At 48.8% G+C, this 45710-nt stretch carries 49 protein-coding genes, 1 tRNA gene and 1 pseudogene (1 of these 51 running past the window's edge); 22 read left to right on the top strand and 29 right to left on the bottom strand.

All coding sequences use genetic code 11. The features are described 5' to 3' along the window. Positions 1 to 62: 62 nt before the first annotated feature. The 12 genes from NFS22_RS10485 to NFS22_RS10430 all read right to left on the bottom strand — a co-directional run bounded on the left by NFS22_RS10485 (position 63) and on the right by NFS22_RS10430 (position 12920). On the bottom strand, positions 63 to 1250 hold the full coding sequence (locus NFS22_RS10485; RefSeq protein ID WP_251317717.1) for a recombinase family protein: 1188 nt from the start codon (positions 1248 to 1250) through the stop codon (positions 63 to 65). A gap of 70 nt (positions 1251 to 1320) precedes the next feature. Then, entirely contained in the window at positions 1321 to 2937 is a 1617-nt protein-coding gene (locus NFS22_RS10480; RefSeq protein ID WP_251317716.1) for a recombinase family protein, read from the bottom strand. Positions 2938 to 3036: 99 nt separating this feature from the next. Next, positions 3037 to 3246, bottom strand: coding sequence for a hypothetical protein (locus tag NFS22_RS10475; RefSeq protein WP_251317715.1), 210 nt, complete (start codon positions 3244 to 3246; stop codon positions 3037 to 3039). 171 nt (positions 3247 to 3417) lie between these two features. Further along, a complete protein-coding gene (gene mobQ, locus NFS22_RS10470; protein ID WP_251317714.1) occupies positions 3418 to 4884 on the bottom strand; it encodes a MobQ family relaxase in 1467 nt (488 codons plus the stop codon). Further along, positions 4885 to 5178 carry a DUF3847 domain-containing protein gene (locus tag NFS22_RS10465; RefSeq protein ID WP_251317713.1) on the bottom strand — a complete coding sequence of 98 codons (294 nt, stop codon included), beginning with the start codon at positions 5176 to 5178 and terminating at the stop codon, positions 4885 to 4887. A gap of 349 nt (positions 5179 to 5527) precedes the next feature. Further along, positions 5528 to 6478, bottom strand: a complete 951-nt coding sequence (locus tag NFS22_RS10460) for a lysophospholipid acyltransferase family protein (RefSeq protein WP_251317712.1) — start codon at positions 6476 to 6478, stop codon at positions 5528 to 5530. A gap of 31 nt (positions 6479 to 6509) precedes the next feature. Then, positions 6510 to 7301, bottom strand: coding sequence for an SEL1-like repeat protein (locus tag NFS22_RS10455; protein WP_251317711.1), 792 nt, complete (start codon positions 7299 to 7301; stop codon positions 6510 to 6512). A gap of 33 nt (positions 7302 to 7334) precedes the next feature. Beyond that, positions 7335 to 9071: a class I adenylate-forming enzyme family protein gene (locus NFS22_RS10450; protein ID WP_251317710.1), complete on the bottom strand. Its 1737-nt coding sequence runs from the start codon at positions 9069 to 9071 to the stop codon at positions 7335 to 7337. A 20-nt stretch (positions 9072 to 9091) separates the two neighbouring features. After that, a complete protein-coding gene (locus NFS22_RS10445) occupies positions 9092 to 10846 on the bottom strand; it encodes a class I adenylate-forming enzyme family protein (protein ID WP_251317709.1) in 1755 nt (584 codons plus the stop codon). 174 nt (positions 10847 to 11020) lie between these two features. After that, the gene (locus tag NFS22_RS10440) at positions 11021 to 11629 is read right to left on the bottom strand and encodes a recombinase family protein (protein WP_251317721.1); all 609 of its coding nucleotides are present in this window, start codon (positions 11627 to 11629) and stop codon (positions 11021 to 11023) included. A gap of 164 nt (positions 11630 to 11793) precedes the next feature. Further along, positions 11794 to 12699, bottom strand: a complete 906-nt coding sequence (locus tag NFS22_RS10435; protein ID WP_251317708.1) for a ParB/RepB/Spo0J family partition protein — start codon at positions 12697 to 12699, stop codon at positions 11794 to 11796. Further along, positions 12696 to 12920, bottom strand: a complete 225-nt coding sequence (locus tag NFS22_RS10430; RefSeq protein ID WP_251317707.1) for an LLM class flavin-dependent oxidoreductase — start codon at positions 12918 to 12920, stop codon at positions 12696 to 12698. The genes NFS22_RS10435 and NFS22_RS10430 overlap by 4 nt, the downstream gene beginning before the upstream one ends. Before the next feature lie 352 nt (positions 12921 to 13272). On the opposite strand from NFS22_RS10430, the gene NFS22_RS10425 reads away from it, so the two are divergent. Then, a complete protein-coding gene (locus tag NFS22_RS10425) occupies positions 13273 to 14124 on the top strand; it encodes a helix-turn-helix domain-containing protein (RefSeq protein WP_251317706.1) in 852 nt (283 codons plus the stop codon). Positions 14125 to 14176: 52 nt separating this feature from the next. Here the strand turns inward: NFS22_RS10425 and NFS22_RS10420 are convergent, their stop codons facing one another. The 11 genes from NFS22_RS10420 to NFS22_RS10370 form a co-directional block, all read right to left on the bottom strand. Continuing rightward, on the bottom strand, positions 14177 to 14545 hold the full coding sequence (locus NFS22_RS10420) for a TnpV protein (protein WP_251317705.1): 369 nt from the start codon (positions 14543 to 14545) through the stop codon (positions 14177 to 14179). Positions 14546 to 14619: 74 nt separating this feature from the next. Further along, entirely contained in the window at positions 14620 to 15048 is a 429-nt protein-coding gene (locus NFS22_RS10415; protein WP_251317704.1) for a recombinase family protein, read from the bottom strand. 34 nt (positions 15049 to 15082) lie between these two features. Next, a complete protein-coding gene (locus tag NFS22_RS10410; RefSeq protein ID WP_251317703.1) occupies positions 15083 to 15256 on the bottom strand; it encodes a hypothetical protein in 174 nt (57 codons plus the stop codon). Between the two features lie 113 nt (positions 15257 to 15369). Then, positions 15370 to 15603, bottom strand: coding sequence for a helix-turn-helix domain-containing protein (locus tag NFS22_RS10405; RefSeq protein WP_251317702.1), 234 nt, complete (start codon positions 15601 to 15603; stop codon positions 15370 to 15372). Positions 15604 to 15608: 5 nt separating this feature from the next. Continuing rightward, entirely contained in the window at positions 15609 to 16040 is a 432-nt protein-coding gene (locus tag NFS22_RS10400; RefSeq protein ID WP_251317701.1) for an RNA polymerase sigma factor, read from the bottom strand. A gap of 426 nt (positions 16041 to 16466) precedes the next feature. Next, positions 16467 to 16730, bottom strand: coding sequence for a hypothetical protein (locus tag NFS22_RS10395; protein ID WP_251317700.1), 264 nt, complete (start codon positions 16728 to 16730; stop codon positions 16467 to 16469). Continuing rightward, positions 16730 to 17365: an ABC transporter ATP-binding protein gene (locus NFS22_RS10390; RefSeq protein ID WP_251317699.1), complete on the bottom strand. Its 636-nt coding sequence runs from the start codon at positions 17363 to 17365 to the stop codon at positions 16730 to 16732. Before NFS22_RS10390 ends, NFS22_RS10395 begins: the two co-directional genes overlap by 1 nt. A gap of 13 nt (positions 17366 to 17378) precedes the next feature. Beyond that, on the bottom strand, positions 17379 to 18815 hold the full coding sequence (locus tag NFS22_RS10385) for an ABC transporter permease (RefSeq protein ID WP_251317698.1): 1437 nt from the start codon (positions 18813 to 18815) through the stop codon (positions 17379 to 17381). A 135-nt stretch (positions 18816 to 18950) separates the two neighbouring features. Continuing rightward, positions 18951 to 20048, bottom strand: coding sequence for a sensor histidine kinase (locus tag NFS22_RS10380; protein ID WP_251317697.1), 1098 nt, complete (start codon positions 20046 to 20048; stop codon positions 18951 to 18953). Continuing rightward, positions 20045 to 20710 carry a response regulator transcription factor gene (locus tag NFS22_RS10375; protein ID WP_251317696.1) on the bottom strand — a complete coding sequence of 222 codons (666 nt, stop codon included), beginning with the start codon at positions 20708 to 20710 and terminating at the stop codon, positions 20045 to 20047. The genes NFS22_RS10380 and NFS22_RS10375 overlap by 4 nt, the downstream gene beginning before the upstream one ends. A 424-nt stretch (positions 20711 to 21134) precedes the next feature. Further along, positions 21135 to 21479, bottom strand: coding sequence for a MobC family plasmid mobilization relaxosome protein (locus NFS22_RS10370; RefSeq protein WP_420908860.1), 345 nt, complete (start codon positions 21477 to 21479; stop codon positions 21135 to 21137). 207 nt (positions 21480 to 21686) lie between these two features. Between NFS22_RS10370 and NFS22_RS10365 the strand changes: the two genes are divergently transcribed. The 11 genes from NFS22_RS10365 (at position 21687) to NFS22_RS10315 (ending at position 31910) form a co-directional block, all read left to right on the top strand. Then, the gene (locus NFS22_RS10365; RefSeq protein WP_251317694.1) at positions 21687 to 22805 is read left to right on the top strand and encodes a DUF4062 domain-containing protein; all 1119 of its coding nucleotides are present in this window, start codon (positions 21687 to 21689) and stop codon (positions 22803 to 22805) included. 1578 nt (positions 22806 to 24383) lie between these two features. After that, a complete protein-coding gene (locus NFS22_RS10360; RefSeq protein WP_120412430.1) occupies positions 24384 to 24575 on the top strand; it encodes a helix-turn-helix domain-containing protein in 192 nt (63 codons plus the stop codon). Then, the gene (locus tag NFS22_RS10355; protein ID WP_251317693.1) at positions 24568 to 25269 is read left to right on the top strand and encodes a response regulator transcription factor; all 702 of its coding nucleotides are present in this window, start codon (positions 24568 to 24570) and stop codon (positions 25267 to 25269) included. Before NFS22_RS10360 ends, NFS22_RS10355 begins: the two co-directional genes overlap by 8 nt. Position 25270: 1 nt before the next feature. Next, a complete protein-coding gene (locus NFS22_RS10350; protein WP_251317692.1) occupies positions 25271 to 26194 on the top strand; it encodes a sensor histidine kinase in 924 nt (307 codons plus the stop codon). Positions 26195 to 26320: 126 nt separating this feature from the next. Continuing rightward, a complete protein-coding gene (locus tag NFS22_RS10345) occupies positions 26321 to 27244 on the top strand; it encodes an ABC transporter ATP-binding protein (RefSeq protein ID WP_251317691.1) in 924 nt (307 codons plus the stop codon). Continuing rightward, positions 27237 to 28028 carry an ABC transporter permease gene (locus tag NFS22_RS10340; RefSeq protein ID WP_251317690.1) on the top strand — a complete coding sequence of 264 codons (792 nt, stop codon included), beginning with the start codon at positions 27237 to 27239 and terminating at the stop codon, positions 28026 to 28028. The genes NFS22_RS10345 and NFS22_RS10340 overlap by 8 nt, the downstream gene beginning before the upstream one ends. A 3-nt stretch (positions 28029 to 28031) precedes the next feature. Beyond that, on the top strand, positions 28032 to 28790 hold the full coding sequence (locus NFS22_RS10335; protein WP_160254692.1) for an ABC transporter permease: 759 nt from the start codon (positions 28032 to 28034) through the stop codon (positions 28788 to 28790). After that, a complete protein-coding gene (locus NFS22_RS10330; protein ID WP_338147963.1) occupies positions 28787 to 29326 on the top strand; it encodes a hypothetical protein in 540 nt (179 codons plus the stop codon). The genes NFS22_RS10335 and NFS22_RS10330 overlap by 4 nt, the downstream gene beginning before the upstream one ends. Before the next feature lie 377 nt (positions 29327 to 29703). Beyond that, complete coding sequence (locus tag NFS22_RS10325; RefSeq protein ID WP_251317689.1) at positions 29704 to 30162, top strand: RNA polymerase sigma factor; 459 nt, start codon at positions 29704 to 29706, stop codon at positions 30160 to 30162. Beyond that, positions 30134 to 30337: a helix-turn-helix domain-containing protein gene (locus NFS22_RS10320; RefSeq protein WP_251317688.1), complete on the top strand. Its 204-nt coding sequence runs from the start codon at positions 30134 to 30136 to the stop codon at positions 30335 to 30337. The genes NFS22_RS10325 and NFS22_RS10320 overlap by 29 nt, the downstream gene beginning before the upstream one ends. A 376-nt stretch (positions 30338 to 30713) precedes the next feature. Then, a complete protein-coding gene (locus NFS22_RS10315; RefSeq protein ID WP_251317687.1) occupies positions 30714 to 31910 on the top strand; it encodes a site-specific integrase in 1197 nt (398 codons plus the stop codon). Positions 31911 to 32094: 184 nt separating this feature from the next. Here the strand turns inward: NFS22_RS10315 and NFS22_RS10310 are convergent, their stop codons facing one another. Next, entirely contained in the window at positions 32095 to 32613 is a 519-nt protein-coding gene (locus NFS22_RS10310) for a DUF4368 domain-containing protein (protein ID WP_338147962.1), read from the bottom strand. A 17-nt stretch (positions 32614 to 32630) separates the two neighbouring features. On the opposite strand from NFS22_RS10310, the gene NFS22_RS10305 reads away from it, so the two are divergent. From NFS22_RS10305 to smc, 6 genes and pseudogenes are all read left to right on the top strand, one after another. Beyond that, complete coding sequence (locus tag NFS22_RS10305; RefSeq protein WP_338147961.1) at positions 32631 to 33209, top strand: LysR family transcriptional regulator substrate-binding protein; 579 nt, start codon at positions 32631 to 32633, stop codon at positions 33207 to 33209. 94 nt (positions 33210 to 33303) lie between these two features. Continuing rightward, positions 33304 to 33888, top strand: a complete 585-nt coding sequence (locus NFS22_RS10300; protein ID WP_251317686.1) for a LysE family transporter — start codon at positions 33304 to 33306, stop codon at positions 33886 to 33888. A gap of 118 nt (positions 33889 to 34006) precedes the next feature. After that, positions 34007 to 35189, top strand: a pseudogene (locus NFS22_RS10295) (acetylornithine/succinylornithine family transaminase). Positions 35190 to 35579: 390 nt separating this feature from the next. After that, positions 35580 to 35687, top strand: a complete 108-nt coding sequence (locus NFS22_RS24075; RefSeq protein WP_420908862.1) for an excisionase — start codon at positions 35580 to 35582, stop codon at positions 35685 to 35687. 104 nt (positions 35688 to 35791) lie between these two features. Continuing rightward, a complete protein-coding gene (locus NFS22_RS10290) occupies positions 35792 to 35995 on the top strand; it encodes an integrase DNA-binding domain-containing protein (RefSeq protein WP_251317685.1) in 204 nt (67 codons plus the stop codon). Between the two features lie 308 nt (positions 35996 to 36303). Beyond that, on the top strand, positions 36304 to 39876 hold the full coding sequence (smc, locus tag NFS22_RS10285) for a chromosome segregation protein SMC (protein WP_251317684.1): 3573 nt from the start codon (positions 36304 to 36306) through the stop codon (positions 39874 to 39876). Here the strand turns inward: smc and NFS22_RS10280 are convergent. Further along, a complete protein-coding gene (locus NFS22_RS10280) occupies positions 39873 to 40148 on the bottom strand; it encodes a hypothetical protein (RefSeq protein WP_251317683.1) in 276 nt (91 codons plus the stop codon). The genes smc and NFS22_RS10280 overlap by 4 nt on opposite strands. A 77-nt stretch (positions 40149 to 40225) precedes the next feature. On the opposite strand from NFS22_RS10280, the gene NFS22_RS10275 reads away from it, so the two are divergent. Together NFS22_RS10275 and NFS22_RS10270 are read left to right on the top strand one after the other, a co-directional pair. Further along, positions 40226 to 40438, top strand: coding sequence for a helix-turn-helix domain-containing protein (locus tag NFS22_RS10275; RefSeq protein WP_251317682.1), 213 nt, complete (start codon positions 40226 to 40228; stop codon positions 40436 to 40438). A 378-nt stretch (positions 40439 to 40816) separates the two neighbouring features. Next, positions 40817 to 40905, top strand: a tRNA-Ser gene (locus tag NFS22_RS10270). A 77-nt stretch (positions 40906 to 40982) separates the two neighbouring features. On the opposite strand, the gene NFS22_RS10265 is transcribed toward NFS22_RS10270, so the two are convergent. After that, positions 40983 to 41318 carry a transposase gene (locus NFS22_RS10265; protein ID WP_251317681.1) on the bottom strand — a complete coding sequence of 112 codons (336 nt, stop codon included), beginning with the start codon at positions 41316 to 41318 and terminating at the stop codon, positions 40983 to 40985. A 171-nt stretch (positions 41319 to 41489) separates the two neighbouring features. On the opposite strand from NFS22_RS10265, the gene NFS22_RS10260 reads away from it, so the two are divergent. Further along, positions 41490 to 42041: a recombinase family protein gene (locus tag NFS22_RS10260; protein ID WP_251317680.1), complete on the top strand. Its 552-nt coding sequence runs from the start codon at positions 41490 to 41492 to the stop codon at positions 42039 to 42041. Then, the gene (locus NFS22_RS10255; RefSeq protein WP_251317679.1) at positions 42008 to 42154 is read left to right on the top strand and encodes a hypothetical protein; all 147 of its coding nucleotides are present in this window, start codon (positions 42008 to 42010) and stop codon (positions 42152 to 42154) included. The genes NFS22_RS10260 and NFS22_RS10255 overlap by 34 nt, the downstream gene beginning before the upstream one ends. Positions 42155 to 42340: 186 nt before the next feature. Here the strand turns inward: NFS22_RS10255 and NFS22_RS10250 are convergent, their stop codons facing one another. The 3 genes from NFS22_RS10250 to NFS22_RS10240 all read right to left on the bottom strand — a co-directional run. Further along, entirely contained in the window at positions 42341 to 43264 is a 924-nt protein-coding gene (locus NFS22_RS10250; RefSeq protein ID WP_251317678.1) for a rhomboid family protein, read from the bottom strand. A 317-nt stretch (positions 43265 to 43581) separates the two neighbouring features. Beyond that, positions 43582 to 45585: an extracellular solute-binding protein gene (locus NFS22_RS10245; protein ID WP_251317677.1), complete on the bottom strand. Its 2004-nt coding sequence runs from the start codon at positions 45583 to 45585 to the stop codon at positions 43582 to 43584. After that, positions 45582 to 45710 carry the 3' portion of an ABC transporter permease gene (locus NFS22_RS10240; protein ID WP_251317676.1) on the bottom strand. The gene runs 708 nt beyond the window's last position, so the window shows 129 of its 837 coding nt (coding positions 709-837); its start codon lies off the right edge, out of view — the gene reads right to left on this strand; its stop codon occupies positions 45582 to 45584. The genes NFS22_RS10245 and NFS22_RS10240 overlap by 4 nt, the downstream gene beginning before the upstream one ends.

The raw sequence follows: 45710 nt of genomic DNA, 5'->3' as shown, positions 1-45710 counted from the left end.
TCTTTCAACAATTCCTGCGGTGCTGTAGTCATGCTTCTTCGACTCCTATCTTGAATTGGTTCTTATTTCCATTCTTGACTGAGTCGTTGCTTTTCATACTTGCAGTTTTTGTCGTTTACACAGATTTTTCGGCGGTCTCCGCCGTCCTGCTTCTCCGCGTGGTACACGTCAATATGGTCGATCAGCTCCGCCACCATGCGCCGGGTAATCTCGGTGGCGTTGGTGTACCGCCGGACAGTTGCAAGGAACGTGTCAATGTCCATCCGCTGGCCCTCGCTCTTTTTCAGCTCCAGCCGCAACGCCTTGATCCGCTTGGCGTTCTCCCCCTGCTCCTGCTCGTACCGCTGGGACATCTTCGCAAATCGGGCGTCGCTGATCTTCTGGTTCACGTTGTCCTCGTAAAGCCTTTCAAATAGCCCGTCCAGCTCTTTGTCCCTCGCCAGAAGCCCGTCCAACTCCCGCTGCTTCCTGGCCCGCTCGTTCTCCGTCACTTTCGCGGAACAGCCCATCATGGCCTTGATGAAATCGTCCTCGTACTCGTTGGCGAAACAGGCCAGCCGGTTCACCTCGTACAACACCACCCGCTCCAGAAATTCCAGCCGGATATAGTGGGTCTTGGAGCACTTGCGGAGGCCGGAATTGTGGTTCTGGCAGCTAAAGAATTTGATGTCGTGGTTGCCCTGGTTGAAGTGGAAATTGAGGTTGCCGCCGCACTCCGGGCATTTCAGATAGCCGGAAAACACGCTGGGCTCCTGGGTGACAGTGGGCCGCCTCCGGCGGGTCCCCTTTTTCATGCTCTGCACCTTTTCCCAGGTGGCCCGGTCTATAATGGCTTCATGGACGTTGAGGAAAATCGCCCGGTTCTCCTCCGGGTTCTCGATCCGTTTCTTCATCTTGTAGGACTTGGAGTAGGATTTGAAGTTGATCACGTCGCCGCAATACTCCTGCAAGGTGAGGATTTTCTTGATGGTGGTATGTCCCCACTTGGTAGGCTCCACGGTGCTCTTGGAACCGCCCCGGCTGGTTCCCTTGCTCCGCCAGTAATAGGTGGGATTGAACACCCCATCCCGTTCCAGCGCGGCGGCGGTTTCCGCCAGCCCGTAGCCGTCCAGGGCCATTTGATAAATGCGGCGCACCACGGCGGCGGCCTCCGGGTCGATCACCCAAAAACGGGAGTCCTCCGGGTTTTTGATGTAGCCGTAGGGCGGCGGTGATAAAGGGATACCAGAGTTGCCCTTGAGCTTATTCACAATTTTACGCTTTTTGGAAATATCCCGGGCGTAGTATTCATTAGAATATTTTCCATAAAGAATGATGAAATTACAGTTCCACAAATCCGACAAAATTGTAGTAGATTTTGATGTCACGCTCATCGTGTCCGTTGACTGTCCTACGCTCCCCGACCTCGATGCGCTTCACCAGCCGCAGGAGCGTCGGACGGTCCAGTTCTTCCAGCTTGGAGTAGTCCCGGATGAGAGTCAGCCAATCGTCAGTGGCCTTCTCGTCCTCCTGGCAGCTTTCCAACTGGGCGGACAATTTTGTCCGCTGTTCCAGCTTCGACCTGCGCTCATCTTCATACCGCTTCAGCAGCTGGACACACACTGTCTCCGGGATCCTGCCCTTCACCTTGTCCTCATAAGCGGCAACCACCAGCTTCTCCAACTCCGCAAGCCGTTTATCTAACGTATCCAGGGTTGCCTGGAGCGTTTTCCGCTGCTCCAGCCCGGCGGCGTTCTTCTGAGCCATGATCTTCTCTTTGAGGGCGTCAGGCTGATTCTGCGCCAGCGCCGCCTTGAAACGGATGTCGATCAGCAGCAGGTCGATCAGCACCCTCTGATTGATGATGTGGCCCGAACAGACAGTCTTTCCACCAGCGACATAGCGATTACAGGCGTAACTCTGATAGGCTGAGGGACTTCCGTCCTTGCGCTTCCGGCCATCTTTATAGTGCCGCATGGGGGATTTACAGTCCATGCAGAAAAGGACGCCTGTGAACAACGCTGTCTCTCCGGTCTTACTGCTCCGGAATTTTGCTTTTCGGGCATCCAACTCCCGCACCATATCCCACGTCTCCCGTGAAATCAGCGGCTCATGAGTGTTCTCCACCCTGATCCACTCGCTCTCCGGTTTGGCAATCTGCTTGTGAACTTTATAGGACAGATTACCCGTTTTATTCTGCACCATGTGTCCAAGATAAACCTCATTGCGGAGAATGGACTTCACCGTAGGCGGCGCCCAAAAATCACCGTCTTTGCGAATATTGAGCTTACCCTGCCTCATGTAGTAGAAGGTCGTAGGCGTAGGTACATGTTCGGCGTTTAGTGTGGTGGCGATCTTGCGGTAGCTGTACCCCTGGCAACGCAAATCAAATATGCGCGTCACCACGGGAGCGGTCACAGGGTCGATAACAAGGACGTGCTTATCCTCCGGGCTTTTCAGATAGCCGATGGGAGCGTAGCAGCCGACGTATTTCCCGGCCTTGAAGGTGGACTGCTTGACGGCCCTGATCTTGTTGCTGGTGTCCCGAGCATAGAGATCGTTCATGACATTTTTCAGAATAACCAGCATCTCATTATTTTTGTGAATCGTATCCACGCCGTCGTTGAGTGCAATAAAGCGGCAGCCCAGCGATGGGAACACAACGTCCGTATATTTGCCGCTCTCAATGTAGTCCCGTCCCAACCTGGAAAGGTCTTTACACAGCACCAGATTGATTTTTCCTGCGGTAGCGTCCGCAATCAGGCGGTTAAAATTCGGCCTGTCGAATGTCGTGCCTGAAACGCCGTCATCACAGTAGGTATCATACAAATTCCAGCCTTGCTCCCGCACATATCGGCTGAGCATTTCGCGCTGATTCTCAATGGATACGGACTCGCCTGTCCTCTCATCATCACGGCTGAGTCTGCAATAGATTCCGACATTGTAAGTTTCCTGCATCTTAATTTTTATAACCTCCTTGGACGCAGGCACATAGCATCTGTTACCTGCTGTTATTATACTCGCTTTCGCACGTTAAAGCAATAGATTTTCAGGAAATCATGCTGAATTTCTTCTGTTCCTCTCCAACTCGATCAGATCAAGTACCGTGCCCATTTCATCTTTGCCAGCAAACTCGCTGGCCAGGTGATAAGTCACACCATCTGCCTCAATGTCAAGGCCATGATTCAAAAGCTGATAGGCATGATTTCTGTATCGAAAACCAGGGATGCCGCCCGTTTTGGCGGTAGGTTCAAATTGTCTTTTCACTTTTTCTATGGTTGCTCCTCCTTTGAGTTTTCAAAATAATGATAAGACCGTTAAAATGTCGTTCTGGTCGGACCACACTCAAATGGACAAAATGTCCGTTTGGAATCAACCGTGCATTTTGCACATTTGATTTTCTAGGGAGATGGCGGCAATTTTGTCCGCTACCAGAAATCAGCGTTCTGTCTCCCGGCGCTTCTGCTGGGTCTGCTCCTGCTGGCGCATGGCGGTATCGACGTTCCGCTGCACCTGTTGGAGCCTCCACAAATCGTCCTGGATGGGCTTATACTGCTCATACTCGGCCTTGTACTCCTGTTGAAGTCTCGCCTGTTCCTGTTCCCACGCATGGACGGGGATTTTACCCACAGGGGAACGGCACTTATCCAGCTTGCGGCGGGCCATGTGGAATGTCTGCAACTCGCCCTCATGCTCCCTCGCAAATTTCTCCCGCTTGCCCTTCCACTTGATACCCTGCAACTCGTCATAGACGGGTTTGGTGTCCCGGTAGAGGTCAACGAGACGAAGCAGTTCCTTCAATTCGTTCAGACGGTCACGCTTCGCTTTCATGGATGCGTTGATGGCCTCCGTCCGTTCGCTCTGGGCGGCGATATGGGCCTCCAAATCATCCAGCGTGGCGATGCCCTTCTCGGTCAGAAAATTGACGGCCTTGGCAAAGTTTTTGAGGTTCCCAATTTTGGCATTGCGGCTCCATGCTCCAGCGTTCCGGCCCTCATAGTAGCCAGTTAGCAGGGCGGCAAGGTCGGGTGCCTGGGGCTTGCTCAATTCTTCCTTTACTGCCTTTATCCAATCCGTCAGGCCGGCGATTTTCTTCCGAATATCCCGCAGGATGTTGTTGGCCTTTTTTATCCAGCGGTTGAAATCGCCCTTGTCAGTAGTGATGCCTTTGGCCTCCATCTGGCGGACGGCCACGCCCTCATGGATGGTAGGAAGCAGGTCAAGCCCCTGCCGTTCATAGGAGCGGTGGTCGATGCGGCACGTCAGCCCCTTTTCCTCAAACTTGGCATTGACCATAGCGGCCCATGCCTCCCGCCAATGTTCCAGCGTTTCCGGGCTTCCCCAGTCGGTAGTGGGAACAGCGTCAAAGAGGGGCTTGCCGTCCTCGCCCATGATGCGGTTCCCGTCCTCATCCAGGCGGTAACGGCGGCGCTGCTTACACCCCCATTTACCGTCTGGCTTAATGGGCCGGATTGGACAAAGAACGTGGAAATGGGGATTCGGGATGCCACCATCTTTCTTGTCCGGCTGATGGATAGCGAAGTCGGCAATCATGCCCCGTCCCATAAGCTGTTCGGATACAAATTGCCTTGCAAGAGCGATGTTTTCTTCCAGCGAAAATTCGTTCTGCAAGGCAATGTCAAAGCTATATGCAAGCTGGGCTTTCTTGCCGCACTCAGCCTTCTCCACGGCGTTCCAAAGGGTGGCGCGATCTTGGTACTCGGCGGGGGCCTGGGGCGGCAGGAGAATGTCTGTGCAGACCACGCCGCCCTTGTGGGTGTAGTCGCTGACCTCGCCGTAATACTCGCTATATAATTTCTCCCCAGCGCGGTAGGCGGCAGACGTGACAATGGACTGTCCCGCGCTCCGTTTGACCCGGGTGACGTGGAGATGGAACAGGGCCAATTATCTGCCCTCCTGCTGGTCGGTGACTTGTCTCACCAGGTCGGAAACTTCCGGCAGGGAAAAGATTTGCTCTACCAGAATTCGGAAGGCCGCTTGGCTCATGCCGTGCACCTCCGGGGCTACGCTTTCCACATCTGCGCCACGGGTGATAAGGCGGTGGTTCCGCTTCTTCCTCTCGCCCTCGGTGTAGTAGCGGATACGGTTTTCCAACCGCTGGCATTGATGCTGGTACTGCTCCCGTTTGACAACGGCCTCATCGTGTTCTTTTTGCAGTTCTTTTTGTGATTTTTTCATCGTGTGGACCTCCTTCAATTTTGAATTTTGTAAATAAAAAGACCGCCTTACCCACAGAGGTAAAACGGTCAAAGGGGACAATGTTCAATTCCCCACAGGGGCAGGGATAGCCGCGAAGCGGCGCAAGGGGTGCAGCCCCTTGTACGGAGCGCAGCGACGCAAGCGGCCCGGACTTTCGGAAGTCCGGGCCGCAACCTCGCAGAGCGCACGATACATGGTCGCAGACCATGTATAGAAGTGCGCCATTCCTTCGTCATGGACTTTTTAGCTTCTCAGCATCGTTGTTTTCCAGTGTTCTAAGGGCTCAGGGAATATATGCGGCGTTTACACAGATGTTTAGATTGTTTCGCTATTTTCTGTCCCAATTATGATGCATATACTCTTTGAAATCATATTGTTTGTCCACTTCCCGGCGGAGCAAAATTGGTGCCAGTATAATTGCATTTTGACGATGAACAACTACCCTATCAATAAACGCCCAAACCATCTCAGGCGTTGGGTGCTCTTTATCCTGATAGAAAGTTAATTCCTCATCCCAAACGTCTCTCGACCATCGAACACGTAGATATTCCAGACGGCGCTCTTCCATAAAAGCCATATGAAAATCAGTGCCCCGCAAATCATCCCTCTTTAAAGGCGTACAATGCGCCTCTACCATTTCATAGACCATGCTGGCCATAGCATCTCTGAGGGCATCCAAAGATTCGTGCTTATCCATGTTCTCAAAGGACATCGGCTGCCCAGCTCGAATATAAATTTTATCGCTGTTGTGCTCATGAAAGGCTGCGATAGGTACAACTGGACAGCCGGTTTCTTGATGTACCAGGTATGGTCCGGAAAAAAGAGGCTGAACCAGCAGATTCTCCGTATTGTTCCAGCCTCCCTCCGGAAAAATAAGCACACTAGTGCCATGTTTCAAGACCTTGACCATCTTAGACACAGAATCCTTTCGGCTTTGAGGATCAAGCCGGTCTACATAGATCATACCATTCAGCCAACCGGCATACATTTGAGGATTGTGTTCAATCTGGTCTGTGGTTCCTATGAGAACATAAGCGTTTCTATCAATCGCGCTCAATGTTGAGATAATGTCATCATCAAAAGAGTGTGTAGCTGAAAAGATGTATGGCTGGCCTCTCTCCAGTTTAGGATACTGTTCAATCATGATCTTTCGTCTGGTCCCAAACCTTAACAACCGGCGAAAAACAGGATTTATCATGCGTCGAATCATCAATCCAGCTGGAGAGGTAAAATCATCTACACCCCATTTCATGACTTTTGTAATCCCGATGTTTTTCATCCTATTCCTTTCGTGCTGAAGAGAATTCCCGCTAGAGATAATTAAAAACTTGTTGTGCATCGAGAAAATCAGCATATTGCAAACGATAAGTTTTATAGCTAAGTTGTGTAATCAATCCGTAAACCTCTTCCAATACGGTAAGGCCATCGGATGTTGTTATAGGCTTATAGCTGATTCTTTCTTTTACCTTGCGGGAACATCGCTCACCAATAAAGTCTGCATGTCCAGCATCCAATATATCGGGATCAATAACATCATCTGATTCAACAGTAATTAACTTAAGCCATGTGAGCTGGCTAATATCGTAATTTTCCCAAAATTCGGATGGATCCATATTGCCATATTGGTTCACAATTTGTGGAGACAATGACGTTATTTCTACGAAGGTTTCAACAATAGGGCGGTCTTCATTATGCCCCCAACTCAAAGCTTCCAAAACTTCATCATAGGTTGTCGGATATAGGAGTATCGAAAGAATGTAATTGTCCAGCGCTGTTGTATTTCCTAATTTAGCAGATTGCCTATAATACTCACATCCACTCTTTATGTCTTTGGCAGCGCCAGTACCTGTGACGAGCATATATCCAAGATTGTTGAGTGCAATCGGATTTCGTTTCAGACTGTCATCTAAATAGATTTTAAGCGCAGATAGGTAGTCCTCGCTTATAAAGGCTTGCTCCGCCTCTTGAAGTAGGTCATCAACCGATTGTTCGTGCTCATGAATCTGCTTCCAAATGTTTTCGCCAAACAATAATGTAAGCAAGAGTACGATAACATTAAACACTGCACATATCAGCATAACTTTTGAGTTTTTTGTTTTCATGGCAACATTCCAACTTTCCCCAGCATGTCAGCTTTATTCTATATTTTTAGAACCTTTTTCCTCTAGCGCCCTGTAATCGACTTTTCCAATTGAGGTTAGCGGCAAACTGTCCCGGAACACATAATCCACCGGCTGGGCATACTCCGGCAGTTCCTTTTGACAGAGCGCGGTGAGCTGCCGCCGAATGAGTTCCTCACGCCCGGAAAATCCTGGGTCCAGCACGATATGCGCAGCAGGCAGCTTCCCCTGGCTATGCTCCTTATCCGGGATACCCACGACACAGCAGGACTGCACAGCCTCGTGGCTGGCAATAGTCTTTTCGATCATAGACGGAAAAACCTTGAACCCGTCATGCCGCACGATCATCCGCTTGATGCGGTCCACGATAAACAGCATCCCGTCTTCGGTCATGTAGCCGATATCGCCGGAATGTACCCAGTCCAATCCGTCTTTGTGCCGGACGATGATCTCAGCGGTAGCCTCAGGATTCTTATAATAACCCAGCATAGTGTTTGGGCTGGTTATGCAGATTTCTCCTTGCTGATTATACGTCAACTCCTTGCCTGTGTCTAGGTCAAAAATCGAAACTGTAGTATGGGTAAGCGGGATACCTACGCTGCCGATCTGATTGCAGTCATTTGAGATGCAGACAGTGACGCATGCTGCAACTTCCGTCATTCCATACCCCTTAGTCACAAAGTATTGACAGTGGTGTTCTGCAAGAAATTGATTTGTTTTTCGTTCAAGAACGGTATCCATTGCATCACCGCCGACAGTTGGTGCAATTATGTAAGAAAGGTCTTGGCCTTTCATTTTTTTGCTGTTAATGATTGTGCCATAGTGGGAGGGAACGCCAGTCATGTGGTTCGGCTTATATTTCAACAGCAGGTCATCAAATTTGTGTGGGTCAAACTGTGGTATTAAAATCGTCTCCATGCCAATGGACAATGGCAGATGAAGGCCATTGCCCACGCCATAGGCAATAAATGGCGGCATGATGTTTAGCCATGTATGCTCTCGCTGCATATCGATACCGGAAATTTGACATTGAAAAGCTGAAATGTTCAGATTATCATTTGTGAGCATGACCCCTTTAGGCCGGCCAGTCGTCCCACCTGTATGAACAATGACGACCGGACGATTTTTTTCATATCCCGCGCTGGTTGTCCCAGTATAAGCAGCCCCTTCTGCAATAAAGGATTTCCAACTGATGCAGGCACCATTAAGCTTCGGCCTCTTTCCCTGCTTCATCTTATAAAGAGTCCGCAGGACAGGCGGCAGGGAATCCGCTGGAGATATTGCCAGCACCTTTTTGATCGTGGTTTTGCTCAAAATATCCGCTGCCTTGGGCAGGACAACATCGACTGCGATCAAAAGCTCAGACCCAACCTCTTGAATATAGTCGCGAATGCCCTCAGCGCTGGTTCGCGGGTCGACCATATTCCCAATCGCGCCGATTTTTCCAAGCGCGTAAAACAAATATACGGTTTCCGGCAAGGTTGGCATCAGCACTGTGACGATACTTCCTTTGCCAACACCATTTTGCTTCAGCGCCCGAGCCGCTTTTTCGATGTTCTCAAACAACTCCCCATAACTGATTTTGCAGCCGAAATAGTTCAGCGCCGTTCTGCCGCGATAGTCTTTATTGCTTTTATAGAGGTAATCGTATATCGTACATGCCGGCAGCTGGGCGTTGATCGCCTCTTCGCTGTAGTATTTCAGCCAGGGCTTGTCAATCGATGGATAACCGGTTAATTTCTTTGTCAACATAGTTAATCGCTCTCCCAATTTTATGCATCAAGCTCATGCGCAAAGATCAATCCTTCGAAGTCGGTCTTCAATTTGTGCATGTCCTTTTTATTGCTATTTTCCGAAACTGGAAAATCTTCTCGTAGTTTGTAGGCATACGGAATTGCATGTACTGGCAATTTAGCTTTGCATAGCGCATGAATTCTGGTAATAATTCGTTGGATATCATCACCAAACACATCCTTATCTAAAATGATATGCGCTATAAGTCTTTGCGCACTATCTACTGTCACATTCACAACTTCACACTGAAAAACTGCATCATCCTGTAAAATCACAGCTTTTGTATCAAACAAATAGTATTTTTTGCCATCACATGCAATGTAACAGTCTGATGCCCGACCGAGAATGTGCACATATCCATTTGCATCTACATAGCCGATATCTCCGGTACAGCCCCATATCTGACCAGCACCGTCCCGCTTAAAAAATGCTGCTGTAGCGTCCGGATTGCGAAAATATTCTTTCATCCGGCAAGGTGTATCTACACGCAGTTCACCCCGCTGGCCATATTGCAATTCTTCATCTGTATCAGGGTCAAATGCGCTGACAATCACTTTGGGCAAAGGTGCGCCAACAGCTTCTGCACAATCCATACCGTCAAAACTGGTCGTAGCAGTAGCCCCTAATTCGCACATACCGTAACCTTTCACCAGCGGATTTTTGCATCCGTGTGCGGCAAGGAAATTGGCAAGAGCTTTTTCAGACTTTGGCAAGATATACTCGCCGCCAGTAATTGGATAGATCATATTGGATAAATCCAATTCCTCCATCGCTGAATCATTAATGACAGACAGCCAAAGTCCCGCAACGGCAAGTGCGTAATTCGGCTTGTATTTCAAGAGAGCATTCTTGAAAGAATCTGCATTACAGGATGGAATCAAAATACTTGAAATTCCGAGACACATTGGCATAAAAAGGGATATAACCATACCTGTAGAAAACCAGATTGGAATGAGATGTAAAAATGTATTTCCTGTCTGGTATTGAAACGGCGAGGTTTCATATTGGACAATACTAGCGTTCATGCCATCATTTGTCAGAAGGATTCCTTTTGAAGCACCGGTTGTGCCAGAGGAATAGACCATTGCAACCGGTCGGTCTTTTGCATAGCTGACCTCTGTTCCACCGGTGAAATTATTTCGGTTTTTTAGGAATTTTGACCACAATATGATATTTTCTTTGTTTCGTACAGCGGCCTTCAACATTTTATCTGTTTTCATCATAGATAGAACTCGTATTGGAAAACTCAATGATTCCGCTACAGGAATGACAATAACCGTTTCAATACATGTTTTGTCAATAGCGTCCTTAACAAATGAGTACATCTTATCCATGACAAATAGTATTTTTGCGCCGGTTTCATTGATACGGTCAATCATCTGTGCCGTTTGGAAAGTTGGATTCAGCATGTTTGCCACCGCACCGATTTTGCTTGCAGCCAGAATAAGAGTTACCGTTTCCGGAATGCCAGAGGAGCAAACAGTAAAACAATCGCCGCAGGTAATACCTACTGCCAACAATGCTCTTGCGCATACTTCTACACGATCAAATAATGACTGATAGGTTATTTTTGTATCAAAGTATTGCAGCGCCACATTACTCATACTGTTACGGTTATGATCCAGAATGTTTTGATACAATGTTTTTTGGGGTATGGCAACTCGAATTGCTTCATTGTTGTAATATTTCAACCATGGTTTATCTATTGACGGATAACCGGTTAAATTACCCATGTTATCTGACCTCCGTCCTTAATTTTGGAAAAGTGTACTTTCCTGTAAAGTCATTTCAACGGGGAGAAATTGCCTATGAGGTATTGAAATTGCGCACTTTTTCTGGTAAACTATGGTCAATGTCAAACGGAGGTGTATTTACAGGAAAGTACACATTCCTGTAAAATCATCCCCTCACAACAATTTGGCCTTTTCGTAGATTTCCGCCCGGTAGCGGAAGGTGGACAGCGGCATCCCGCACTCCTTCGCCGCCGCTGTGCCAGTGATCGCTCCGGCTTTCCACCGCTGATAGGCACTGTGATAGTTCTCTGGGAGCGGTCTGGGCGGTCTGCCGAATCTTACGCCCCTGGCCTTTGCCGCCACGATGCCCTCCGCCTGACGCTGGCGGATGTTGGTGCGCTCGTTCTCTGCCACGAAAGACAGCACTTGCAGGACAATATCGCTGAGGAAGGTGCCCATCAGGTCCTTGCCCCGGCGGGTGTCCAGCAAAGGCATATCCAGCACCACAATGTCGATCTTTTTTTCCTTCGTGAGAATCCGCCACTGGTTTTGGATTTCTTCATAGTTGCGCCCCAGCCGGTCGATACTCTTGATGTAGAGCAAATCGTCCGGTTTCAATTTTTTTACCAGTTTCTTGTACTGAGGCCGATTGAAATCCTTACCGGACTGCTTGTCCATGAAAATGTTTTGTTCCGGGATAGACATTTCCCTCAGGGCGATAAGCTGCCGATCCTCGTTCTGCTCTCGGGTGCTGACCCGGATGTAGCCGTATGTATTTGAAATGGCTATCAAACCTCCTTTTGTGTAGTGACGCTTAAAATGGTGTTTCGCTTTCCGCACAGTACCCGCGCGGGTGGCCTCAGCAGACCGGATGAATGGCCACGGGTACGGGTATACCTCCTGCCATCTGAGGGTCACGAAAGCGCCCGCGCGGGCAAGGTGAGAAGTCAACTGGTAGAGTAGCAATCTGCTACCACATCACCCAATGTCTGGATGGAACTGTTGATTGCGTCCAGCATTTTCAGAACATCCATCAGATTCTCTCTCGACATTTGAGCAAAGGTGTCCGCCTGCTTCAGAAAATCGTTGGTGTGTGCTATAACGCCATCCGCAAAGTAGGCCATACCCATCATGGCGGCAATTTGTTCCCTCTGAAATCCTTCTGCTGTCAAGGATTCTGATTCCTGCGGCTGCCCCTTTGTCAGATATTCGTCTACCGTTTGGATTTCTCCCGATACCAGCAGAGTAGATACCTCCTTCTGCTGGTCCGGGGTCAGTTTGGATATTTTCTTTAAGGTTGTGCTGGACACAGGCTTTTTCGCATCTCGCAGCGTTTCCTTCGCGTCTGGTGTCAGATCAGTTGCGATTTTAATGTGTCGCGCGATGGTGCTGGGGTGGGAGCCGGTCACGCTGGCGGTATCCTCAATGAAGGACTTCCTCCTGGATTGCAAATTGCAATCCACTTTGTTCCCCTTCGCCTTGTTCATCCCAATCGCCTGGGCGGTCCCGGCTCTGGTTTCGGGATAGAGCATTTCATAAATGTCCTTGCGCCGCCTGTATAAATCGCCAATTTCCAGCGGGGAGAGGTTTGCCCTTGCAAAATTCTCGTCAAGCTCGGCCAGCTCCGCCGTCAGCCCGTTCAAATCGGTGATCGTACACTCTACCTCCGTCCAGCTCAGCAGCTTCACGGCCTCCAGCCGGTGCAGTCCCGCCACCAGGGTATAGTCCCCGGTCAGCGTGATCGGATTCAACAGACCGATCTCTGAAATGCTGAACGCAAGCTCTTCAATATCGTTTTCCAGAGCGGTGCGCCGCCCGGGGTTGACCTTGATTTCATCAATTTTGACCTTCATGTTCCATGCCTCCTTCCTCGTTTCTGCCAGATAATGTCGTAGCCAAGTACATCGGCCAGTTCAATCGCCTCGTTGTAGCGCAGAGTGCCGCGCTTGAGCTTGTCCGAAAGATTGGGGACGCTGGCGCTCCATCCATGGACTACCGCCAGCGTCCGTACTACCTCGCTCATGGTCGTGCCTTCCTGCACGATATGAGCCTTTATTTCGTTGCGTATGTTCATGCTGTGTGTTCTCCTAACTTTTAGTGTGATCGCCGTTCTTCTCTGAAACCCGTTCCTGCCCCTGTTTTTCAGCAGCGTTTTGTTCCCTTTGGTACGCTCATATCATCGCATACTTCACCGGGGAACATATCCATTTCAGACGGTCATGCAGTTGTCAAGGTGTGCGAGTATCGCTGCATGACCTATCATACTAAAATTTTTCGCCCTTTCCCGTATATCCAAGAGGTCGGAAATCCGGCCTGAAATGAGCAAATTTCCACGCTTATGGAAATCCGTCCGCAGGCGTCATAATTCGATGGAATATCGCTCTTTTCTGTGCTATAATTTGTCTGCAAAAGGCGAAGGAGGCATTATGGTGGATGATATAATTCTTACAATCACGGAGCGTCTAAAGGATCTGCGGAAGAAGCGCGGCCTTACCCTGGAGGCATTGTCGGAGGCCACCAAAATTTCAAGGTCCGCCCTTGGTACATATGAGACTGGCGAATTTAAGGACATCAGTCCGTTCAGCATTGTAAAACTGGCGAAGTTTTACGGCGTGACCACGGATTACCTCATGGGTGTGAGTAATCTTGAAAAAGAGGCTGATGCAGAGATACAGGAGCTACGCCTGACCAATGAGGCTTTGAACGTGCTAAAAGGCGGGCATTTCAGCAGGAAATTATTGTCTGAGGTCATTTGTCACAACGATTTTCCCCGATTGATGACGGATATGGAGATTTTTGTTGACCACATCGCCAGTATGCAGGTCGGCAATCTGAACGATGTTATGGGCACAATGCGGGGCATTGTCCAAAAGCAGTACCATCCAGAAGAAAACGAATTGTTTTACCGAACTGCTGAATTAGGGAAGATTTCTGCGGATGAGTACGTCAGCTCTGTTCTCAGGGATGATTTGACCGGCATCCTGCGTGACATACGCAATGCCCGCCCAAAAAGAACCAAGGATGAAACAGCCTTGTCCCCACTCGCTGTCATAGAGGAATTTGAAGAGAAGGTTCAGTCCGTCATTGAAGGAAAGGGAAGTCCAGAGGAACAGGCCGCGAAAGTATATCTGGCCGCATGGGGTATTGATTACGATGATCTGACCCCTGAGGAATTTGTGGTACTGATTGGGATATTGGAAAAGTCAAAGTTTAAGGAGAACAGCATTAGCCGGAGAGGTAAGAAACGGCCCTTGCCGCGGAAAAAGCGCAAAAAATGAAAGGGGGTGCATGGCTCAGCCTATAAACTGAACCATGCGCCCCTTTGTGATATTAGCAGTAAATCAAGTCTTTCCTTATTATTTCTTCCACTTGTGCATGGATTGCGTTCATCCGGCCCACCCATACCATCTGATCGCTGGCTTTCAATTCTTCGGTCACACCAGCGGTAGCGGCCATGCGAGGGATCATGGTGTCAAGATACCTCTGCGCCGCCTCGTCAATTTCCAGCAGATGGGGATACAGTGTCCCGTACAGGAGCATATAACTGTACCTGCCGGGGTGATGCTCTTTCAAGTACCGCTCTCTCATACGGCCATAGATGCCGATCTCCTTGTCAGGCTGGACATCCATGGCAAGGTCCGGGATATAGTAATCGCCAACTTCTGTGTAGGTTAAAGTGTCATTACTCTGATTATTCATAATCAATACCTCCGTTTTTCACCAATTTTGTCGGAGGTAACAGGGATGCTATGTCCTGCGTGTACTATCATTCTTTATGGATAAGTCTCATTCATGATATTTTTGAACGGTGCAAACTCATTTTCTCCTTCATCGCTGTCTATTCCGTCGGAGACGGCCACCAGCCGGACATCGTGGGCCGGGAAAAATTCTTCCGTCAGGCGGCCTACCTCGATGTAGTTACGACCCAGCCGAGACAAGTCTTTTACAAACACCGCTGAAATATATCCATTTTCAATAGCCTGGACCATTTTCTTAAAACCAGGGCGGTTCATAGTTGTGCCACTGATTCCGTCGTCTACAAAAGTCAAGGTATCCGTATATCCTTTTTCCTTTGCCGCCTTCTGAAGAATCTTTTTCTGATTGCTGATGGAGTTCGATTCGGTATCCAGATTATCGTCACGGCTCAGGCGGCAGTACAACGCTGCTGTTCTAAACTCGTTGTTCTTGCTTGACTGCTTCAAAATTTCCTCCTTTCCAGCCGTCAAACAAGAGGTTTTATCCTCTATTATTATACTGCCGGCCCTTCGGAGCGTCAAATTTTGGAGCGTCTATATCTGTAAGCATGAGCTTTAAGAGAATCTCACCCATCGTTTCGCCATTTTCTTTGTAAACAGGCGTGACGATAAACGTGATCTTCCCCATGTAATAGACGTATTCCTCGTTGGCCATATAGCCCTCCTTTCCCTGATTGGTGTCCCACGGTGGGATTTCATTCCGCACCGACGCCCGCAAGCGGAGGAACAGGGAAAGGGTAAGCTGTTCCTCCAGCTTGCGGGTGTTTTTTAGTGCATAATGATAGCTTGCGTGAGTTTAATCTCCAGACAGCGCTTCATGTACTCGTCCAGGCATTCATAGGGGCGTCCGGTTTCATCGTAGAGCGTCCGGGTACACAGCTTGTTTATGTAGCCGGAATAGTACCGCAAGACACGCTCCACGGCCTCGGCGTCCCCGGAACGGGCAGCGTCGCTTACCGATAGGGGCAGCATTTCCCTGCCCTTGTGACGGGGCTGCTTCATGATGTTTACCCTCCTTTCGGCATTAACGCCACCAATTTTGCACGAAGCCCGGTCAAGGCTTTTGTCCTGCGCCGCTGGACGGCGCTTCTGGACATTTCCAGGTATGCGCCGATCTCAGCGTCTGTCATGTCCAGCGCACAGTGCAGGATCAGGATGCTCTGCTCTGTAGCGGACAGGCCAGCGAAGGCGGCGGCCACAAGCTCGTTGTCAATGCACATGCTGTACCCGTGCGACGAAAATACAAAGCTGTCGCTGGGGTAGCAGTCCGTGGTGCTGAGCTTGTCCCACTCGCTCTGAGGCACGGTATCCAGCGGGGTGACACGGCGCCGCTGGCGCTTCATGCTCCGCTTCAGATTCCAGGCTTCGTTGCGCAGTACCGATTTACAGAAAGCGTCAAACTGGCACCGCTGTTCATATTCGCGGGGGATCGATCCCATTTTCTCACCCCCTTCCGTTGGGGATGGGTGGTTCTCTCCCTTTCCGCTAATAGGACACCGGCTACGCTCTCCGCTGCCCGCAAAATGCCCACTTTATGAAAAAATTTTTTAGAGCATATAAATAGCAATTTCCAGCGGCTTTTGAGCCTATTGGACACAAAAATATCCGCATAGCAAAAGGCCACACGGACGGATAAAATACAATATTCAGCTATATAAGAAATTGTTGTATCTTCAAGGCTGGATTTTACCGTCAGAGGGGAAAGAATTTTTTTGACGCTTTATCCAGCTTTGCTAATGACCTTGGCACAGCGGCTACCTCCTAGAGCCGCCAAAATCACAGCGGCGGCACTTTTTACCAAAGTACCGCCGCCATGTGGAATCTATATAAAGCCAATGTGGAGCCTGTGTGAAACAGGAATTTTTTTACTCCCTCGGTGTAACTACAATGCCGTCCTCATTGTCCGGGTCGCGGAAACTGTAGGTAACGCCGTCAGGTAAAGTTATATCGTCGGAGTTGTCCTCAGTGTCCAATCCCGGTTCGGTGTCGATTGCAATGTCTGTATCATCAATTTCCACGGAGTTCCCCAAATTCGTGTCCTGCTCGTCGTTGCCTTTCTGATCGGTACAGCCAGCGAACAGCGAGAAGCAGACCAGAACACAGGCCAAAATCATCATAAATTTTTTCATCACATTTCCCTCTCTTTCAAATGTCCCCGCTTGATTTCCAGCACCACATCCGCCTGTTTTGCCACCTCGCCAGAGTGCGTCACGACCACCACGCACTTCCCGAACGCATGGGCGCTCTCTTTCAAAATCGCCGTGATCTCCTCGGCGGTGTCGGCGTCCAGGTTCCCGGTCGGCTCGTCTGCCAGAATAACCGGGGCGTCGGAGGCCAGCGCCCGCGCAATCGCCACCCGCTGCTGCTGTCCGCCGGACAGTTTCAGCACATTCCGGGTGATCTCGTCTTGCTCCAGCCCCAGCCGTTCCAGAATGGGGGCGGCGTCCAGCTTGGCGGTAAGCCGTACATTTTCAACGGGCGTCATGTAGTCGATCAGGTTGTAGCTCTGGAAAATCAGCGAGATATGGTTCCTGCGGTGGTGTTTCAGGTCCTTTGCCACAATATCCTCGCCGTCAAACAGGACACCGCCCTGTGTTGGCACATCCAGCCCGCCCAGCAGGGACAGCAGCGTGGTCTTGCCCGACCCGGACGGGCCGAGGATGGCGTACATTTTCCCGGTTTCCAGTGACCCGCTGACGTTCTGCAAAACCGCCTTGCCCTTTTCGTAGGCGTAAGAAACATTTTTCAATTCCAGTATAGGCATGATAGTCCCTCCTTCAGCTCATTTTCGACAAGATTTCACGGGGTTTCAGCCGCATGACCGTGATAGACGATGCGCTGACCGCCACAATGATGATGGCAAATCCGATCAAGTAGAGCTGGGCAAGGTTATCCAGCCCAACCGATACCTGGATGCCGTTTTCAGTGGGTAAGGGCTTTTGCACGAGATTATCCGCGCCTATCTCAACGGAGGCGGCAACGGAAACAACATTGTTATCGTCCTCCGGCTCGGTCTGTATACTCTGCTCCAACAGGTGGTTGCCAATCTGCCCCGCTATGGCGTTGCTGGTGAAGTAGGAGAGGCCAAAGGCGAGGACGGCAATCAGCAGCACCTCAATCAAATACTGCCCAATGATGGCCGATTTCCTGATACCCACGGACAGGAACACGCCGATCTCGTGAATACGGGTCTTTGTCCAAAGGGTCAATATCAGGGCCAGAATGATGGCGCTGACAACGATAATCACCACCAGCAGGGTCACGACCAACTCATTCAGCGTAGCCAGCGGAGCGGCGGCGTTCTCGTAGGTTTCATTGTCCACCTCCACGGTAAAGGCTTTCCAGTCAATACCCGGCAGGGCCTTGACATCGGCCACCACCCGCGCCATGTCCTGCGGGTCGTCTATAGTAACGTGGAGAGCAGAAAAGCCGTAGTTGATCTCTCCGCCGTCCAATTCCTTTGAGGTCTGCAAATCCACAAACACCCGGTTCTGGATTTTATCGTAGGTGGTGACAGTTTCACCAAACTGCTCCACCGCATGAGGGGTAAACAGTCCAATAATTTGTATCCTGATTTCCAGCCCGGTAAAGCCCTGATCTTCCACGCTGTAACTGTGGGCGGTGAGATAATCCCCGATCTTCAACTCGTTTCTTTCCGCCAAGTCCTGGCTGATGATTGCCACATGGGTATCGTCGGTGGTAATATGCCGTCCCTCTGCCAGCGTCAGTGTGCCGGTGGTGAAAAGTTCATCATCTTCCGTGTTGCAGACGCCCAGGGCCTTTGTATATCCCTGATATTTTGCGTCGGTTGAGATTGTCCCGGGAAACAGGGAAAGCCCATCAAACGGCAAAAGATTGCCCTGCCTTGCGCTGCAATACTTTACGCCGGGAACGCCTTTGATGGCGGCAATGTTCTCCGGGGTAAATTGTACGGTAGAATACATGAGGAAGCTGCTTGATGTTTTGCCGGTTTCCTCATCCACTTCATCTTTGACGGGTTCTTTCACTACATAGGGGCTATTGCTCCAATCTACAAAAACATCAAATTTGCCGCCCAAACTCTGCCGCAGGTCAAGCTGCGCGGCCTCCGACGCCTTCCAGATAGAGAGGCCCGTCAGGACAAAGGTTGCCATAATCAGCAGGATGGCGAACAGGAGAATGGTTTTCCCCCGTTTTCGCGTGACGTATAAAAACGCCCTTTTGAAAATGCTCATGGTTGATACCTCCATATCGTTATGCTGTTCTTCCGAACGCACTCGCAGAATAGCATCCCAATGTGGAATGGGTATGAAACGTATATGGAATTTGAGCAGAAATGAAAAACTCCCCAGCCGGGGAGTTTTCCACATTTATAGTTGAATGGTAAAACACATCCCAGGCGGGGACTTCATCGGCTTAAAAGAATAGGGAACGTCCATAGAGGTCAAAAGTGTATCCACGATATAGAGGCCCAGACCGTTGCCCCCGCTTTCACGGCTCCGTGAGAAGTCTGGACGATAGAACGGTTCAAACAGACGGCGGATTTCATCGTCAAGGATAGGCTTGCACTCGTTTTCGACCACAAGGCTGCGCCCCTCCATATAGACGGAAACATTTTTCCCGGCCTCTGTATAAGCGACAGCATTTGCGAGGATATTAGACACCGCTTTACTGAACGGGCCAACAGGCAGCACAGCGGAAAACTGCTCCGGCAAGTCAAGAGAGAATGTAATTTGATGTGCCGCCGCAATCAGTTGGTAGGGTTCACATAGTTCCGCCAGCAGTTCAGACACATCAATCTGCTTTGGCGGTTCAGTGGCCAAATTCAGTTTGGAGGTTTCCAAAATCTCATGTATCATCCCGGAAAGCTGCTCGACCATTTCTTTGCACTCCGGGAGATAGGTAGCATAGTCCTGATATTTTCCCACGCCTAAAATCATGTTTTCCAGTGTGGCGTTCAATGCGGTCACAGGTGTTTTCAGTTCATGGGACGCCGCCCGCAGGAAGTCCACCTTGGCCCGCTCCATATCCCGCACAGCGTCCTTTTCCCGTTCTAAATGTTCAATGGTAGACAGCAGATTAGAGTACAGATCATTGACGTTCTGCGCCAGTGTACCAATTTCATCCTTGGTATGAATAAAGCAGTTTGCTCCGTGGTCTAATTTCATCATCTGCTCGGTTGACGCAGAAATCTTCTTGATAGGGTCGGCAATCGCTTTGGAAAACAGGAGGGAACAGACAACGGAAATCAGCAGGGAACAGATTAACGAGATAGGCAGGGCTTTTTCTACTGCCTCGGTCACAAACTGCTCCTGCCGGATGCTGACAAGAACATCATCTTGGGTACTCAATGCAAGCTGCATCTGTGGGGCAAGCAGATAGATCAGCCCATGCGTGACAACAACGACAAATAACATGATGCTCATGGTATAGAGAAATATCTTCGGAAACAATTTTAAGCGTTTCATGGCTGCACCTCATATTTATAGCCGATACCCTTGACTGTTACGATGCAGTCAAGCCGCAGTTTTTTCCGCAGATTTTTGATGTAGGTGTCCACAGTTCGGTCGATGATCGGATAGTCAGCGCCCCACAGTTCGTCCAAAATCTGCGAGCGGGTTAGCACCAGCCCCCTATGTTCCACCAGCAGCCGGAGCAAATCAATTTCCTTGGGCATGATGTCGATTTTCCCGGCGCTGTCGCTGGCGGTGTAGCCGGAGAAATCGACGGTCACATCGCCAAAGGTTATCGTTTGGGGTAACGGGGCCTGTCCGCTTCGCCGCAAGAGAGCGGTGATCCGCCTCCCCAGCAATACCATAGAAAAGGGCTTTGTCATGTAGTCATCGGCCTGCTCGTCAAAACTCATGACCTGGGTATATTCGTCCTCAATAGCGGTGAGCATCAGGACAGGCGTTGTGCTGTTCCGCCGTATCTCATGCAGGACAGACAGACCGCTGACGTGGGGCAGCATAATGTCCAGCACTACAAGGTCAATATGATTCTGCCGGAAAAGCTGAAGGGCCTCGCTGCCATCATAGGCCGGAATGAGCGAGTGGCCCGTGGGCTTGAGATATTCGCAGATCGCGTCGTTCGTCTTGTGATCGTCCTCAACAATTAGTAGTGTTGCCATTGGCGCACCTCCTTTGTCAAAACAATATATCACCGCATTGTGAAACCAGTATGAAATAATTATTATTTTTTATCTTACTAAAAATATTATGGAAGGAATTTATGTAGGGCTATCGGGAGTAAATAAAATCTCACGGTGGGATTCAATTCTAACTATTGATGCATATAAAAGCGTCTGGATTCAAAAAACTGACGAATAATAAGGAATCTTTGAGAGAAACAACACTTCTTCCAGGATGGCCACAGCCGCCGCAAGGCGGCTGTGGGGGAATGTTCCCTTTCATAACCGTCACGCCGGGTACCGTTGGCTGTCAAGGCCCGGCCAGTCCGCAGACTGGCCGGCTCGCAAGCGATTGCGTCAGCAATCGCTCGGCCTTGACTGACAGCGGGTCCCGGCGTATCCTCCCCAAAGGGAACATGACCCTTTATAGTGTGTCTTTAACCAACTGCCACGTTTTTCTGACCAAAGCAATAGCTGACTGCATATCGGCCTCCGAAATGCTCTTTTGAGCGTTGGCCCAATATGCGATCTGATTGACATTGTTGCCGATGGCTGACAATTCCCGTAAAAGAGCGGCATAAGTTTCAGGCGGTCGTGGACGGAGTTCAATTCCTGCAACAAGATTTCGGATAAACGGATCAATTCTCAGCCCTGCATTGTCCGCCTGCTTTTTCAAATGCTGGTACTCACTCTCATCCATCCATACACTGATGTGTCGGTTTCGTTTTCTCGTGGTGTCCTCCTTTTGTGTCTCATTGTGGGATTTCATTTTTTCATAGTGACGCGATATTATTTGGCTGGGGGTTTGGGGGTTACACACCCAACAAGGGTCATTTGTGCTACCAAATGACATACTTGCTGGGACAGCGACGCCAGCGGCGCTGTCTGTGTGTTTAATTGTGTCACATAGGCTTGTCTTTTGTAAAAAAATCTGATATTATTTAGTTATTAATACTTTGGGAAAGGTCGTAAGAATATGAAACCCAGGATTTTTGTTAGCTCAACTTTCTATGATTTAAAGTATATCCGTGAAGATTTAGCAAACTATATCAAAGCTCACGATTTTGAACCTATTCTATTTGAAGATGGTGATATTGGATATAATCCACTCACAAGCCTAGATGATTCGTGTTATAAGTCAATGGAAAATGCCGATATGGCACTTCTTATTATCGGTGGAAATTATGGAAGTCCCGCAACTGGAGAAACACCTGATGGATTTCAAGAATTCGTATCCATAACACGGCGTGAGTTTCAAAAAGGCGTTGAAGAAGGAGTTCCCTTTTTTGTTTTTGTTGACCGCAACGTATTTGCAGAATACGGAATCTATGACTTGAATTCTAAAGAAATCGACTCAGGAGAATGCCAAGTAAAATTCAAGGCTACAAAACATATAAATGTATTCCGCTTTATACGTGAAATAAGATCAATAAAACAGATATCTATTACCGAATTTGACAAAGTATCAGATATAAAAGACTTTCTCAGTAAGCAATGGGCAGATATGTTTAAAACATACCTGGCCTCAATAAAAGAACAAAAGGAAATTGAACAACTAAGAGATACCGTTAATAATATGAATGTATTGATGGAAAAAATGGATAAAATATTGGATGCTGTTGGCAAAGAAGTATTAAAAGATTCTAAAGCCGAATATCAGCAAATAGTAGAAGAAACAGAAAAAGCTGAAGCTAAAACAGTTTGCTTATTAATTGCAAAATATGTAAAGATTGATGTAGATAAAGGAAAAAATCCAAAACGTAGAGATCATGTTATGGCTTTCTTGACGGCATTAAATGAGATGTATGAACAGCAAGTAGAACTTTCCACAGAACATGATACTGCACCAGAAGATGTTAGTGTAGAGGATGCCAATATTGTGGTAGATGCATTTTCTCAAACGCTTAAAAGTTCTGGAATGAATATTAACACTATCAGATTCTTAATACATGAGGAAATCAATAAAATACATCCATACCTACAAGACCCAGATAAAATGAAGGAAGTATATGCGTTACTTTGCTCAGGGCCATATTATTATCGTGTCTTTCGTGTTATTAACAGTACACTTGAAGAAAGCAATAAAAACGGTTAGAACATACCATTGAAAAAAGCAGATAAACCTCTTGCTAACAGCTTTCAAACCATTAGTATGATTGACTTTCTTGAAGTCCTATAATTACACTCGGACCATGCGGAGTGTCCTTATAGGATTTGAGTATCCTTGTGGGACACTCCGCATTATTTTGGATGAAAACTATTGATTATCTCTGAAAAGCCTTAAAAACAGGCACTTTTATAAATACAAGCAACTGAATTTACTACCAATTTACTACTTTTACGGAAAAAGTCTTGATATGCACAACCACAAGAACCAAACACACGGATAGGACAACTTACAGAAAATCTTTACCATGACAGCATTTCTTTGCTCCGCAAAACGTGGGGAAAAGAAATGCTGTTTTTCATCTCCAATGTTACGCAATAGAACACCGTTTTCAAGGGGCAGAGTATAATTCCCTTACCTCTGCTTTTTTCGTTTCTGCAAGCCGCTTAAATCAAGGGGAAAAAGGCTTCTATTGCGTAACAATCTATCCCTCTCAAAAGGGTGTCAGTACAAAACAGCTTACCAAGTGCGATATATAGCGGCTCTGCATTTCAACTGCCTATGTTGGATTTACCTACATTGGATTATCCAACGTTGGAAAAACCTACGTAGGAAAATCCAACGCAATTAAATAAAGATATATAGAGTAAAGATAAATTAAATACTGATTCTATCAATTACCCATTCCATTCCTATCCTTTCCAGTGGAGGAACGGAAACGAAAAGAAACGGCTATACCGAAATTGACTTTAACTTGCCTTTTATGTTTTGTTACGCAATAGAACGCCATTTTCGGGGGTTAGAGTATAAATCCCTTACCCCGACCGCTTTCAAGGCTCTATGACCGCTTAAAACGCCGAGAAACAGGATTCTAACGAGGGGCAACATACCCCATGTTATTACAACACCCCCTTTGAGTGGCATATAATTCCTGTCGCTGGTGTTGGATTAGCCGATATTGGATTTTCCGACATCGGCTAATCCGACGTCGGAAAATCCAATGCAAATAAATAAAGATATATAAAATACTGATTTACCAAATAAAGATATAAAAAATCTTTTCCTTTCCCTTCCTATCCGTTCAGCCACCTTACCCTTCTTCGTCTAACAGGGAACAACACAGTTATCGGAATGGAAGTGAAAAGAAACGGTATACAGAGCCAACTTGAAATTTATCAGAAAATCAGCAACAAGATTAGCGGTTATGTTTTTTCAAACAGGATAGGACAGGAAGTGTGATTTTACTTTGCGGAAAGAAAAATAAGTTTCGGAGCAAGCATAGGAAAAGAGTACCCTTTTCCGTAAATCTGTCCGCCCGTATAGCTTGCCGGACAGATTTGCTTGTTGGGAAGTATCCCAAACCCTCTTGGTAATTCTCTCATTACCTACAACACCGTACAAGGTGAATTCTAACGAATCTTTGAGAAAAATCTTTTAAAAAGTTTTTTTAATCCTTTCTACAAAGAAGTTTGGAAAATGCCAAGTACTATTTAATTTCTTGAATTTATTCGGATAACCGTATATAATTATGGCGATAGAACTTATAGGAAGCAAAGGTGAATGAAGATGTTAGAGTATATTTCTGCCCCGGAAGCGGCGAAGAAATGGGGCATTTCAGAAAGACGAGTGCAAAAGCTATGCGAGGAAAACCGCATACCGGGCGTGGCAAAATTTAGTCGGCTATGGCTGATACCAAAGGACGCAGAGAAACCAACAGATGCCCGCTTGAAAGCAGAAAGGAAGAAAAAACATGAATAAAGTTTTAATTATTGATGATGATAAAGAACTTTGCGCACTTATGAAAAAATGCGTAGAGCAGGAAAACCTTGCTGCGGTTGTCGCAAGCGGTGGCATAGAGGGCTTGCATATATTGGGTGAAAACAAAAATACCTGTTCACTTATCATTCTTGATATTATGATGCCCGATTTAGACGGATTTCAAGTGTTGCAGCAAATACGACAGACAAGCAATGTTCCCGTCCTTATGCTCACCGCTAAAAGCGACGAGGAAGATAAAGTGTCCGGCTTACGAATGGGGGCAGACGATTATCTGACAAAGCCATTTAGCATTAACGAGCTTATGGCGCGTGTAAATTCCCTTATCCGGCGTTATACCCTGCTCAATCCAATTTCCAGCACCGAAACGGATTGTATGGTGTTTCAGGGAATGACGATTGATAATCTTAACCGTCTTGTTTTTATGAATGACGTACAAGTGGAACTTACAGGAAAAGAATTTGATCTGCTTTCCTTTCTTGCAGCGAACAAGGGGAAAGTATTTACGAAGAAACAGATTTATACCCATGTATGGGAGGAAGAATATGCTTTTGATGACAGCAATATCATGTCTTTTATCAGCAAATTACGGAAAAAAATTGAACCAGACCCGGAACACCCTTTTTATATTTTAACCGTCCGTGGCGTGGGCTATCGTTTTAACAGGGAGGCATAACATGAATGTTAATCTGCTTTTATTGATTGCGTTTTCCTTTACACTTTTATTTATTTTGTTTCTTATATCAAAACTTAGGCGTGTACAGGGGCAATTATCTATTATCGAAGAAGCCCTTGAAGATATAAAATCCGGGAATTTAAACCGCCGTATGCTGACTAAAAAGAACGATATGACAAGAAAAATCTGCTATGGTATAAACGATATTGCAATGAACAGCCAAACGCAGCTCATCAAGCAAAAACAATCTGAACAGGCATATAAACGGTTAATGACAAGTATTTCCCATGATGTAAAAACTCCCCTTGCTTCTTTGGTTGGTTATTTGGAAGCAATAGAATGTAAGATCGTTGCAGGAGAAGAAAAAGACGAATATGTTCATGTCGCATTTGAAAAAGCGGATTATCTGAAACATTTTGTGGAGAACCTTTTTGAATGGGTAAAACTGGACTCCGGGGAACAGATTTTTCATTTTGAAGTTTTAGACCTAAACGAGTTATCACGGAATATTATCGTTGACTGGATTCCTGTTTTAGAAAACAGTAATTTTGGATATGAATTTGATATTCCGGAAACGGAATACCTTATGCGTATAGATGCAAACGCTTATAGCCGCATCCTCAACAATCTGTTGCAGAATGTTCTTATCCATAGCAAAGGAAGTAAAATAGTATTCCATGTTTTTGAAGATAATCTGCAAGCTAAAATCACTATAACAGATAATGGAAAAGGAATATCTTCCGATCACCTACCACATATTTTTGAAAGAATGTACCAATGCGATCAGTCACGGTCTGCCGGTGGAAATGGATTAGGCTTATCAATCGTAAAAGAACTTGTAGCTGCTCACAAGGGAACAATCACCGTTGATAGCACTCCCGATAGGGGGACTACATTTACCTTATTACTTCCGAAATCCCTGTAATAATACGGGGATTTTTCAGTTTGTCAAATTTCGCTTAACTGTAAAAGCATGAAAAAAGCAAGGTTTCGGCAAGGTTTTGGCAAGGTTAGCGTGATAGAATAGCAAATATGAAAAGGAGGTTTCGCAATGAGCAAATATGTAATCGAAACAAAAAAACTTACCAAACAATACGGAACACAAAAAAGCGTTGCGGATTTGAATATCCATGTAAGGCAAGGACGCATCTACGGTCTGCTTGGCAGAAACGGAGCCGGAAAGACAACGACCATGAAAATGCTGCTTGGGCTGACACAGCCCACTTCCGGGGAAGTTACAATCTGGGGAAAGCCTTTACGGACAAATGAGAAAAAGCTGTTGCCCCGGATTGGCAGTCTGATTGAATCCCCCGGATTTTACCCGAACTTGACTGCCACAGAAAACCTACGCATTTTTGCAACCCTGCGGGGAGTGCCGAACCGTAATGCAATTAAAAATGCGCTTGATTTAGTGGGGCTTCCCTATAAAGACAAAAAACTGTTTTCCCAATATTCCCTTGGCATGAAGCAGCGATTGGCGATTGCCCTTGCCATTATGCACGACCCGGAGCTTTTGATTTTGGACGAACCGATTAACGGACTTGACCCGATTGGAATTGCGGAAGTGCGCTCTTTTATCCGTGGCCTCTGTACTGAAAGAGGGAAAACAATATTGATTTCCAGCCATATTCTTTCCGAGATTGCATTGCTGGCTGATGATATAGGAATTATCGACCACGGCGCATTATTGGAGGAAGAAAGCCTTGCAGAGCTGGAAGCAAAGAGCAGCAGACATATCCGTTTTACCGTTTCCAGTACAACACAGGCGGCAAGGATTTTAGAACGCAATTTCCATGAAACGCAGTTTACCGTACAGGACGACTGCAAGATGCGTCTGCATAATTTAGATATTTCAGTTGGGGAAATTATAACCGCCTTTGTCGAAAACGGACTTACCGTATCAGAAGCCTATGTCTGCGAAGAAAGCCTTGAAGATTATTTCAAGCGTATAACAGGGGGTGAAGGAATTGCTTGATCTTGTAAAGTGTGAGTTTTGGAAATTGAAACGGAAAAAGTTTATCCTTTTTGTAATATTTTCTGCATTGCTTTTTCCTATCCCGTTTACAGCACTTGTGCTAAAAGGGAATGTGGGCGATCTGAACGCTTTTGACGGCTTATATGATATGCTTTTTTGTATAGCTATTCCTGTCATGCTTCCCTGCATACTTGGCATTATAGCGGCTATGCTCTTTTACATGGAAAGAGATAATGCAACTCTGAAAAATTTGATGGCTATTCCTGTTTCGGCATGGGAAATTGCGACTGCAAAAATCATAGTATTATACTTTATCAGTCTTTTATTTACTTGTGTAACATTGTTCTCTGCAATTATCGGCGGGATAATAGCCGGAACTGATTTGGGCAATATTTGGAACAAACTTGTAATTGCTGTTATTACAGCTATTCTATATGCCACGGGTACACTTCCGATTATAATTGCGATTGTAAAATTTAACCGCTCTTATATATTTGCAGTTATTTTGACATTCTTCTATACAATGTTTGGATTTTCCCTTGCTTTTACAGGGCAATTCACATCAGAAAATCAAGTAATGAAAGTGCTTACCAGTATTTTACCAACGCCTATTATTTATCGTTGGCAGGCTTCAAGAATGATTGAGCAGGGAACAACTGCTTTTGAAAACTGGCAGCCCTACTTTCTGAAATTAGGAATTGTAGTATTTACCGTTTTTATTCTTGGAGGTATCTCTTATTTTGCGATTATCAAAATATACAAAAAGCAGGAAAGGCTGGTGTAAGAAATGGCAAGGCTCATAAAAACAGAACTCTGGAAATTAAAACGATACTCTGTTATCTGGATTGGAATTGCAACTATGCTGTCTGTTGTTTTACTAACCTGTTTTATGGAGATTGGTACGCCGGGAACGCCGACATTTTCCAGTTTTTCAGATAATGTAATATGGAACAGCTTTTCGCTTATCTTTCCGGCAACAATCGTATTGATTGCGGGTTATATGATCGAACGTGAAAGAACAGACGACACATTGAAAAATATAATGGCAATCCCGGTATCTTTCCGAAGATTGCTTTTGGGTAAGGTATTTGTCTGCGGAATGATTGCTGTCTTTCTGGCGATCGTGGAACTTTTATTTACTGCTCTCATTTCGCTTTTTTGCAGATATGAGGGAATTGTTCTTAACAGCATAATGAAATCGCTTATCCAAATGGTTGGAATGAATTGCTTTGTATTTATATCGGTACTTCCTATTATTGTATTTACAGGACAAAAGGCAGGGGCATTTATGACAGGCGTAGCTTTTGCATTTTTTTATGGTTTTATAGGGACTTTTGCTTCCGGTCATGGTTTGTCCTGTCTTTACCCGGTTACGATAGGACTTGGTTTTATCAATTATCAAAATGGCATGGAAACCGGCACATATAATATTTTCCGGTGCGTTGTTGTGCTTCTGATTATGCTTGTTATAACTGCGGTTATGCTGCTTCTGGCACATGACAGGAGCAAAACGCAAAAAATAAAAGGCAAAGGAGATATTCAATGACAGGAAAAAGAATACTTTGTATCATTCTAATATGTGTGAGTGCTTTATCGCTTTCCGGTTGCAATAGCATTTATCAAGCGTTATCCGACGGAACGGAAAAGATACTTGATATGGCTTCTGACACTGTAGGCGACACTCCAAAAAATACTGCTTTAGACATCATGGATGTGCTAAATGAAATTGGTGGAAACACTGTTTTAACTTCTGAATTTTCTTTGCAGGGGGAACGTAATACAGGAATTGATAATTACGTCGGAACTTATTCAGCCGAATATGAGGATTTTTCAAAAACGGAATATCTGTTTGGCGGTGTTGACGTTGAAAGAGAGCAGGGAAATGAATTGACTGTAGAGTGCGTCCTAAAGGTTGACAGTGGTACTGCTAAAGTATTTTGGATTTCAGGAAGCGAAAAACCAGTTAGCTTGATTGAAACAGATGGAACTTATAAGGAAACAATTACATTGTCAAGTGGCAGCAACTATATTGGTATTGAATGTGAAGATTTTACAGGAAGTATAGAATTGAATATTGAATAATGCTCTGCCGCACGACGGCAAAAGAAAAAAAGCCGTCGTCAAGCAGAAGTCTTTTCACACGCCTATCATTAAGCGGCGGCTTTAGAAAAATCAAAGCCGCCGTTTCTTTTATTAAAGAAGCGAGAATCTTTGCCTAAAGATATGGCGGCTAAAGGAGTTGCCGCCATGAAATGCAAACTGTATCAACAAAATTCATCGGTGATTGATTTGTTAAAAAAATCCTGTCTTTTGAAACGGGATTTTTTGCCTATGAGTATGAACACACATATCATTTAGTATGTCTTAATAACTCGCATTACTCAAATACCTTTGCGCTTTCTGCCGTAGGGGTATTTGTTGTAATAACCCCCTACTGGGAAGAAAGGGGGTGAGAGAAAATGAGATATTCTGAACAGTTCATGGAACATATCGAATATGCTTTCAATGCGTTCTGCAAGATTGTCCTGCACCATGAAGCAATCAACGCATGGCGGGATTTGAAGCGGAAAGAGGAACGGGAAATATCCCTTGACTACCTAATGTCGGAAAGATATTTTGAACCGTCCGCTATGGACAGCTATTTTGAAAAACAGGACAAGCCGACTGTATTTCTTGTGCTGGGAAAAGAAGTGATCGTTGATGATGAACAGTTAGCAATGGCATTATCAAGATTGCCGGAATTGCGCCGGGAAGTCCTGCTGCTTTATTACTTTGCCGGCTACCGTGATGAAGCAATCGGCAGACTGTACGGACGTTGCAGGAGTTCGATAAACCGCCGGAGAAATGTCGCGCTGAAACAGTTACGGAAAGAATGGGAGAAATTGGAACATGAGAAACAAGAAGCTGATACCTTTTGAGGTAATCGAAAAAGCCGTTGCCGGAGAGCCGGAAGCGGTAGACGCAGTATTGCGGCATTACACTGCACATATCAAATACCTGTCTATGTATAAGGGGCATATCAATGACGATATACAGGACAAGCTAAAAACAAGATTAACAGAAGCCATATTAAAATTCCGTTTCGACAGGTAGGTAGCAAAGACAGGAAAAGCTGTCAAGGGTAAACTTCGCGCTTCGCGCCCTTGACAGCTTTTCCCGCCTTTGCTTGTGGGTAGTCAAGAGGGTGAAATCAGTAAACTGCTTTCGCCCTCAATTTATTATGGGCTTGTTACGCGGTAGGAAGCCTTTTCAGCTTGATTTTGGCGGCTTGCAGACATGGAATTGATAAGGGACAGGGTTTTATATTCCCACTCCCCAAAATGGTGTTCTAAAGCGTAACAGAAATTTTTATAGATACGTCGGGCGAATCGCTGATTTGTCGAAAAAGATAGTGAAAAACCGCCACAAATCTGCTATAATAAATTTAGGCATATCAAGGCTCTTTCCGACACGGAAAGGAGCAAAAACAATGTCGGAGAAAAGACGGGATAATAAAAACCGCATTTTGCGTTCGGGAGAGAGCCAGAGAAAAGACGGGAGATATGCTTACAAATATACCGATACTTTTGGTAAAGTGCAATTTGTCTATGCGTGGAAGTTAGTGCCTACGGACAAAACCCCAGCCGGGAAGCGTGACGACATATCCCTTAGAGAAAAGGAAAAAGAGATACAGAAAGACCTTGACGACGGGATAGACACAATCGGAAAGAAAATGACCGTCTGCGAGCTTTACGCGAAGCAGAACCGCCACCGGGGAAACGTAAGGCATAACACCACAAAGGGGCGCGAACGGCTGATGAAGCTGTTAGAAGCGGATAAACTTGGTTCCTGCCCCATTGACAGTGTGAAGCTGTCCGATGCGAAAGAATGGGCGTTGCGCATGAAAGAACAGGGAATATCCTACAAGACCATAAGCAACGACAAGCGTTCTCTGAAAGCTGCTTTTTACACAGCGATACAGGACGACTGTATAAGGAAGAACCCCTTTGACTTCCAGCTAAATACCGTGATCGAGGACGACACAGAGCCGAAAGTACCCCTCACAGGAGAACAGGAAGAAAGCCTTTTATCCTTTATGCAAAGTGATAGCGTCTATCAGAAATACCGTGACGAGGTTATCATACTGCTGGGGACGGGGCTTAGGATTTCCGAACTCTGCGGGCTGACTGAAACCGACCTTGACTTTGAAAACCGGGTAATCAATGTAGACCACCAGCTTTTACGGAGCGCGGAAACAGGCTACTACATAGAGAAGCCCAAAACACAAAGCGGTATCAGACAAATTCCAATGAGTGAAAAAGTGTATGAAGCGTTGGGGCGCGTGTTGGAGAACCGCAAAGGAACAAAGCAGGTCACCGTTGACGGGTACAGCAATTTCCTTTTCCTCAACCGGGACGGCTGCCCGAAAACGGGTGTGAATTATTCCAATATGTTCCGGGGACTTGTAAAGAAGTACAACAAGTGCCATGAGGAAGCGTTACCTAAAGTAATGACACCCCACACCCTGCGCCATACGTTCTGTACCAACTTAGCCAATGCGGGCATGAACCCCAAAGCGTTGCAGTATATCATGGGACATTCCAACATCACCATGACGCTGAACTATTACGCACACGCAACATTCGCTTCCGCAAAGGCTGAAATGGAAAGGCTGATTGCAGCATAGGCGCGGGCAGGATTTACTACTTTTTTACTACCGCCCAGAGGGAAAACCTAAAGGTTTATGAGGGTATATGTGAACTTCTCCCCATATCTAAACTGCCGGAAAAGCCCGGAAATACAGGCTATTCCGACATATAAGAATTTCTAAAGAGATAATCTGATTTTACCTATAATTTTATAAGAAAATCCTATACGGCGACCCGCTCCGGGGAGTAGCTAACGGCTACTCCCTTTCTCGTTCCCATAGTGATCTCCTCCGCCGGGATTTTCCGGCGGTCAGGGACGGAGAAAGCGCCGATGCAGTTATAATAGATGGTGATGTGCTGGGTGGTAACGCCGTCCTGCTTCTCTGCATGATAAACGTCAATGTGGTCGATCAGCTCCGCTACCATGCGCTGGGTGATCTCGGTGGCGTTGGTGTAGCGCCGGACTGTTTCCAGGAAGGTGTCAACGTCCAGCCGCTGACCCTCGGACTTTTTCAGTTCCAGCCGCAGGGCCTTGATCCGCTTGGCGTTCTCCCCCTGCTCCTGCTCGTATCGCTGGGACATTTTAGCAAACCGGGCGTCGCTGATCTTCTGGCTCACATTGTCCTCGTAAAGCCTCTCAAATAGCCCATCCAACTCCTTGTCCCTTGCCAGAAGTCCGTCCAGTTCCCGCTGCTTTCTCGCACGCTCATTCTCCGTCACTTTTGCGGAACGGCCCATCATATGCGGCCAACGCTTTTGTGGAGCTGGTACAGCATTTCGGACAGGAGCGATATGAGTTTATCCTGAACGAAACACAGACGCACCAGATTATTGAGGATGTCAGAAACCGTTTCAGTGATTTGGGTGTTCTCTACCTTAGCCAGAGCAATGAAAGTGTATTGCGAAAAAGTTTCGAGGAGTTCGGCCTGGACTTTCACGAGTTGTTCACAGCGGCCCCACACGTCTTTTTGCGACGGGAGCACCCCCTGGCAAGCTATGAAAAAATCACGTTAAAAGACTTACAGCCTTATCCCAGATTAAGTTTTGTACAGGGGGCCTATGAATCCTCTAACTTTGCGGAAGAATTGTTCAGCAACGAAATTGCAGACAAGAGTATTAAGATCAGTGACCGCGCCGCTATCGTCAATTTCATGGTCGGGCTGGACGGCTACACAATTTCAAGCGGCATATTCCCAAAGTATTTGCATGGCGATTCTATTGTTTCTATTCCCCTTGCTGAAAATGAAACGATGCGAATTGGGTATCTTCTGAACAAAGACCGGGAGTTATCCGAACTGGGCAAAATTTATATCGAAGCCTTGATGCAGTACCAATAAGACATAGGTTCATCCTATGCTTTAGCATAACAAATCAATATTACCTATCCCATAGCATTCCGTCGTATAATGACGAGCGGAAGGAGGCGTTATTATGCCTGGCTATGCGATAGGTAATTTTTTTGTTTATTCTGTAATCAATGCGTTTACTCCGGGGCCGGGGAACATTCTTGCGCTGAACACGGTAACGAACTACGGGTGGAAAAAAGGAACCCCTCTGTTTCTGGGCATCTTTGCTGGTTACTATGTTGTTCAGTTGATTTGCGCGGTGTTTGTTTATGGTGTCAGTACCTTCCTGCCTGGGGTGTTGGGAGTGATGAAATATGTTGGCGCAGCATATATCCTCTGGCTGGCCCTACATATTGCACTCAGCCGCCCGAGCGGGGACGGCAGCGAGAAATCAGCGTCCTTCTGGAAGGGCTTCATGCTGCAATTCGTCAATGTAAAGATATATCTGTTCGGCATTACTGCCTTGACCGGCTATGTGACCAATTACAGTACAGCACTGTGGATGCTGCTTTTCTTTGAACTGGTTATCGCCACCATAGGAACGATTGCAACCACGGCGTGGATTGGAGCAGGCGTGGCCATTCAGAAGGTCTATCTTCAACATTATAGGCCCATCAATATCATTCTGGCACTGACTCTGCTGGACTGTGTGTACAGTATTCTGAAATAGATAGGTTATCCCTATGGAACAGCATAGATATTATGTATTATCTGTTGGATGAAATTCCATGATACAATCAGATTATCAAAGCTCCGAGAATGAATTTTGGATAAAATAGGAGGAAATTATGACAAATCAAGAAATTTTCAACAAAGACAGCACTTTTATCTCCCACACCTATAACCGGTTCCCCATTGCAGTCCAAAGCGGGCACAGCTCCACCGCCAAGGATTTTGACGGCAACGAGTACATCGACTTTGGCAGCGGCATCGGCGTGAACTCCTTTGGGCTTCTGCAACGAAAGGTGGGTGAACGCAGTGACGAAGCAGCTGAATCTGGTGCAGCATACGTCCAATCTGTTCTACACTGCGCCTGATGCCCTGCTGGCGGAGCGGCTGTGCCAAATCACAGGATATTCCAAGGTGTTTTTTGGAAATTCCGGGGCTGAAGCCAACGAGGGCGCAATCAAGCTGGCAAGAAAATATGGTATAGAGCACAAAGGAGAGCACTGCAATCAGATCATCACACTGCGCAACTCCTTCCACGGGAGGACCGTCACAACTCTGGCCGCCACTGGACAGGATGCGTTTCATCAGCACTTTTTCCCTTTTACAGAAGGGTTCCGCTATGTAGAAGCCAACAACCAGCAGCAGCTTCTGGAAACGCTGGACGATTCCGTGTGCAGTATTATGATCGAGCTTGTCCAGGGTGAAGGCGGCGTAATCGCCTTGGATAAAGATTATGTGACGTATATAGATCAGCTCTGCCAGGACAGAGGTATCCTGCTGATCGTGGATGAGGTCCAGACGGGTATTGGACGGACTGGAACCCTTTTGTGCTGTGAGCAATATAACATCCGCCCCGATATTATCACCTTGGCGAAGGGGCTGGGGGCTGGCTTGCCTATTGGTGCCGTCCTGATGAACGAAAAGACCAGCGAGGTTTTCCAGCCCGGACATCATGGCACGACCTATGGCGGAAACCCCATCGCCTGCGCAGGTGCAATTGAGGTGTTAAATCAGGTCTGTGACGAGAATTTCCTGCCGGATGTCACCGTAAAAGCGGCCCACATCTATCATCGGTTGTTATCTATGCCCAACGTAACCGGGGTGTCCGGACTGGGACTTATGATTGGCATTGAAATTGCGGAAGGTCTGGATTCCAGGAAAATTGCGGTTCAATGCGCAGAAAACGGCCTTATAATCCTAACTGCAAAGGCAAAGCTGCGGATGCTGCCGCCGCTGAACATTACGTTGAAGGAAATTGACAAGGGACTGGATATTTTGTTCCAATGCTTGTCCAATCAGTAAAAACATAAACTGGGCGAGCAGCTTATGTTCAATTATATATTGTATTGTTTGAAGGTGTTGATTATGTTGTATAGTTTGATTGGAAACTGTGGAATCCTGGCTGTCATAGCTGGAACCTTAGCTCTGTATCTGAAAAGAAGCAAGCACCACAAATAACAGGTGCAAAAGGGTAAGGCCACGTCTTTCCTGCGGCCTTACCGTATTTTTTACCCTTATTCTAAAGTATATAACAAAAGTATAAACAACCTGTATTAATGTTTACTGTATGAACCGGATTTAGGAGGAAGTTATATGATAGACGAAACAAAGTGTCTGCACGCAGGCTATACGCCAGGGAACGAGAACCGAGAGTACTGCCCATAGTACAGAGTACAACCTAAGCTTCGACAAATCATTAACGAGAACAAAGATACGGATTTTGTTCTTTGGAATGGAAATCGCGTACAAATTAAAAGGAAATTATTTGAAAAATTTATTGATCAGAGCAGTTGTATCTGATTTCAAAAGTACCTGAATCCTTGTGGCTTGAAACTTGCAAAAGGGAATCTGATGTGGTAAAATAAAACGCTATATCAGATTTCTTTTCCAGAAAAGGAGTCACTATGTCAGAAAAACGCAGAGACAGTAAAGGCAGAGTTCTATGGAATGGGGAAAGCCAGCGTTCAGACGGGAAGTATATGTTCCGTTACACTGACGGCACAGGCGAACGGCATACCGTGTATAGCTGGAGGCTGGTGAGTACCGATAAGCTAAAGGAGAGGCAGCGTGACTCGCAGGATTGCGAGATATGGAAAAACGTATACTGAAGGACCTCCTACAACAAGGAAGAGTATGCAAAAGCGCTGGAAGAGAAACGTGAGCCGTGCTACCTTCCAAAGATTAGTGCTCATATTCTGCGGCATACGTTCTGTACACGCATGTGTGAACAGAATATCAACATTAAGGTTCTGCGGTCTTGTGGTGTAAAACGAAGTGCCAAGTGGTTTTACACCACAATTTACACCATTTGAGCGAGAAAATACGCCGTTTCTCGAGAAGTTATGAAACAGTTGAAACTCTTGAACCTATTGCGCCGCAACGCTTTGAGAAGATTTGAGAAGAAAGGGGTGGTTCTGTGTACCTAAAAGCATTGGAAATCCAGGGCTTCAAGTCCTTCCCGGACAAGACTGTTCTCACCTTTGGGGAGGACATCACGGCCATCGTGGGCCCCAACGGTTCGGGCAAGTCCAATATCTCCGACGCCATCCGCTGGGTGATGGGGGAGCAATCCACCCGGGCCCTCCGGGGGGGCAAGATGGAGGACGTGATCTTTGGCGGCACGGCCAAGCGCAAGCAGACGGGCTACGCCGAGGTCTCCCTGGTGCTGGACAACACCACCCACCTCTTTGACATGGAGGAATCAGAGGTGATGGTCACCCGGCGGTACTACCGCTCGGGGGAGAGCGAGTATTACATCAACCGCCGCTCTGTCCGGCTGAAGGACGTAAACGAGCTGTTCATGGACACCGGCCTGGGCCGGGAGGGCTACTCCATTATCGGTCAGGGCAGAATCGACGAAATTCTGTCGGTGAAGTCTGCTGACCGCCGGGAGGTCTTTGAGGAGGCCGCCGGCATCTCCCGCTACCGCCACCGGAAGGAGGAGGCGGAACGCAAGCTGGAGCGCACTGACGAGAATCTGGTCCGCATCAACGACAAAATTTCCGAGCTGGAATTGCAGGTGGAGCCCCTCCGGGAGCAGAGTGAGAAGGCGAAAAAGTTCCTGGTCCTCCGGGATGAACTGCGGGGGCTGGAGATTTCCGTCTGGCTGGATACCCTGGAGCGCATCCGGGCCAGCAACATCAAGCTGGAGGCCGATTATCAGGAGGCCGTCCGCCGCAAGGAAGAGGTCAAGGTCTCTCAGGAGAAAGCCTACGCCGCCGCCGAGCGCTTTTCCGAGGAAATGAGGGAAAAAGACCTGGAGGCCGACCGGCTCCGCTTTGCCCTCCAGGGCCGTCAGGCCAAGGCCAACGAGCTGGAATCGGCCATTGCCGTGCTGAAAAGCAACATTCAGCACAATCTGGAGTCCGCCCAGCGCATCAAGGAGGACCTTCAGCAGCAGGAGGGTCGGGAGGGCTCTCTGTCCGAGCAGATCGGCCAGCGGAAGAGCCGCCTGGCGGAGATCGAGGCCCAGCTGGAGGCGGGCCGGGATGCCCTGGCCGCCAAGAGCCGTGAGGCCGATGAGGCCGCACGCTCCGCCGGCACTCTGGCAAAGGAGCTGGAGGACCTGCGCAGTCAGGCCGACCTGGGGGCCGCCGGGGCGGCCGAGGCCAAGGCTCTGCTGTCCGCCCTGGCCGCCGCTGCCCAGGAGGTGATGGACCGGGACGAGGCGGTCCGCCGGGAGGCCCACGACCTGGAGGACCGGCTGGAAGAGGCCCAAAAGGAAGTCCGCTCCGCCAAGCGCCGGTACGACGACGCGGTGGAGGAGCGGGACGCGGTCAAAAACGTGATCCAGGGCTATCAGCTGAGAATGGACGCCCGGAAAAAGAAGTGGGACCAGAGCAGAGACACCCATGTCAAGCTGCAAATGGAGGAAAACGCCCTCACCTCCCGGATCAAGCTGCTCACCGAGATGGAGCGGGAGCACGAGGGCTACACCAAGGCAGTCAAGCTGGTGATGAACGAAGCCCAGCGGGGGACGCTGCAAAACATCCACGGCCCGGTGGCCGACCTTTTGAAAGTCCCGGACCGGTACACTGTGGCCATTGAAACCGCCCTGGGCGGGGCCATGCAGAACATTGTAGTGGAGCGGGAGGAGGACGGCAAGGCGGTCATCCAGTACCTGAAACGCCGGGACGGGGGCCGGGCCACCATCCTGCCTGTCAGCTCCATCCGGCCAGGCTTCCTCCGGGATGGGGACAACCTGCGCCATGAGCCCGGCTTTGTGGGCATTGGCGACCAGCTGATTTCCTTTGACCCCAGGTATAAGAATGTGTTTTCCAATCTGCTGGGCCGGGTGGCCGTGATGGAAAATCTGGACGCCGCCATTGCCGCCGCCCGGAAGTACAAATATTCCTTCCGCATTGTCACCCTGGACGGCCAGGTGCTCAACCCGGGCGGGTCCATGACGGGCGGCTCCGCCAGCCGCAGCGCCGGCATCCTCAGTCGGGCCAACGAGCTGGAGCGGCTGAACAAGCAGCTGACGGATATCCGTGCCCGGGTGGCGGAGGTAGTGAAAACGGTGGCGGAGGCGGAGCGGGAGGCCACCGCCGCTGCCTACGAGCTGGAGACCGCCCAAAACCAGCTGCGCCAGTGGGAGGACGCCATCCTGAAAGCGGAGGGCGAGCTGTCCCAGCGCCGCACCGTCACCGCTGAGCTGGAGCGCCAGCAGGGGGGACAGCAGGAGGAGCTGGAACAGCTCAAGAGCCGTGCCGCCCAGATCGAAACTGACACCCAGGCGGCACGCTCCCGCATCCAGGCCCTGGAGGGGGAGACCGCCGCCCTCAAGAGTGAGGCCGAGGGGAAGGCCAGGGGCCAGACGGAGGTACAGGAGCGCTCCGCCCGCATTGCCCAGGAGGTGGCCGCCCTCACTGCCGCCCAGGCCGCCCTGGAGGCGGAACGGGAGGCCACCCGGTCGGGCCTGACCGAGCTGGAAGAGCTGAAAGCCAGTATGGCCGGGGACCGGGACCAGAGCCGGGCCCTCATGGCCGGCTACGAGGCGAAAAACGCGGGCTTTACCCAGGAGATCGGCGAGAAGCAGGCGACCCTGGCTGCCCTCCAGGAGGAGAGCCGCAGTCAGAATGAGGCGATCGCCCGGCTGAACCAGGAGAAAATTGACCTGGAGGGCCAGCGGGTGAAGGCCACCCGGGAGAGCCAGTCACTGAACGAGGAACTGCTGCGCACCGAGGGGGAGGTCTCCCGTCTGGAGCAGAAAAAGGTGTCCTCCTCTATGGAGGAGAAACAGCTGCTGGACAAGCTGTGGGAGAACTACGAGCTCAGCCACGAGGCCGCCCGCCAGCAGCGGGTGGAGATTGAGTCAGTTCAGAAGGCCAGCCGCCGGATCTCTGAGCTGAAACGGTCCATCTCCTCCCTGGGCAACGTAAACGTGGGGGCCATTGAGGAATTTTCCCGGGTGAACGAGCGCTACACCTACCTCACCGACCAGCGGGACGACGTGGACAAGGCAAAAAAAGAGCTGGAAGAAATTATTGCCGGCATCACTAACGAGATGAAGGCCATCTTCCAGCGGGAGTTTACCACTATCAACGAGGCCTTTGGCCAGACCTTCCTGGAGCTCTTCGGCGGCGGCAAGGCCAACCTGGAACTGGAGGACCCGGAGGACATCCTTAACTGCGGCATTGAGATCAAGGTACAGCCCCCGGGCAAGGCGCTGAAAATCATCACTCTACTGTCCGGCGGCGAGAAAGCCTTTGTGGCTATCGCCCTGTACTTCGCCATTCTAAAGGTACGCCCTACCCCCTTCGTGGTGATGGACGAGATTGAGGCCGCCCTGGACGATGCCAACGTGGTGCGTTTTGCCCACTACATGCGCACCATGGCGGAGCGGACCCAGTTTATTGTCATCACCCACCGCCGGGGCACCATGGAGGAGGCCGACGTGCTCTACGGCGTGACTATGCAGGAGCAGGGGGTGAGCCGGATGCTCACCATCAACCTCAACGACGTGGAGAAGGAATTGAATATCCGTTAAATTTGCTCCATAGCCCGGAGGAGATTCCAAATGAAAAAGGCGCCGGCAAAAAAGGCCGCCCAGGAGTGAAGCGATCCGGTGCGGTTGAACGCGTCCTCCAGGCGAAGGAACAGCTTTTGTGTATCGCAATCGGGTGCTGCGGCGCATTTGCTCCAAACCTGCCGGAAGTTTTCTTCCTCCTCCACCCGATTGGGAATTTGCCGGTAAATCTGGTATGATAGATCTTGCAGCTCCAGGATGTTGTAAATCATTTCTAAGAAAGCAAAGTTCATGGCAGATCGCTCCTTATGTGTAAATATATTCATATTTTATACGTCGATTTTTACTGCGCTATGTAGGAGTTTTCAAAATGAGCCAATTTTCTGACTCCTTGAAATCAATCCGAAAAAAATCGAGCAAAAAGCAACGAGAAGTTGCGGAATATTTGGGCATTAACCTTAGAACTTATCAAAATTACGAAGGCGGCAGAAGTGAACCGTCCATTGCTCAGCTTATCAAGCTGGCCGACTTCTTCATGGTCAGCCTGGACGAGCTGGTGGGGCGGGACTGGATCGGAGGCTGAGCCCAGCGTCCCACCGCAAAGTTTACGACCGCTGGCAGCCGCTGTATTGAACAGCGCCGCCGCATCACGGAAAAATGTGATACGGCGGCGTTGCCTGTTTAGTCGCAGCAGACATGGTTTGATGGTAACGGATGTCCGGTAATAAAGTTTGACGGAAGACCTTGATTTTTTTTTGAATTTCTGGTATCGTATAATAAAACTTAAGTGGCTGGTCCTATCTGTCCATGGAAAGGACAAAGCGGCTGTTACAAGTGAGCGGTCATTAGCCGCTTTAAATGGCAATCTGCTATCATAATCCGTGGATGTCAATGAAGTGGTCATGACAGGGGCTGACTCGAAATCATGTTATCCGCGCTGAAAACTGAATAATTATCACATGGAGCGGTATCGAAGTGGTCATAACGGGACTGACTCGAAATCAGTTGACGGGCAACCGTCCGTGGGTTCGAATCCCACCCGCTCCGCCATGATAAGTTGACAGGTTACACCAAGGGCGTAGTCTGTCAACTTTTATATATAATCACATAAAACCTTTGTGCCGCAGTCATTTTACTGCGGCATTATTATTTGTAGACATATCCCGCCTTAAGTCTTCGTTCCGTATCTGTTTTACCAATTTTTGCAACACTTTGTCCAGAACGCTGACCCCTGTTTTATCTTTTTCGGACCATACCCGGAAATAGTAGTACACGCTCTGCCATTTGGGATAATCGCTGGGCAGCATTCGCCATTGTATTCCACCCTGGATTACATATAACACCGCACAAAACACATCGTATAAATCATATTTTCGGGGCCGGGTTGTTTTCTTTGCTCCTTCCAAATCCTCGCGGATCAGGTTATATTCTTCCCGGCTGATTTCACTTGGATATTGACGCATTTCCCCCAACTCCCGCTTGTTTTTCTCTATTATCTGCCTCCCGCCTCCTTTTGTCAAAAGATTTTAAACAGGCACTTAGAGCCTGCCATGGAGGATGCCTCTACTGCTGGCTGATTTTATTCGCCAGAGCCTGCAAACTATTTTGCGCATCATTCTTGACATTACCCCCTCATGTCACTTCCATATGGATTTATATCAGCATCTGATAGTCGAATCATTGTAGATCCTGAAAAAGCAAATATCGTCAAAACTATTTATCAGCAGTACCTTTCCGGCATGAGTCTGGGCGGGATTGCTCAATTTCTTTTTGAACATGGGATACCCTCCCCAAAGGGAAAAGAACGCTGGACGCAGCCGGTACTCAGCAATCTGCTCTCCAATCAGAAGTATATTGGCTATATCGTCAGCTTTGATGACTTCTTCCTGGTGCAAGGGGATAAGAGTAGGCGTAGCAATATCGATGAAGATACCAACAAACGGAAGGCCACCCGGTACAACTCACAGAGTGTACTGAGTGGCCTCTTAGTTTGTGCAGAGTGCAATCATAATTATCGTCGCATTACCCGGCCTGCCGGTGAAATTGTCTGGCGCTGCGCCAACCGTGTGGAACATGGAAAGCAGTTCTGCAAACATTCACCCTCTATTTCAGAAGAACGAATCAAAGAACTCATAAGGCACAGGAGGATGATGTGTTCACTTCCTTTGCTGGGGCTACGGAACTGACGGCGGAGCTGGCACAGACATTCATCCAGGAAGTGCTGGTGTCCTCTCTCACCGAGATCGAGATCGTCTGGAAGTTCCGGGATGTGTTTGATATGCAGGGACATGACAACTGATAAAGGTTTCTACTTTACAATAAAGCTGATGCCAGGGGCGGTCTGGGAAAGACCTGTTAGCCGCCTCTGGCATCCGTAAAAAATTTGGTGTTTAGTTGACACAAGGAGATATGTCCCGATTTGGCCGCAACTATCTGGAGGTAGGGCTGTATACAGAAATCCGCTTTCCTGCGAAGGGGGGACCTTTTACTGCACGTGGGTGTGGTTGTTGATGTGGTTGGCGCAGTAGCAGTAGTAGCCGCTGCACTTGGAGCAGTAGCGGAACTCCATGTTGGGGTCGTCCTGGTCGGTGACGCCGCAGACAGCACACTTGTGCAGGTAGCCTCGCCGCTCCCGCAGCTCCTTCTGGGCCTTTTTGAAGTTGATGGTCTGGGCGGAGGTCCGATGCTTCACCTGGGCGCTTTTGCGGCCCAGCGTGTTCATAAGGTCCTCCCAGAAGAAAATCAGGTAGTTGAGAATGGCCACAATGGGCATCAGCGCCCACAGCCACTGGCCGGATATCAAAGGAGAGACAATGGCGTAGCCGAAGAAAACCAGGTCAATGAGGGCCAGCCACTTTACCTTCAACGGAATAATGCCGTACAGGTTGACCTGCATGTCCGGGTAAAGGGTGGCAAAGGAGAAGAACAGGGACATGTTAACGTAGTACATATTGGCGGTTTCAACATAGAAACCGAACTGCGCCCCTGTGGCCTGGAAGGGCAGGGAGAGATAGATGATAATGCCCGAAATGATGTTGAACAGGACGCCCAGCCCGTAAAACACGGTGAAGCGGGTGGACCCCCATTGCCGCTCCAGAGAGGTACCGATCCAGTAGTAGAAAAAGGTCATGAGGGCAAACAGAAAGGTGCGTCCGAAAATGGTCTGGGAGAGCATGGACTCCCCGCCCACCGGCAGGGGGGCAAAGATAAATGTAATCAGCCGCCAGATTTGCCCGCGGAAGATCAGCTCCGGGTAGAAGCTGATAAACTGGGAGATCATGCCCTGAGTGACCATATCGCCCACAAAGACAACCACATTGCCCACCGCAACGTATTTAATCAGCTCAGGAATGCCCAGATTTGGGTGCTTATAACAGAAATCGGAAATCCAGCGGGAAAGCGTTTTCAAGACGAAGTCCTCCTCTGATTTGATTCGTAACCTTTATTTTACCCGTTTTTGCCAGGAAAGTCTACAGCTAAAGTGTGAACAAATTGTGAGCAACCCATCCCATGGACCAACGCAGGGGAAAGAAGGGCCCTTTTGACATGACCAATCAACTGCTTCATCTGTAAAAAAAGCTCCCTCAAAGAGGGAGCCTATAGCAGGGGCGGCCACAGGCCGCCCCTGCTACTTCGGGGTCAGCAATGTTGAAGTTGCTATAACAGAACAAGCAGGAGTTGTTTGATATGCCGCAAGGCCTTCCCCTAAAGGGGAAGGCCTTGACTTTACTCCACCCCCATCTGCGTCCACAGGGTATTGTACAGGTTGAGGGTTGCGGCGGGGAGATTGAGGTAAGCCTCACAGCGCTCCAGCGTCTCAGGCGGGGTGACCATGATGTTATAAATCTCAGGGTCCAGCTCCTCCTCATACAGCGCCTCGTAGTAGGCGGGATACCGTTCCAGGGCCACCCGGTTGGGAGAGGCATAGCCGATATAATCCATATTCATCAGGTTGGACTCTGCGGAGGCGATAAAATTGATCCACATATGGGCCTCCCTCTGGTGGGGCGCGTCTTTCAGCACGCACATGGCGTCCACAAACCAGTTGGAGCCCTCCTTGGGGATGACAAAGGCCAGGTCCTCATTGTTCTCCACCATGGAGATATAGTCGCCGGCGTAGTAGGTGGCGATGGCGGCGTTGCCGCCCTCCATCTTCTGGAACACCTCGTCCATCACCCGCCCCTGGAACACCCCCCGGCGGTTGGCGTCAGCCAGCAGGTTATAGGCCGCCCTGATCTCCCCCTCGTCGGTGGTGTTGACAGAGTACCCCAGATACAGCAGCGCCTCTCCCAGAGCATCCCGGGAGTTGTTGATAAGCAGCACATTTCCGGCGTATTTGTCATCATAGAGGGCGCTCCAGCTGTCAATCTCCTCATCCACCATGGCGGTGTTGTAGATGATCCCCAGCGTGCCCCAGGTGTAGGGGACGGTATACTCATTGGTGGGGTCATAGGACAGATTTTTAAAGCGGTCGTCAATCTGGGAGAAGTTGGGGATCTGGCTGTAGTCCAGCTTTTCCAGCATGTCCTCCTCCAGAAGGCGGCCGATCATATAGTCGGAGGGGACCACCACGTCGTAGTCCGCGCCGCCGCTTTTCAGCAGGGAGTACAGGGCCTCGTTGCTCTCGGCGGTCTGGTAGTTGACCCGGATACCGGTCATCTCCTCAAACTGAGTAATCAGATCTTCATCAATGTACTCCCCCCAGGAGCACACGTTGACCACCGGGCGGGAGCCGGTCTCGCGGGCCAGCACTGTTACGGCAAGGAGAAACGCGCAGGCCAGTACTGCCGCCGTCCCCCGGCGGACCCACTTGAACCGGGGTTCTCCCGCCTTCTGCCCCAGCCGCTCCAGGGCGGAGGGCTTCCGGGCCGCGCCCAGGCGGTCCCGGGCCTCCTGCCGGACCTCCTTAATGTTGGACAGCACCAGCAGCACCAGCACCGACAGGAACAGCAGGGTGGACACTGCGTTGATCTCCGGGGTGACCCGCTTCTTGGTCATGCCGTAGATGGTCATGGCCAGGGTGGAGCTGGCCGACCCGGCGGTGAAGTAGGAGATAATAAAGTCGTCAATGGACATGGTGAAGGCAATCAGCGCCCCAGACACAATGCCTGGTTTGATCTCAGGGAGCATTACCTTCCAAAATGCCTGCATCCAGGTACAGCCCAGGTCCTGGGCCGCGTCCATCAGGTTGCGGTCCATCTGGCGCAACTTGGGGGCCACGTTGAGAATGACATAGGGGATGTTGAAGGCCACATGGGCCAGCAGCAGCGTCCCAAAGCCCAGCACCAGCCGGTCGGGCAGCTCCACCGCGCTTTGGATGGAGTTAAACCACTTGGCAAAGGCCCCCCAGCCCTGGAAAAAGGCCACAAAGAACAGGCACAGGGACACACCGGTGACAATATCGGCGTTCACCATGGGGATGTTGCCCACGGTAAGCAGGGCCTCCCGCCGTTTGCGGCCCAGGCTGTACAGCCCGATAGCGGCAAAGGTGCCCGCCACAGTGGCAATCAGGGTGGCCAGCAGGGACACCAGCAGGGTGGTGTAGACGCTGGACATAATCAGCCGGTTCTGGAACAGCTTTGTGTACCAGTGGAGGGAAAAGCCCTTCCACACGGCGCTGGAGTCCCCGGCGTTGAAGGAGAAGACGATCAGCAGCAGGATGGGCGCGTACAGAAACAGAAAGGTCAGCCCAATGAGGACGCGGCTGCCGGTACGGTTTTGTTTCTTCACAGCATCACCGCCTCCCCTTCACCCTCGCCGAAGCGGTTCATCACCACCATGCACACCACCACAATGACCATCATCACCATGGAGATGGACGCACCCAGGTGGGGGTCATAGGCCCCGCCCAGAAA

It is taken from the genome of Flintibacter muris (assembly GCF_943192995.1).
GTDB classification, from domain to species: Bacteria; Bacillota; Clostridia; order Oscillospirales; family Oscillospiraceae; genus Lawsonibacter; species Lawsonibacter muris.
Note: the sequence above shows the minus strand (reverse complement) of the source record. Positions and strands in the feature narration are given on the sequence as shown.

Excerpts from the sequence above, each read along its gene's own strand:
- NFS22_RS10480 (WP_251317716.1), bottom strand. The coding sequence starts at position 2,937 with ATGCAGGAAACTTACAATGTCGGAATCTATTGCAGACTCAGCCGTGAT.
- NFS22_RS10465 (WP_251317713.1), bottom strand. The coding sequence starts at position 5,178 with ATGAAAAAATCACAAAAAGAACTGCAAAAAGAACACGATGAGGCCGTT.
- NFS22_RS10460 (WP_251317712.1), bottom strand. The coding sequence starts at position 6,478 with ATGAAAAACATCGGGATTACAAAAGTCATGAAATGGGGTGTAGATGAT.
- NFS22_RS10455 (WP_251317711.1), bottom strand. The coding sequence starts at position 7,301 with ATGAAAACAAAAAACTCAAAAGTTATGCTGATATGTGCAGTGTTTAAT.
- NFS22_RS10450 (WP_251317710.1), bottom strand. The coding sequence starts at position 9,071 with ATGTTGACAAAGAAATTAACCGGTTATCCATCGATTGACAAGCCCTGG.
- NFS22_RS10445 (WP_251317709.1), bottom strand. The coding sequence starts at position 10,846 with ATGGGTAATTTAACCGGTTATCCGTCAATAGATAAACCATGGTTGAAA.
- NFS22_RS10435 (WP_251317708.1), bottom strand. The coding sequence starts at position 12,699 with ATGAAGGTCAAAATTGATGAAATCAAGGTCAACCCCGGGCGGCGCACC.
- NFS22_RS10430 (WP_251317707.1), bottom strand. The coding sequence starts at position 12,920 with ATGAACATACGCAACGAAATAAAGGCTCATATCGTGCAGGAAGGCACG.
- NFS22_RS10425 (WP_251317706.1), top strand. The coding sequence starts at position 13,273 with ATGGTGGATGATATAATTCTTACAATCACGGAGCGTCTAAAGGATCTG.
- NFS22_RS10420 (WP_251317705.1), bottom strand. The coding sequence starts at position 14,545 with ATGAATAATCAGAGTAATGACACTTTAACCTACACAGAAGTTGGCGAT.
- NFS22_RS10410 (WP_251317703.1), bottom strand. The coding sequence starts at position 15,256 with ATGGCCAACGAGGAATACGTCTATTACATGGGGAAGATCACGTTTATC.
- NFS22_RS10405 (WP_251317702.1), bottom strand. The coding sequence starts at position 15,603 with ATGAAGCAGCCCCGTCACAAGGGCAGGGAAATGCTGCCCCTATCGGTA.
- NFS22_RS10400 (WP_251317701.1), bottom strand. The coding sequence starts at position 16,040 with ATGGGATCGATCCCCCGCGAATATGAACAGCGGTGCCAGTTTGACGCT.
- NFS22_RS10395 (WP_251317700.1), bottom strand. The coding sequence starts at position 16,730 with ATGAAAAAATTTATGATGATTTTGGCCTGTGTTCTGGTCTGCTTCTCG.
- NFS22_RS10390 (WP_251317699.1), bottom strand. The coding sequence starts at position 17,365 with ATGCCTATACTGGAATTGAAAAATGTTTCTTACGCCTACGAAAAGGGC.
- NFS22_RS10385 (WP_251317698.1), bottom strand. The coding sequence starts at position 18,815 with ATGAGCATTTTCAAAAGGGCGTTTTTATACGTCACGCGAAAACGGGGG.
- NFS22_RS10380 (WP_251317697.1), bottom strand. The coding sequence starts at position 20,048 with ATGAAACGCTTAAAATTGTTTCCGAAGATATTTCTCTATACCATGAGC.
- NFS22_RS10375 (WP_251317696.1), bottom strand. The coding sequence starts at position 20,710 with ATGGCAACACTACTAATTGTTGAGGACGATCACAAGACGAACGACGCG.
- NFS22_RS10370 (WP_420908860.1), bottom strand. The coding sequence starts at position 21,479 with ATGAAATCCCACAATGAGACACAAAAGGAGGACACCACGAGAAAACGA.
- NFS22_RS10365 (WP_251317694.1), top strand. The coding sequence starts at position 21,687 with ATGAAACCCAGGATTTTTGTTAGCTCAACTTTCTATGATTTAAAGTAT.
- NFS22_RS10360 (WP_120412430.1), top strand. The coding sequence starts at position 24,384 with ATGTTAGAGTATATTTCTGCCCCGGAAGCGGCGAAGAAATGGGGCATT.
- NFS22_RS10355 (WP_251317693.1), top strand. The coding sequence starts at position 24,568 with ATGAATAAAGTTTTAATTATTGATGATGATAAAGAACTTTGCGCACTT.
- NFS22_RS10350 (WP_251317692.1), top strand. The coding sequence starts at position 25,271 with ATGAATGTTAATCTGCTTTTATTGATTGCGTTTTCCTTTACACTTTTA.
- NFS22_RS10345 (WP_251317691.1), top strand. The coding sequence starts at position 26,321 with ATGAGCAAATATGTAATCGAAACAAAAAAACTTACCAAACAATACGGA.
- NFS22_RS10335 (WP_160254692.1), top strand. The coding sequence starts at position 28,032 with ATGGCAAGGCTCATAAAAACAGAACTCTGGAAATTAAAACGATACTCT.
- NFS22_RS10330 (WP_338147963.1), top strand. The coding sequence starts at position 28,787 with ATGACAGGAAAAAGAATACTTTGTATCATTCTAATATGTGTGAGTGCT.
- NFS22_RS10325 (WP_251317689.1), top strand. The coding sequence starts at position 29,704 with ATGAGATATTCTGAACAGTTCATGGAACATATCGAATATGCTTTCAAT.
- NFS22_RS10320 (WP_251317688.1), top strand. The coding sequence starts at position 30,134 with ATGAGAAACAAGAAGCTGATACCTTTTGAGGTAATCGAAAAAGCCGTT.
- NFS22_RS10315 (WP_251317687.1), top strand. The coding sequence starts at position 30,714 with ATGTCGGAGAAAAGACGGGATAATAAAAACCGCATTTTGCGTTCGGGA.
- NFS22_RS10310 (WP_338147962.1), bottom strand. The coding sequence starts at position 32,613 with ATGATGGGCCGTTCCGCAAAAGTGACGGAGAATGAGCGTGCGAGAAAG.
- NFS22_RS10300 (WP_251317686.1), top strand. The coding sequence starts at position 33,304 with ATGCCTGGCTATGCGATAGGTAATTTTTTTGTTTATTCTGTAATCAAT.
- NFS22_RS10290 (WP_251317685.1), top strand. The coding sequence starts at position 35,792 with ATGTCAGAAAAACGCAGAGACAGTAAAGGCAGAGTTCTATGGAATGGG.
- NFS22_RS10280 (WP_251317683.1), bottom strand. The coding sequence starts at position 40,148 with ATGAACTTTGCTTTCTTAGAAATGATTTACAACATCCTGGAGCTGCAA.
- NFS22_RS10275 (WP_251317682.1), top strand. The coding sequence starts at position 40,226 with ATGAGCCAATTTTCTGACTCCTTGAAATCAATCCGAAAAAAATCGAGC.
- NFS22_RS10265 (WP_251317681.1), bottom strand. The coding sequence starts at position 41,318 with ATGCGTCAATATCCAAGTGAAATCAGCCGGGAAGAATATAACCTGATC.
- NFS22_RS10260 (WP_251317680.1), top strand. The coding sequence starts at position 41,490 with ATGTCACTTCCATATGGATTTATATCAGCATCTGATAGTCGAATCATT.